43 protein-coding genes, 1 pseudogene and 3 riboswitches are annotated in these 49,619 nt (G+C 43.3%); of the genes and pseudogenes, 38 read left to right on the top strand and 6 right to left on the bottom strand.

Annotation, left to right across the window (positions count from 1 at the left end; all coding sequences use genetic code 11):
• Positions 1 to 220: 220 nt before the first annotated feature.
• Together L1765_RS09850 and L1765_RS09845 are read left to right on the top strand one after the other, a co-directional pair.
• Entirely contained in the window at positions 221 to 523 is a 303-nt protein-coding gene (locus L1765_RS09850) for a DUF6922 domain-containing protein (RefSeq protein ID WP_236406757.1), read from the top strand.
• Positions 481 to 1,116, top strand: coding sequence for a nucleotidyl transferase AbiEii/AbiGii toxin family protein (locus L1765_RS09845; protein ID WP_236406755.1), 636 nt, complete (start codon positions 481 to 483; stop codon positions 1,114 to 1,116). Before L1765_RS09850 ends, L1765_RS09845 begins: the two co-directional genes overlap by 43 nt.
• A gap of 335 nt (positions 1,117 to 1,451) precedes the next feature.
• Here L1765_RS09845 and L1765_RS09840 read toward each other — a convergent pair.
• Positions 1,452 to 2,125: pseudogene (locus L1765_RS09840) on the bottom strand (solute carrier family 23 protein); the annotation flags it as partial.
• 51 nt (positions 2,126 to 2,176) lie between these two features.
• Positions 2,177 to 3,097, bottom strand: a complete 921-nt coding sequence (locus L1765_RS09835; RefSeq protein WP_236406754.1) for an aldo/keto reductase — start codon at positions 3,095 to 3,097, stop codon at positions 2,177 to 2,179.
• 245 nt (positions 3,098 to 3,342) lie between these two features.
• Here L1765_RS09835 and glnA point away from each other — a divergent pair, with 245 nt between their 5' ends.
• A complete protein-coding gene (gene glnA, locus L1765_RS09830; RefSeq protein WP_236406750.1) occupies positions 3,343 to 4,761 on the top strand; it encodes a type I glutamate--ammonia ligase in 1,419 nt (472 codons plus the stop codon).
• A gap of 87 nt (positions 4,762 to 4,848) precedes the next feature.
• Here the strand turns inward: glnA and L1765_RS09825 are convergent, their stop codons facing one another.
• Both L1765_RS09825 and L1765_RS09820 read right to left on the bottom strand, forming a co-directional pair.
• Entirely contained in the window at positions 4,849 to 5,451 is a 603-nt protein-coding gene (locus tag L1765_RS09825) for an NUDIX hydrolase (protein ID WP_236406748.1), read from the bottom strand.
• Positions 5,452 to 5,461: 10 nt separating this feature from the next.
• Positions 5,462 to 5,770 carry a winged helix-turn-helix transcriptional regulator gene (locus L1765_RS09820; protein ID WP_236406747.1) on the bottom strand — a complete coding sequence of 103 codons (309 nt, stop codon included), beginning with the start codon at positions 5,768 to 5,770 and terminating at the stop codon, positions 5,462 to 5,464.
• Positions 5,771 to 5,972: 202 nt separating this feature from the next.
• Between L1765_RS09820 and wrbA the strand changes: the two genes are divergently transcribed.
• From wrbA to L1765_RS09750, 14 genes are all read left to right on the top strand, one after another.
• Positions 5,973 to 6,599: an NAD(P)H:quinone oxidoreductase gene (gene wrbA, locus L1765_RS09815; RefSeq protein WP_236406745.1), complete on the top strand. Its 627-nt coding sequence runs from the start codon at positions 5,973 to 5,975 to the stop codon at positions 6,597 to 6,599.
• Positions 6,600 to 6,796: 197 nt separating this feature from the next.
• A complete protein-coding gene (locus L1765_RS09810) occupies positions 6,797 to 7,195 on the top strand; it encodes a DoxX family protein (protein ID WP_236406743.1) in 399 nt (132 codons plus the stop codon).
• A gap of 83 nt (positions 7,196 to 7,278) precedes the next feature.
• Positions 7,279 to 7,671: a DoxX family protein gene (locus tag L1765_RS09805; protein WP_236406742.1), complete on the top strand. Its 393-nt coding sequence runs from the start codon at positions 7,279 to 7,281 to the stop codon at positions 7,669 to 7,671.
• A 163-nt stretch (positions 7,672 to 7,834) separates the two neighbouring features.
• Complete coding sequence (locus L1765_RS09800; RefSeq protein ID WP_236406740.1) at positions 7,835 to 8,536, top strand: pirin family protein; 702 nt, start codon at positions 7,835 to 7,837, stop codon at positions 8,534 to 8,536.
• Positions 8,537 to 8,749: 213 nt separating this feature from the next.
• A complete protein-coding gene (locus L1765_RS09795; protein WP_236406739.1) occupies positions 8,750 to 9,763 on the top strand; it encodes a LacI family DNA-binding transcriptional regulator in 1,014 nt (337 codons plus the stop codon).
• A 140-nt stretch (positions 9,764 to 9,903) separates the two neighbouring features.
• On the top strand, positions 9,904 to 11,247 hold the full coding sequence (locus L1765_RS09790) for an ABC transporter substrate-binding protein (RefSeq protein WP_236406737.1): 1,344 nt from the start codon (positions 9,904 to 9,906) through the stop codon (positions 11,245 to 11,247).
• A gap of 61 nt (positions 11,248 to 11,308) precedes the next feature.
• Positions 11,309 to 12,214 (top strand): carbohydrate ABC transporter permease, encoded by a 906-nt coding sequence (locus L1765_RS09785; protein ID WP_236406734.1) that lies wholly within the window; start codon positions 11,309 to 11,311, stop codon positions 12,212 to 12,214.
• Between the two features lie 10 nt (positions 12,215 to 12,224).
• Entirely contained in the window at positions 12,225 to 13,055 is an 831-nt protein-coding gene (locus L1765_RS09780; protein ID WP_236406731.1) for a carbohydrate ABC transporter permease, read from the top strand.
• 29 nt (positions 13,056 to 13,084) lie between these two features.
• Positions 13,085 to 14,980, top strand: coding sequence for a glycoside hydrolase family 15 protein (locus L1765_RS09775; RefSeq protein WP_236406730.1), 1,896 nt, complete (start codon positions 13,085 to 13,087; stop codon positions 14,978 to 14,980).
• Positions 14,981 to 15,006: 26 nt separating this feature from the next.
• The gene (locus L1765_RS09770; protein ID WP_236406728.1) at positions 15,007 to 15,981 is read left to right on the top strand and encodes a PfkB family carbohydrate kinase; all 975 of its coding nucleotides are present in this window, start codon (positions 15,007 to 15,009) and stop codon (positions 15,979 to 15,981) included.
• Between the two features lie 19 nt (positions 15,982 to 16,000).
• A riboswitch (TPP riboswitch) is annotated at positions 16,001 to 16,112 on the top strand.
• Positions 16,113 to 16,236: 124 nt separating this feature from the next.
• Positions 16,237 to 16,527, top strand: coding sequence for a thiamine-binding protein (locus L1765_RS09765; protein WP_268928834.1), 291 nt, complete (start codon positions 16,237 to 16,239; stop codon positions 16,525 to 16,527).
• Positions 16,528 to 16,600: 73 nt separating this feature from the next.
• Entirely contained in the window at positions 16,601 to 17,287 is a 687-nt protein-coding gene (locus tag L1765_RS09760; RefSeq protein ID WP_407942249.1) for an ABC transporter permease, read from the top strand.
• Positions 17,288 to 17,339: 52 nt separating this feature from the next.
• Positions 17,340 to 18,398, top strand: coding sequence for an ABC transporter substrate-binding protein (locus tag L1765_RS09755; RefSeq protein ID WP_407942248.1), 1,059 nt, complete (start codon positions 17,340 to 17,342; stop codon positions 18,396 to 18,398).
• 53 nt (positions 18,399 to 18,451) lie between these two features.
• The gene (locus tag L1765_RS09750) at positions 18,452 to 19,231 is read left to right on the top strand and encodes an ABC transporter ATP-binding protein (protein WP_236406725.1); all 780 of its coding nucleotides are present in this window, start codon (positions 18,452 to 18,454) and stop codon (positions 19,229 to 19,231) included.
• Between the two features lie 57 nt (positions 19,232 to 19,288).
• Here the strand turns inward: L1765_RS09750 and L1765_RS09745 are convergent, their stop codons facing one another.
• Positions 19,289 to 19,477, bottom strand: coding sequence for an FmdB family zinc ribbon protein (locus L1765_RS09745; protein ID WP_236406724.1), 189 nt, complete (start codon positions 19,475 to 19,477; stop codon positions 19,289 to 19,291).
• A gap of 189 nt (positions 19,478 to 19,666) precedes the next feature.
• Here L1765_RS09745 and L1765_RS09740 point away from each other — a divergent pair, with 189 nt between their 5' ends.
• From L1765_RS09740 to L1765_RS09730, 3 genes are all read left to right on the top strand, one after another.
• Positions 19,667 to 20,308, top strand: a complete 642-nt coding sequence (locus tag L1765_RS09740; protein WP_236406722.1) for a thiamine diphosphokinase — start codon at positions 19,667 to 19,669, stop codon at positions 20,306 to 20,308.
• 13 nt (positions 20,309 to 20,321) lie between these two features.
• Positions 20,322 to 20,693, top strand: a complete 372-nt coding sequence (locus tag L1765_RS09735) for a hypothetical protein (protein ID WP_236406720.1) — start codon at positions 20,322 to 20,324, stop codon at positions 20,691 to 20,693.
• Between the two features lie 230 nt (positions 20,694 to 20,923).
• Positions 20,924 to 21,913, top strand: a complete 990-nt coding sequence (locus L1765_RS09730; RefSeq protein ID WP_236406719.1) for a DMT family transporter — start codon at positions 20,924 to 20,926, stop codon at positions 21,911 to 21,913.
• A gap of 147 nt (positions 21,914 to 22,060) precedes the next feature.
• Here the strand turns inward: L1765_RS09730 and acnA are convergent, their stop codons facing one another.
• Complete coding sequence (gene acnA, locus L1765_RS09725) at positions 22,061 to 24,781, bottom strand: aconitate hydratase AcnA (RefSeq protein ID WP_236406716.1); 2,721 nt, start codon at positions 24,779 to 24,781, stop codon at positions 22,061 to 22,063.
• A gap of 429 nt (positions 24,782 to 25,210) precedes the next feature.
• Between acnA and L1765_RS09720 the strand changes: the two genes are divergently transcribed.
• The 18 genes from L1765_RS09720 to L1765_RS09635 all read left to right on the top strand — a co-directional run bounded on the left by L1765_RS09720 (position 25,211) and on the right by L1765_RS09635 (position 49,075).
• Positions 25,211 to 25,954, top strand: a complete 744-nt coding sequence (locus L1765_RS09720) for an IclR family transcriptional regulator (protein WP_236406713.1) — start codon at positions 25,211 to 25,213, stop codon at positions 25,952 to 25,954.
• A gap of 178 nt (positions 25,955 to 26,132) precedes the next feature.
• Complete coding sequence (gene cysK, locus L1765_RS09715; RefSeq protein WP_236406711.1) at positions 26,133 to 27,065, top strand: cysteine synthase A; 933 nt, start codon at positions 26,133 to 26,135, stop codon at positions 27,063 to 27,065.
• Between the two features lie 414 nt (positions 27,066 to 27,479).
• Entirely contained in the window at positions 27,480 to 28,412 is a 933-nt protein-coding gene (gene cysK, locus L1765_RS09710) for a cysteine synthase A (RefSeq protein WP_236406708.1), read from the top strand.
• Positions 28,413 to 28,435: 23 nt separating this feature from the next.
• A riboswitch (SAM riboswitch) is annotated at positions 28,436 to 28,549 on the top strand.
• 81 nt (positions 28,550 to 28,630) lie between these two features.
• Positions 28,631 to 30,244 (top strand): nitrite/sulfite reductase, encoded by a 1,614-nt coding sequence (locus tag L1765_RS09705; RefSeq protein WP_236406705.1) that lies wholly within the window; start codon positions 28,631 to 28,633, stop codon positions 30,242 to 30,244.
• 30 nt (positions 30,245 to 30,274) lie between these two features.
• Complete coding sequence (locus tag L1765_RS09700; protein WP_236406703.1) at positions 30,275 to 30,478, top strand: DUF3906 family protein; 204 nt, start codon at positions 30,275 to 30,277, stop codon at positions 30,476 to 30,478.
• Positions 30,475 to 31,554: an inorganic phosphate transporter gene (locus L1765_RS09695; RefSeq protein WP_236406702.1), complete on the top strand. Its 1,080-nt coding sequence runs from the start codon at positions 30,475 to 30,477 to the stop codon at positions 31,552 to 31,554. The genes L1765_RS09700 and L1765_RS09695 overlap by 4 nt, the downstream gene beginning before the upstream one ends.
• Before the next feature lie 2 nt (positions 31,555 to 31,556).
• Positions 31,557 to 32,261, top strand: a complete 705-nt coding sequence (locus L1765_RS09690) for a phosphoadenylyl-sulfate reductase (protein WP_236406700.1) — start codon at positions 31,557 to 31,559, stop codon at positions 32,259 to 32,261.
• A 362-nt stretch (positions 32,262 to 32,623) separates the two neighbouring features.
• The gene (sat, locus tag L1765_RS09685; protein WP_236406699.1) at positions 32,624 to 33,775 is read left to right on the top strand and encodes a sulfate adenylyltransferase; all 1,152 of its coding nucleotides are present in this window, start codon (positions 32,624 to 32,626) and stop codon (positions 33,773 to 33,775) included.
• 34 nt (positions 33,776 to 33,809) lie between these two features.
• Positions 33,810 to 34,409, top strand: a complete 600-nt coding sequence (cysC, locus tag L1765_RS09680; protein ID WP_236406697.1) for an adenylyl-sulfate kinase — start codon at positions 33,810 to 33,812, stop codon at positions 34,407 to 34,409.
• 44 nt (positions 34,410 to 34,453) lie between these two features.
• Positions 34,454 to 35,473 carry a 1-aminocyclopropane-1-carboxylate deaminase/D-cysteine desulfhydrase gene (locus tag L1765_RS09675; protein WP_236406695.1) on the top strand — a complete coding sequence of 340 codons (1,020 nt, stop codon included), beginning with the start codon at positions 34,454 to 34,456 and terminating at the stop codon, positions 35,471 to 35,473.
• Between the two features lie 74 nt (positions 35,474 to 35,547).
• Positions 35,548 to 35,668: riboswitch (SAM riboswitch) on the top strand.
• A gap of 75 nt (positions 35,669 to 35,743) precedes the next feature.
• Entirely contained in the window at positions 35,744 to 36,934 is a 1,191-nt protein-coding gene (locus tag L1765_RS09670) for an aminotransferase class I/II-fold pyridoxal phosphate-dependent enzyme (RefSeq protein WP_329610006.1), read from the top strand.
• Complete coding sequence (locus tag L1765_RS09665) at positions 36,897 to 38,063, top strand: aminotransferase class I/II-fold pyridoxal phosphate-dependent enzyme (RefSeq protein ID WP_236406691.1); 1,167 nt, start codon at positions 36,897 to 36,899, stop codon at positions 38,061 to 38,063. The genes L1765_RS09670 and L1765_RS09665 overlap by 38 nt, the downstream gene beginning before the upstream one ends.
• 12 nt (positions 38,064 to 38,075) lie before the next feature.
• On the top strand, positions 38,076 to 41,531 hold the full coding sequence (gene metH / locus L1765_RS09660; protein ID WP_236406689.1) for a methionine synthase: 3,456 nt from the start codon (positions 38,076 to 38,078) through the stop codon (positions 41,529 to 41,531).
• A gap of 16 nt (positions 41,532 to 41,547) precedes the next feature.
• Positions 41,548 to 43,416: a bifunctional homocysteine S-methyltransferase/methylenetetrahydrofolate reductase gene (locus L1765_RS09655; protein ID WP_236406687.1), complete on the top strand. Its 1,869-nt coding sequence runs from the start codon at positions 41,548 to 41,550 to the stop codon at positions 43,414 to 43,416.
• 75 nt (positions 43,417 to 43,491) lie between these two features.
• Positions 43,492 to 44,097: a chromate transporter gene (locus L1765_RS09650; RefSeq protein WP_236406686.1), complete on the top strand. Its 606-nt coding sequence runs from the start codon at positions 43,492 to 43,494 to the stop codon at positions 44,095 to 44,097.
• Positions 44,094 to 44,624: a chromate transporter gene (locus L1765_RS09645; protein ID WP_236406683.1), complete on the top strand. Its 531-nt coding sequence runs from the start codon at positions 44,094 to 44,096 to the stop codon at positions 44,622 to 44,624. Before L1765_RS09650 ends, L1765_RS09645 begins: the two co-directional genes overlap by 4 nt.
• 192 nt (positions 44,625 to 44,816) lie before the next feature.
• Positions 44,817 to 46,823, top strand: coding sequence for an NADPH-dependent 2,4-dienoyl-CoA reductase (locus tag L1765_RS09640; protein ID WP_236406682.1), 2,007 nt, complete (start codon positions 44,817 to 44,819; stop codon positions 46,821 to 46,823).
• Positions 46,824 to 47,188: 365 nt separating this feature from the next.
• Positions 47,189 to 49,075, top strand: a complete 1,887-nt coding sequence (locus tag L1765_RS09635; RefSeq protein ID WP_236406679.1) for a sigma-54 interaction domain-containing protein — start codon at positions 47,189 to 47,191, stop codon at positions 49,073 to 49,075.
• The last annotated feature ends 544 nt before the right edge of the window (positions 49,076 to 49,619 follow it).

Below are 49,619 nucleotides of genomic sequence, written 5' to 3'. Positions count from 1 at the left end.
CAAGCTTTAAAGGCGTTGAAAGGTTTTTAAAAAAGATAAATGACTCGAACAAGGAGCACCCTAAAGCATTGAATGCGCTTACAAAATAATGGGAGGAAAATTTCTCCCACAAATACTTGACTCAAACTAACCTTCCGCAAGATGTCTTTTTATTCCATTAATAGTGTATAATAAAATTAACGTTCAAGGGATATTTTTTTCAGAAAAGGATGGTGTCAAAATGGCATCAAATCAGACCATACCAAATGAATTCAAATCTTTTTTCTGGGATGTAGATATAACAGAACTGGACCTACGCCAACATCAAATTTTTATTATTGAACGACTGTTAAATGAAGGGGATCAGCGAACACTGCGTTGGGTATTTGAAACATATACGGAAGATGAAATAAAAGAGGCAGTATGTATAAGCCGGGGGCTGTCATTGAAAACAGCTAGATACTGGCAATATTTTTTTAATCTAAAGGAGGGGGAAATGCGTTGTTTTGGCACATACTCGATGATGCCCGGAAAAATCTTTTAAAACAATTGTCCGAAAATCCTCCGGTTCCGGGAAGCTATCTGGCTGGCGGTACAGCTCTCGCTCTACAATTTGGCCACAGGGAATCAGTGGATTTTGATTGGTTTTCACCCACTCTCTTTTCTACAGAAATAATCGAAAAAAAGTTATCAAAGATTGGATCTTTTCTAACTACCGAAGCCAAAAGGGGAACCTATCATGGTATCGTCAATAATATTCAGGTCACCTGGTTGCATTATCCCAATCCTTTGGTAAAACCCTTAATTGATGTCACAGATGTACCAAGTTTAAAGTTAGCCTCCCCTGTTGATATAGGCATCATGAAAATAGCTGCGGTTAGTCATAGAGGAGCAAGAAAAGATTTCATCGACTTATATATGATCTGCCAACAGGGAATTTCTCTTCTCTCCCTATTGAAATTGTTACCACAAAAATTTCCACAGGCCAATATTAATTTCTATCATATGATCAAAAGCTTGGTCTATTTCGATGATGCAGAGCGAGAACCAATGCCTGCCATGTATTCATCTGTTTACTGGAATGAGATAATAGATTTTTTCCTAAAAGAACAAAAAGAATTGTTCAATAACCTATAAGGAGCAGATTCGGGCGCAAAAACATCTTTCGAGCACAAATCTGGTGGGATTGAACGCAAATTTAGTAGTATTGAGCGCAAAAACGGTCGGATCGAGCGCGAAAAGGGCGGAATTGAGCGATAATTGAGCGCACGGATGATTCCACCCGTTCTTGCGGGCTCGAATTCGCGAGTTGCGAGCGGTTTGCGAGCACTTCCGATTTTGAAACGGAGTATTTCAAAAAAGGAGCCAGGGATAGACCATCTTACTTAGAGATGATCTCCCCTGACTCCTTTTTTCATAGTTTCCATCCGGATTCTATCCTTATTTCGTGTTCGATCTCAATCGCTACAATCCTACTCGCGCAGCCAGATGAAGTAGATCAGGAAGACGATGAACAGGACGTACATAATGGGGTGAACCTGTTTGCCTTCTCCTTTGACCAGCTTGGTGATCGGGTAGAGGATGAATCCTAAGGCGATTCCCGTTGCGATACTGAAGGTAAGACAAAACCGTAAAGAATGCCGGAATGGCCTCTTCTAACTTATCCCAAGCCACCCGGCAATAAATTGGAAGCCATCAGAACCCCCACCAGGATCAAGGCTGGTGAAGTAACAGCCGGAGTGACCACTGCCAATAAAGGAGAGAAGAAGAGCGCCAAAGCAAAGAATCCTGCCGTTACCACTGCGGTAAACCCTGTTCGGCCACCTGCCGCTACCCCTGCCGATGATTCAATGTAAGAGGTAGTGGTAGAAGTTCCAAAGATGGAACCGGCCGCCGTTGCCATCGCATCTGCTGCTAGCGCCCGGCCAGCCCTCGGCAGTTTGTTATCCTTCATCAATCCCGCCTGGCTGGCTACAGCCAACAAGGTACCCGTTGTATCAAAGAATACAACAAACAGGAATGTAAAGATCGCAATCAACATTTTGCCAGAAAACATAACAGCAGGATCAAACAAAGAGGTAAAGGCGGCACCAAAAACAGGTTGGACGCTGGGAATCGGTGCTACAAATTGGGACGGAACGGTTATGAACAAACGGTATCAAATCTGGCAATTGATAACAAATCATAGCTTGTCAGTTTACTTCCAAGCCTGAGGATGGTCATCGCGGGCCATATCCAAATCGGCGGCTTTCGCATTGGCTTCTACTTGCTCTACGTTCTTTGCCCCTGGTATGACACAAGTGACAGCAGGATGCTGCAGGCACCAGGCCAAAGCCCATTGAGCCATATCCACCCCTTCAGGAACCTCTTTGTTTCCAATTTCTTCCACTTGCTGCAACTTATTATAGATTTCTTCCCGTTCAAGTCTACTGCGAACATCATTTCCTTCAAAAAGAGATCCTGGTTTATATTTTCCACTTAGAAAACCGCTGGCCAGAGGTACACGGGCCAGTACACCAAGATCCTGCTGCTGACAGGAGGGAAATACCTTCTCTTCCGGTGTCCGATCCAATCGATTATAGACCACTTGAATGACTTTCGCATTTACTTGAGTAGCGGATTCCGTTTGGTGAATGTTATCGTTTTTGCCGATAGATATCCCCAAATACCGTATTTTTCCCGCTTGAACTTGTTTGTCCAGTGCGGTCCAAAGATCATCTTGATCAAAATATTCATCAGCCCCTGAGTGAAATTGGTAGAGATCAATGTAATCGGTACGAAGGGCTCTTAGGGAATCTTCAAGCTGACGGATCACCTCCTCAGGGGACCAATGGTTGGTCCGATTTAAATGTCCATGAAACTGATGTCCAAATTTGGTGGCAACAATCCAATCTTGCCGGTTGGCCTGAATAGATTTTCCAATAAATTCCTCAGAAAGATGGTCTCCGTAGCACTCCGCTGTATCAATGAAGTTAATTCCTAATTCTTTTCCTTTGGCCAAGATTTGATCAACCTCTTCTTGAGTGAAGGTCTTACCCCACTCTCCACCAAACTGCCAGGTTCCGATTCCAACGACCGACACCTTGAGTTCGGTCTTTCCCAGTCTGCGATACTTCATATGTAATTACCTCCTCTGTGAATACCTTATTGTGATACCTGTATCCCTGGTCATATCTTTGATACAGGATGTATATTACCCTATATCATTATCACTCAAAACCTTTTAAAAGACAAAATGCTCTTTCCTAAAATATGTGTAATAAAAACTAACATAAACAGTGATAATATATATTTACTAATGTGAGGTTTGTTGCTATAATGAAACCAATCTTGAGAAATTTAACATAGGGGAGAGGAATTTAAATGGATGTAAAAGCAGTACTTCAATTGATCAAAGAAAAAAACATCAAGTATGTGGATTTTCGCATTGTGGATGTTCCGGGCAGGCAGCATCATGTGACCGTTCCTGCTCCGGAAGTAGATGAAGGAACTTTTGAAGTGGGGGTTGCATTTGATGGGTCCAGTATCACCGGATTCAGGGGGATTGAAGAATCGGACATGGTGATGATGCCAGATCCCGCTTCTGCTTTCGTGGATCCCTTTACGGCTGTTCCTACATTAAATATTCTTTGTGATATTTACGATCCGGAAGGAAATTCTTACGAGAGAGATCCCAGAAGCATTGCAAAAAAGGCAGAGGCTTATTTGCAAGAAACCGGAATTGCGACCCGTGCATTTTTTGGTCCTGAATCTGAATTTTTTATCTTTGATTCCGTTAGATATGATTCAAGCCAAAAAGGTTCCTTCTATTTTATTAATTCTGAAGAAGCCGTTTGGAATACGGGTGAAGAAGGGTCCAACCTGGGATATAAAATCAGAAATAAAGCAGGATATTTCCCTGTTGCACCGACTGACACCCAAATGGACATCAGAAACGAAATGTGTGATCTTTTACAAGCCTGCGGACTTCGTGTAGAAAGGCATCATCATGAAGTGGCTACCGCTGGACAAGGGGAAATCAATTTCCGTTTTGATACATTAACCAAAACGGCGGATCATCTCTTGTTATTCAAGTATGTGGTCAGAAATGTGGCTAAAAAATATGGAAAAACCGCAACCTTTATGCCAAAGCCCATTGTTGGAGATAACGGAAATGGAATGCATGTCCATCAGTCTTTATTTAATGGAGATACTCCGTTATTCTATGAAAAGGGCAAATACGCAAATTTAAGCGATACAGCCTTGTATTATATCGGTGGGATATTGAAACATGCACCAGCTTTGATCGCTCTGACCAATCCAAGCACCAACTCTTTTAAGCGCTTGGTTCCTGGTTTTGAAGCTCCGGTGAATCTGGTATTTTCTAAAGGGAACCGTTCCGCTGCGGTACGGGTTCCATTGGCGGCTGTTACACCAAAGGCCAGCCGGATTGAATTCAGAACCCCTGACTCTACAGCCAATCCGTATCTTGCTTTTGCTGCGATGCTGTTAGCTGGCTTAGATGGAATTAAAAACAAAATTGATCCCAGGGAAAATGGATTTGGACCAATCGATAAAAACATTTATGAATTGTCTGACACAGAAAAACAGGAAATTCGCAGTGTTCCTGGGTCGCTGGATGAAGCCCTTGATGCATTGGAAGCCAATCATGAGTTCCTGCTTCAGGGTGGAGTATTCACCAAAGATTTCATCAAGACTTGGATTGATTTGAAGCGTAGTGATATCAAAGCGGTGGTTCAAACGACTCATCCGAAGGAATATGAACTCTACTACGATCTATAAGTGGAAGTGGGAGTCTTAGTGGTGGTTAGCCACTGGATAAAAACATAATGATGCGGAAAAGGGGCTGCTCATTCATATGAGCAACCCCTATTTAAATTCTCCTGACAGATTTCGAATAATCCGTCTTTCTTTTAACAATCTGGAAGCCTGATCATGTAGAAATACCCTGTATCGGAATAAGCCCCTTCCGGTCTTCAGTAAAAGCTTTCGAATTGGACCATTCAGTTCATCAAGGGACCCCCATTTGGCACCGGAGATTTCATGGGTATCTATGGGTTGAATCACCCCATCACCAATGGCAGTAAAAACATGGGTGGTCCAATTTATCGTTCTTTCATCACATACCAATTCGCATAATACTTTCGCAAGATAATACTCTAAAGAAATAGACAACCCTGTTTCTTCTTTCACTTCTCTAAGAATTCCTTTTTCAAGATCTTCGTTTAGGTTTATTCCTCCGCTTGGCGGTCGGTATGCATCTGGGGGGTAGGAAGGTTTTTGGATCATGGCCAGATTTCCCCGGAAATTGAAGATAAAAACAGTAAAGTCATGGGATCTCCCATGTTTTTTCATACTTGAGGAATGTACCATATCCATTTCCTCAGAAGAAATATGAAATTCACAATGAATGACCGCAGGAGTCCCGTATTTTTTTTCCAAACCCCTTAATTCGCTCTCTTTTATATACATGGTTTTCTCCTTACATCCATTTTTCTCCCCAATTTTGAATGGACTGAATCACTTCTTCCAGGTCTTGACCTTTCACGGTTAGATGATATTCAATCCGCACTGGGGTTTCTGGGTATACTTTTCTTTCAACGACACCGACTTCTTCCAGCTCTTTCATTCTTTCGGTAAGCATCCGGTCGCTCATTTCTGGGATCTGCTCTTTTATCTCCTTAAATCGTTTTGGGCCACCAAGAAGGACACGAATGATTAATCCTGTCCACTTTTTACCCAATACATCTATAGCAGCTTCGTACTTTGGGCACATTCTAGTATAGTCCATGGTTCTCACCCCGCTTTTTTCTTTTATTTTAACATAGACACTTGACAAAAGTAAGTTATAAATAATAATATACTAAATATAATATAGCTATAATATAAATTATAGTAAAAATAAATTGATAAGCATATAATCAACATTTTCCTTTCGGGAAATAATTATCCTGGAAGGGAAGTTACATCATAGAAAAAGGAGTGGTTCAATTATGGCAAAAGTATTGGTTCCTTATTACAGTGCCTATGGGCATATCTATACCATGGCACAATCGGTAGTCAAAGGGATAGAGAAAGTAGAAGGAGCAGAGGCCAAATTGGTGAAGATTCCGGAATTTGATGTGGTAAAACAGGCCATGTCTTCTCAGGAGTATTATGTAAAAGCCCAGGAAGCCCAAAAGGATGTTCCAGATGCAACTTTGGAGGATCTCACTTGGGCGGATGGAATAATCTGGGGAGTTCCTACCAGGTATGGTATGATGCCGGCTCAAATGAAGCAGTTTTTAGATGCTGCCGGAGGATTATGGGCTAAAGGTGCATTAGAAGGAAAACCTACGGCGGTATTTTGTGGGTCGGGTTCCATTCATGGCGGACAAGAATCCACCATTTTAACAACCTTCGTGCCGTTGATGCACTTTGGTATGGTATTTGTGGGGTTACCCTATGGTGAAAATCCTGAACTGTTAACCGGAGAAGCCATTGGAGGATCTCCATATGGAGCATCCACTGTTGCTGGTCCTGACGGTACCCTTTCCCCTGAGGAAAGAGATTTGATTATGGCCGAACGCTTGGGAAGCCGAGTGGCCAAGATTGCAAAAGCATTGAAGACTTTAAGGTAAAGAAATGTTTTGAGGAAAGTAATTTTAAAGAACGTCATGAATTAAACCGCCCGTTTGAAAAGGAATGGGCGGTTTTTTAAGAATATATTATTTTTTTATTAAATATATATAAAAAAGATACTTGACAAAAATAAGCAAAATAATTTAATATAATAACGTAAGAAACTAAAATAAAATAAGTAAAGGAGAGGAATTTCATGAATGCAGGTCTTTTAATTATTCGTCTTATTGTAGGGTTGCTTTTTGCTGGACACGGAGCACAAAAACTGTTTGGTTGGTTTGGAGGGTATGGGGTTAAAGGAACAGCGGGCTGGTTGGAGTCCATTGGCATTAAGCCAGGAGTTCCAATGGTGATTTTGGCTGGATTAGCCGAGTTGGTTGGTGGACTCTTATTTGCGACAGGATTATGGATAGAATTTGCAGCCGCACTAATCATCATCACCATGTTGGTAGCTATTTTTAAGGTTCACGGCTCTAACGGGTTGTGGGTAACAGCCAATGGTTATGAATATAATCTTGTCTTAATTGCAATTGCATTAGGAGTAGCTCTAATTGGAGCAGGGGATTACTCTCTGCAAGCGGTATTGGTTAAATAATATTGGTTGAAATTTAATAGATAGATGGAATTAAAGAATCTTGGTTCCACTTCTATAGATGAAAAAAGATGGGGGAATGTTTTATGGAGAGAAATAAATTGGCTTTAATACTAATTCGTATATTAATGGGTGGATTGTTTATCTACCATGGGCTGTTTAAAATCTTTGTTTTTACTTTTGGCGGAACCGCACAGTTTTTTGAAAGTATCGGATACGCTGGATCACTTGCATACATTGTGATTTTTGTTGAAATTATTGGAGGAATTTTACTTATCTTTGGAATTGAAACAAGATGGGTATCCTTAGTTCTGGCAGTTGAGATGCTGTTTGCACTTCCTGCGCACTGGGCCAACGGGTTTTCATTTACCAATGGAGGGATAGAAGTACCATTTATTTTCTTCATTGTGTTAATTGCCCTTGCAATTAATGACAGTAGAGGATTTGATGTTTCGCAGGAACAGTCCATAGCTTCGTGATTTTGAAATATACTCCTATATAACCCACTCAGAGAATGAGGCAGTCGTTTAAGTGGCTGCCCATTTTTTGGTTAGACCTATTCAAATCAGGGTAATGTAATCAATGATATAGATTCGCGTTTAATAAATATCGTAATGAATTTATTAAGGAAGGTGATATTTTGTGATAAAAATAATCCCATCTGAGGAGCGTTATAGGGCAGAGCATGGCTGGTTGACCACGCGGTACAGCTTTTCTTTCGCTGAATACTATGATCCAAATCATCTTCAGTTTGGTCCATTAAGGGTGTTTAATGATGATATCATCCAACCGGGTGAAGGGTTTGGGATGCATCCCCACGCCGATATGGAGATTATGACCTATGTGATAGAGGGAGAACTTGAACATAAAGATAGCATGGGAAATCGGGGAATCATCAAGGCTGGGGAAGTCCAAAGAATGACGGCAGGAACTGGCATCTACCATTCGGAGTATAACCCTTCTCCCAATAAAGAGGTTCATCTGCTTCAGATTTGGTTTCTCCCTAATCAGAGGGGATTAACGCCATCCTGGGAACAAAAGCACTTTTCAAAGGAACAGCAGCGTAATCAATTGCTTCCGGTAGTTGCAGGGAAACGGTTGGGTGAAGCTTTAATCGTAAATCAGGATATCACAGTCTATCTCTCCCATTTGGAAGCAGGCCAACAGCTTGTCCACAAACAGGAGCCTGGTCGTCGGATGTATATGTTCATTATTAAGGGAAGTGCGATTATAAATGGTGCTTATCAAATAAAAAAGGGAGACTCTGCCCGTATTACGGAACTATCAGAACTGAACATTAAAACCGAAGACGGAGTTGAATTTATGTTAATGGATTTAACTTAATCCGTCAGAAGTCTGCTGCCTCTAAGTAACCGAATGGCATGAAGATAAAAAATTCAAAAAAGTATTGACAAGAGGAAAACGTTTTCCTACACTAGTATTAACGCGACAGGAAAGCGTTTTCCTGTATTTCAGGGTTGGTTTAATTCCAGATGATAAATGGTATACATGATCCACTACGGTATGATTTAAATTTTATTATAGGGATGGATTGTTGTGAAAGTTACGATAAAGGATGTAGCAGAGCGGGCACAGGTTTCTGTGGCGACGGTTTCCCGGGTGTTAAATCAGAGCAAACCGGTCAGTCCGGAAATTCAGGATAAGGTAATGAGAGCTGTTAACGAGTTGGGTTTTAATCCCAACCCTGTGGCCCGCAGCTTAGTTATGAAAAAAAGCTTGCTGATCGGAGTTCTTATTCCAAACATTGCGAATATGTTTTTTTCCGTGTTGGTCCGGGGACTTGAGGAAGAATGCTATAAACAGCAGTATACCACTCTTCTCTGTAACACAAACGGAGAGATAGACAAGGAACTTCATTATTTGAATCTGATGAAAGATAAATACGTGGATGGCGTGGTTATTCTGACCTCTTCCTTAAAAGAAGAACATATTCAATTTTTTGAGGAAAACCCAATTCCTGTGGTATTTGCGAGCCAATCCAACAATGGGGGCGGTATGTTTGACTGTATCAATATTGATGATTTTCAGGCGGCTTATGATGCCACCAGCTTTTTGATTAAATGGGGACATAAAAAAATTGGGCTGTTAAGCGGTCCATTGACGGATATGGAATCAGGTTTTTCAAGATATTCAGGATTTCGAAAGGCCTTGGAGGAACACAATCTCGACTTTTACGAGAAATGGTTTTCGGAAGGAACCTATGATATTTACTCAGGTTTTTTAAGGGGAAAAGAAATCCTGAGTAGGAAGGAGCGGCCGACTGCCATTTTTTGTGCCAGTGATACGATGGCGATGGGACTTATTCATGCCGCTGATGAAATAGGTATCAGGGTACCGGACGAAATTTCTGTTATGGGTTTTGATGATATTCCCATGGCTGAAGCCTTTCGTCCCGGGCTAACTACAGTTCGTCAGCCTATTTTTGAACTAGGGGCCAAGGCAGCCAAAATGCTAATGGAACAAATCCAGAAAAAATCGAATCATAAGAAGCAATTAAAAATTCTTCCTCATGAAATTGTTGTGAGGAAGAGTTGTCTTAAATTGTTGTGATTATTTTTTTTAACAATCAGGAAAACGTTTTCCTGAAAAGGGGGGTGTAATTATTCTGGAGAGTGCCTGTTGAAAGAATTGCAACTCATTTAGTCAGAAATTAACCGTTTTTCAATTTTTTAAATGGGGGGATCGAGTTGATGAAAAAAGTTGCTGGGTTTTTGATAGTATTGCTCTTGTTGTTGGGTCTTGTCGCCGGATGCGGAAGCAATGAGACCAAGAATGAAGCCTCAAGTAAGGAAGCGACAACAACTGAATCTGCTTCTGGGGGACAGAAAGACGAACCTGTGGAATTGGTTTTCTGGCATGGGATTGAATCTCAAGAAAATAATCAGGCTTTAACAGAGGCCATTGAAAAATTTAATGAAAGTCATCCGGATATCAAAGTAAAAGCTCAAAGTTATGGGGCTCAGGATCAGGCCATAGGAAAGATTCAGACGGCTCTCGCCGGGAAGAACGCTCCTGATCTGGTATGGCTGGCACCTGCTTATACGGGTCAGTTTGCCAAGGCCGGAGTATTGGCAGCAGCTGAGGATTTCATAAATAATGACCCTGGCTTTAATCCGGATGATATTTACAAGGGATTGTGGGATGTTTCTTCATATAACGGGAAGAAGTATACCATTCCCTTTGAAGCGAACAATTTGGCAATTTTTTATAATAAAAAGGCTTTTGCGGAAGCAGGGATTACAGAAATTCCAGAAACCTGGAACCAGTTCCTTGAAGCCGCCAAAAAACTAACGGTGGACAAAGATGGTGACGGGAAAATCGATCAGTATGGTTTTCAAATTCCCATTGGCACCAACGAGTGGACGGTTTGGACCTGGCAAACCTATTTATGGCAAGCAGGTGGAGAGTTCTTGACCGAAAATAACTCCACACCGGCGTTTAACAGCAAGGCGGGGGTGGATGCTCTTCAGTTTTGGGTGGATCTGGTTTATAAAGAAAAGGTAGCCAATTTCTCCGAAACGGATGCCGGATATAAGACGGATGATTTCGAATCAGGAAAAATTGCTATGCAGATTATTGGGCCCTGGACATTGCCCCAGTTAAAGGCAAATAAAAATGTGGACTTCGGCGTTTTCTTCATGCCGAAGAAGGAACGGTTTGCCACCAATATCGGCGGGGAAAATCTCTTTATCTTCAAATCCACGCCGGAGAGAGAAAAGGCGGCTTGGGAATTTGCCAAGTTTATCATGAGTGCCGATTTCCAGGTGGATTGGTCGATTAAAACAGGGTATCTGCCCGTTAGCAAGTCGGCGGTGGAAAGCGGCAAATATCAGGAATTTTTGAAGAAAAACGAAGTAGTTAAAGTGTTTGTTGATCAAATGGAGTATGGCTTTGCCCGTCCGTCAATACCTGCTTATAATGCTATTTCCGTGGCATTGGGAAAAGAAATAGAAAAAGCACTGTATCAGGAGAAGTCTGCAAAGGAAAGCCTGGACGCTGCGGCAAAAGCGGCTGAAAAGGAATTGAAAAAATAAGCGAATAAAGGGCAAGAACTGCAGGAAGCAACTTGCCCTTCCCTATCGGGAGGGAATCATCTTGCTTAAGGATAAAGGGAAATTTTTAAAAAGGATAAAAGAAAATATTACGGCTTTTGGCTTTTTAACTCCGGCATTGGTCTTAATTGCCATCTTTATGCTTTATCCCATCGGCTATACGATATATCTCAGTTTTTTTGAGTGGGATGCCCTCAGCACTAATCTTACTTATGTTGGTCTGGACAATTACCGGGAGATGTTGACTGATGAAGAATTGCGCCAGGTTATATGGAATACCTTGATTTTTACAGTTTCCTCAGTACCGGCGACCATCGCCCTTTCTTTGTTTCTGGCGGTGTTATTGGACAATGAAATCAAGGGAAGGGGCTTTCTGCGCACTGTTTTTTTCTCTCCGGTGGTCACATCGTTTGTGGCGGGGGGTCTTATTTTTGTCTGGATGTTAAATTATGATAACGGCATTGTCAATTATATGCTAGAGCTGGTGGGTATTAAGCCTGTTAACTGGTTGCAGTCCAACGGATTTTGGGCAATGACAGCCGTAGTGATTATGACCATTTGGAAAAACGCCGGATATTTTATGGTGATTTTTCTGGCCGGGTTACAGGGAATACCCAAAATGTATTATGAAGCAGGCAGCTTAGAAGGGGCAGGAGGAGGATGGAAGGCCTTTCGCCACATCACGTGGCCTTTATTAAAGCCAACAACTTTATTTGTGACAGTGATCAGTCTGATTTTCACTTTTCGCACCTTTGAACAAATCTATGTTATGACCAAGGGAGGTCCTTTGGGGACAACCAAGGTGCTGGTCTATTATATTTACGAGCAGGCGTTCAAACTGTTTAATATGGGCTATGCGGCTGCGATTTCTATCATTCTTCTTGTATTGGCAATTATCACGACCATATTCCAGTTCAAATTAATCGGAGATGAGAATCCGGAATATTAGGAGGTGTAGTATGGAACAAAAGCGGGGGAGGGGATGGCGGAAAACTGCTATCTATACCGTACTGTTGATTCTGGCTTTATTCTTTTTTCTTCCGTATCTATGGATGATATCAACGGCGCTGAAAAGCAATCAGGAAGTAGTCAGTCAAAACTTAACTTTGATTCCCCGAAACTGGCATTGGGAGAACTTTGTCAACGCCTGGGAGTCTGCTAACTTTGGCCGAATGTTTTTAAACAGTTTTATCATGGCCTTTACAGTGACCATCGGCCAGATTTTCACATCCGTCCTTGCTGGCTATGCCTTTGCGAGGCTTCAATTTGTCGGAAAGAAAACTCTATTTTTAATCCTGCTCTCCACTTTGGTGATTCCCTTTCAAATGCTGGTGATCCCGGTCTTTATCATGTTGATGAAGGTGGGGTGGATTGATACCTATTTGGCCTTAATTGTTCCCTCATTGGCCAATGCTTTTGGAATTTTTTTGTTTCGCCAGTTTTTTATGTCCATTCCTTATTCCGTAGAAGAAGCTGCTTACATTGACGGAGCCAGTCGCTGGACTATTCTATGGCGGATTATGTTTCCGCTGGCCAGGCCTGCTTCTGTCACACTCTTTTTATTTACGTTTATCGCCGAATGGAATGACTTGTTCAAGCCGCTGGTTTTTACCCAATCCGAGTCGATGAGAACTGTTCAATTTGGCTTGACAGTGTTTCAGGAACAGTTTTCTACCAACTATACCCTTTTAATGGCTGCGTCCATTCTCGTTACCGTTCCTGTTTTGCTGTTGTTTCTTGTCGGACAAAAGCAATTTATTAAAGGGATTGCTTCAACGGGAGGGAAGTAAGCCAACTAAAAAATGATGGAGGAAGAGTTATGCCGTTCTATGTAGAAATCGATGAAGATAATCATGTTCCTTTGGGGAATGGGAACGTCTTGGTGTGGATGAGACATGACCTGAAGAACCGGGCTATGGATTGGTTAAAACAAATTTATTATCCGGATTATGATCTTTCCTCTTATCTTCTCAGCGAAGATGGGGTCCAGATATTTATAAAAGATAAAGGTGAAAAAGTCTGTTATGATCCTCTCGGTTTGATTCAGGATCATTCCGGTCAGTTGGGTGAACCAATCAGTATCGAAGATACGAGATTTTTACCGGATTCCGGGATATACCAGGTAACCAGCCGGAAGGGAAATACCGTGGTTCAATCTGAAACCTGGGTACCTGTTGATAAGAGTGGGGTAGTAAAAGAATTTCGTATTCGTACGGTGAAAGGGAACGGGACGGAAGTGATCGTATATCCTTCCATCCACTTAATTAATGTGGTGAACCGGTACGAACACATCTATGTGTCCCGGAAAGAAGAGAATTGTTGGTTGGCTGTGACGGTACCGGATGCCATTTATTCCAATTCCGGCGACAGGGAAAAAGTGATTAGAGGAACCAATTTTGCCGTTGCTGAACACGGCAGCCGCCCCCTGCACGTCACATGGAAAGTGGAAAGAACGGTGAAAGAAGGTGAGTGGTCTGACCCCTGTGAGGTTGTGATTGCCATGGGAAGCAGCGAACAGGACGCTGTACAGCAGTTAAATCTACTGGTCAATGAACGGATCACGGAAAAAGAAAGGGTTCGCTGTGACTGGGAAACTTGGTTGGAGAACGGGGTACAAATTACCGGTAAGGACCCCAAATGGCAATACTACTGGAATACCTCCCTCCGCCTATTGAGGACCTCGATTCAGCAGGACGGTTCTCCAATTATGGTGGGTTTTGCTCCCTATCAGGGAAACGTGTGGGTCAGGGACGGAGTTTGGATCATTGATACTCTGTTGAAAACAGGCCACATCAAAGAAGCGGTTCAAGGTTTGCGGAGAATTTGTTCTTTGCTGAAAAAACGACCCGACGGAAACTATTTTTTTGCTTATAACTGCAAATCAGGTGTTCCAAATGAACACTCTTTCGAAAATGATTCGCCGGGACTGTTGTTAATGTCCATTGCCCGATGTGTGTTGGAAAGCGGTTATCCCCAACTGTTAAATGAGTTGGAAGATGTGATTTTCCACTGTGTCACATGGATTGAAAAGAACCGGGATGACACGGGAATGATTGCACCCTGTGCCGGAATCTGGGAAACCTTTGGACATCATCTAAATGAGGAAAATGAACATATGGTATGGGCCAGCGGTGTAGCGGTATATGGATTAACTTTATTAGCGGATGTATGGAAAATTCATTCCCTGGGAATCGAGTATGAAGGAAAGCTGCGAAAACTGGCTGCAGATTTAAAGGAGTCAATACTGCAGCAGGCATGTAAAGATCATGTTTTGGTCCGCTCTGCCGAGACGGATCATTTGGACGCTTCTGCCCTGCTTTTTTTTACCGAACTGCCCATATTTGATGATAAACTGCTATTTTCATCTACCGTGAAGGCTGTGGAAGAACGGTTAGTCGATCCGTTCCTCGGAGGGGTATGGCGGCATGAGGATTTAACCACGGAGTGCGGAGATATGCGCCCCTGGCTTGGCTGTACCTTTTGGTTAATACAAGCTTATCATTTGCTTGGAGAATGGGATAAAGCCTGCCAACTGCTGAAGCGAGCGATGAATTATTCTACCCGCTGCGGATTATTTCCCGAATTGATGTATAGCTGTAATAAACCCAGGGGTATTGGGATGCCCAGCTACTCCCAATCCGGATTTATCCGCACGATGCTGCAGTTTGCCGGGGATCCGGAGAATCCGCTGGTGATAAAATTCAAAGGGAAATAAGACAAAGAAAAAAGGGTGTGCAAAGGATGAAAAAAGTAATCAGCTTTGGAGAAGCCTTGATTGATTTTGTCCCCACTGAAAATGGTTTTCCTTTATCCCAGGTGGAGAAGTTCAAAAGAGCACCCGGCGGAGCACCGGCCAATGTGGCAGTTGCCGTTGCCAAACTTGGTGGAAATAGCTATTTTGCCGGGAAAGTGGGGGATGATAGTTTCGGATATTTCTTGGCCTCTGTTTTTAAGGAACATGGGGTTCATACCGACTACCTCATTTTTTCGATGGAAGCAAAAACCGGCTTGGCTTTTGTTTCTTTAAAAGATGACGGAGAGCGGGATTTCCTTTTTTACCGGAATCCTTCGGCAGACCTTTTGTTTTCAGCCGAAGAAGTCAAACATTCGTGGTTTGAAGAGGGGGGAATTTTTCATTTTGGATCGAACACATTAACCTCCCCTGTGTGTAAAGAGGCGACGATAAAGGGAGTTCAATTAGCAAAAAAAGCCGGATTATTAATCAGTTTTGACCCCAACATCCGTCTTTCATTATGGCATGCTGCAGAAGAGGCAAGGAACGGTATTTGTTCGCTCTTATCAGCTGTTGATATTTTGAAGGTGAGTGAAGAGGAATGTCAATTTTTAATGGAAACAAAGGATGAGAGAGAGGCTGCCAATCGATTGTTGGGTAAAGGAGTTTCTTTGGTTATTGTGACCAAAGGAAGAGAAGGAGCCACCTATTACACGAAAGAGATTTCTGGCGAAATTCCGATACCCTGTGTTGAAGTTGTTGATACCACGGGTGCGGGGGATGCTTTTGTTGGGGGGCTATTATACCAGCTTTCCTTATCAGATATTAATAAAAGAAACATTGATGTTTTATTAGGAGATCGTGACCGATTGGAATTTATGATTCGGTTTTCCAATATCTGCGGGGGGATTACCGTCACCGGAAGAGGAGCGATCCCTTCCCTGCCAACGATTGAAGAGGTTTACAAACTTTTGACCAATTGATATAGTATTAATTGATAACAGAATAAGGTTGGGGAGCTGGAAGAAGCCGGCTGAGAGGGTACCGTATTGTACCGACCCATGAACCTGATCTGGGTAATGCCAGCGGAGGGAAGAACCGTGGTGAGTTTTTTTCATCCCATGGTGATGATGTATTCCAGAGCTGCCTTACGGCAGTTTTTTTATTAGCCTCGAAGCAGATATTAATCGCTACTTGGCCATGTAGCTAACCATAGACTTCAGAAAGGAGGGATATCGTTGCCGGTTGTGAATGTTGGTTTTCAAGTTTTGCCTAAGGTGCCTGATGGAGATACCTACCCGGTTGTGGATAAAGCCATTGAAGTTGTGCAGAAATCAGGTGTGAAACATGAGGTTGGAGCAATGGAGACGGTCATGGAAGGGGATTTGGACCTCCTTTTGGATATCGTAAAAAAAGCCCAAGAGGCATGCATTAAAGCCGGGGCAACTGAAGTGATGACCCATATAAAAATTCATTACCGTCCTGAAGGGGTAACCATCGATGAGAAGTTGGCTAAATATCGGAAGTAAGAGATGGGGTTCTATTTTTCTTCCCAGCTTTTCACTTCTTGTTCTTTTGTTTATTTGGGAAATAGTGGTTAACATGACCAAAATAGAAAAATGGATACTTCCCAGCCCCACGATCATTGCACAATCCCTTTGGCAAGCAAGGGAATTAATCTGGCAGCATACCATTCAAACGTTGTATGAAACTGTCCTTGGACTGGGGATTGCTATCGCAGCGGGCATAGCCATCGCTACCCTTATGGATCTTTCAACATGGTTAAGAAAAGCGGTATATCCCCTATTGGTCATCTCCCAAACGATCCCGATTATTGCGGTGGCTCCGTTATTTCTCATTTGGTTTGGATATGGATTGGCACCAAAGGTTATTGTGGTGGCTCTTGTTTGTTTCTTTCCAATCACGGTAAACTTAGCAGACGGATACCGTATGGTGGATCGGGAGATGGTGCGGTTGATGTCATCACTGGGGGCTAGCCGCGGACAGATTTTTCGCATGGTAAAATTACCTAGTGCTCTCCCTTTCTTTTTCTCTGGACTGAGGATTGCCGGGACTTACAGCGTCATGGGAGCAGTGATCGGAGAATGGCTGGGGGCCAGTCGGGGATTGGGGATATTTATGACCCGATCGTCCCAATCTTTTCTGACAGAGAGAGTATTTGCCGCCATAGTGGTAATCACCCTTTTAAGTTTATGGATATTTGCTCTGATTGAATTGTTGGCTAGACTGACAATGCCGTGGCACTACCAACAACAAGAAGAAAGATAATTCTTCATCTATAGACAAGTGATTAGAGAAAAAATTTTGGAGGGGAATGGACATGTTAAAAAGTTGGTTAACGGAAAATAAACGGATATCCGTAACATTGCTTTTTGTTTTTCTGCTTATTTTTGCTTTGATTCTTACAGGTTGCGCACAAAAGAATGAAGGGGGACAGAATCAGGAGAAGGCTACTGAAGAAACTGCAAAACAAGAACTGCAAAAAGTTACAGTCATGCTGGATTGGTTCCCCAATACCAACCATTCCGGTTTGTATGTAGCGAAGGATAAGGGTTTTTATGAAGAACAGGGACTGGATGTGGAAATTGTTCAACCTGGTGAAGGAAGCACTGCAGACCAATTGGTGGCAGCAGGAAAAGCTGATTTCGGGATCAGTTATCAGGAAGGGGTTACGCAAGCCAGAGCAAATGATATTCCTTTAGTATCGATTGCTGCCATTATCCAACATAATACTTCGGCCTTCGCATCCCTGAAAGAGGCCCAAATTACTTCTCCCAAAGATTTTGAAGGAAAACGGTACGGCGGTTGGGGATCCCCTGTGGAAGAAGCGGTATTAAAGGCCGTGATGGAAAAAGCAGGTGCTGATTTTTCTAAATTGGAAAATGTCACTTTGGGAGCAACAGATTTCTTCACGTCAATCGGTAGAGATGCCGATTTTGAATGGATTTATTACGGTTGGGACGGAGTAGAGGCTGAGCGTCGTGGAATTGATCTCAATTTCATTATGCTAAAAGATTTAGATCCTGCTTTGGATTATTATACTCCAGTCATTGTCACCAATGAACAGCATGTAGCTGAACAGAAAGATTTGGTGAAGAAGTTTATGGCTGCCACTGCAAAGGGATATGATTTTGCCATTCAAAACCCAAGTGAAGCGGCTGATATTTTGTTAAAAAATGCTCCGGAGTTAAATGCCGACTTAGTGAAGGCAAGTCAAGGGTGGCTAAGTGAAAAATACCAGGATGATGCCGAACAATGGGGAATACAAAAGACTCAAGTTTGGGAAAGGTATGCCCAATGGATGTATGACCGGCAGTTGATTCCTAAGATGATTGAGGCCGACAAATCCTTTACCAACGAGTTTTTACCAGGGAAATAATACACGGGGTGAATCATTTAGAAGGCCAGGATCTTGAGAGAGGGGAGGATTCCGTGGGAAAGCTTGAAGTTCATGGGGTAAACAAAGCTTTTCAAGGCAAAGGGAAATCACGGCTTGTTGTCGTAAGCGACGTATCTCTTACCGTAGATCAAGGGGAATTTGTCAGTATCATAGGACCCAGCGGCTGTGGAAAAAGCACACTATTGGATATGGTGGCAGGGTTAACGGCTCCTGATGAAGGAAATATTCTCTTTGATGGCAGATCCATCGTTGGGAAAAAAGGAATGGTCAGCTATATGCCCCAAAAGGACGTTTTATTTCCTTGGAGAACCATCCTGGAGAATGTGATCGTTCCAATGGAAATACAGGGTGTAAAAAAAATAGCCGCAAAAGAAGAAGCTTTGTCCTATTTTCCCCTCTTTGGATTGGAGAAATTTGCCGAAAGCTATCCCCATGTCTTGTCAGGCGGAATGAGACAACGGGCATCATTTCTCAGAACCTTTCTTTGCAAAAAAGAACTGATGCTTCTGGATGAACCCTTTGGCAAGCTGGACGCCATGACCCGAATGCATATACAGCAGTGGCTACTCAAGATGTGGCAAACGTTTAAGCATTCCATACTATTTGTTACCCATGATGTGGATGAGGCCATATTGCTTTCCGATCGAGTATACGTGATGTCCCCCAGGCCTGGGAGAATATTAGCAGAAGTTAAAATACCTCTTCCAAGACCAAGGCAGCCAAAATTAACAACAGATCCAAGTTTTAGTCTAATCAAAACAGAACTGCTTCAGATCCTGGAGGAAGGGGTATTTTCTAAGACCATTGATTAATGTCAATGGTTATTTTTTTAAAAAAATAGGCATCCAGCCTATTTCAGACTAGGATGCTCAGGTAAATCCGCCATTTCCGCAGGAAGGGGCAGAGGATGATACTTTTCCATAAATTTTTCCGGAAAATTTACGTTCAATCTCCCTACTGTCGCAATTCGGACAAGTGACAAGGGCGGAGTTGCCCGTAGAAACTAGTTCTTCAAACTCTTTTTTACATTTACTACAGACATAACTATATAAGGGCATCTGATTCCCTCCCTTCTTTTCCGGTAAAGATTACTACCCTACAGGGTATTTAATCTATATTTTAATCTGTTGCTTTACGATTTTCAAGATCGCAATAACCAACTTTACAACGGGTAATTCTATCAATATAATACAAGCATCAAATGGCAAATATTCATTTGAAAGAGTTTTCGGGAAGGGGGATTCTGCTTGAGAAATCGTCGGATCTTAATTTTTACCGGAGGAAATTTGGGTGAATGGGCATTAAAGGAGATCAAACCTGACGATGTTCTCTTTGGCGTTGACCGTGGAGCATATTTTCTTGTTCAGCATAAGATACAACCTGATTTGGCTATGGGGGACTTTGATTCGGTAACTGAGCAAGAGCGGGAAGAAATTGCACAGAAAAGTAAAGAGATGTGGGCTTGCGATCCTGTTATAAAAGATGAAACAGATACTGAGCTGGCAGTTCAGTGGGCAATTAAGCGGGAGCCCTCAGAAATCATGATCATTGGCGGGCTGGGTACTCGCTTTGACCATACCTTGGCCAACGTTCACCTGCTATTGACGGCATTGCAAAAAGGGATTCCCTGCCTTATCGTGGATGAATATAATGTGATAATGCTTGTGGATCGCTATGTTGAAATTGAACAAGATCACTTCTCCCACATTTCACTTTTGCCTTTAAGCTGGGAAGTGACCGGAATCACGTTGGAGGGGTTCCAATATCCCCTGAACCAGGCTTCTCTATCAATCGGCCATTCCCTTGGAATTAGCAATGTGTTAAAAGAAAAAGTAGGAAGGATTTATGTGGAATCCGGCTATCTATTAGTAATAAAATCTAAGGATTAAAGGAGATTTTTTAATGAGACGTATATTGGCCTATTCGATGTTTATGTCCTTTACCATGGGGTTTGTCCATGTTCCAATTATAGGGAACCCCTTGCTCACCTACATCATCGGATTTGTATGGAGTCTGATCTGGCTGGCCTTTTATATAAAAGAAGGGAAATGGGAATGGTTTGTTTCCAGTGTATTGACATGGCAAGCCATTGGACTTGTTTATGGGCTATCTGGACACAACTTGACCCAACTTGTTGAAAGCGTGGGCATCATCGTTAGCTTTTCATTTGGTATCAATGCATTCATCTCTCTATTCACATCCCATCCATTTACCATTTTGTTTACGAGAAATATTCAATCTTCAGGTGAAGGTTTTTCTCTTCGTCTCCATTGAAAGGTAACGGTAATTTGGTTTCTTATCATTATTATAAATGGGCTTTCCAGCTATTGGCTGGAATACAGTTTTCATATTCATTCCGCCTTGTATTCCATGACGATTGTATTGGTTAGTGTCATTTCTGTGAAAAGGTTTTTTAGGTCAAAAATCGTCTATTCCCGAAAGTTGGGAACGGAAGAGGGATGAAATTAAGTTCTGGATCATGTATACTTATTTAGAGAGACGAAATGACTTGGTATATACTAAATGCTTCTGTAGAAATTAAATTTTTACAGCAGCAGATTAACCGAGTGAAGGAGAGAAAAATGATGCCGTTAAGATTATATGGGGTACTTGGCTTGCTCAGCCTCATCTGGGGAAGCTCTTTCTTGTTTATTAAAATCTTGTTGGAAGACTTTGGTCCATGGTCTGTTGCTTCACTTCGTTCTTTATTTGGGGCCCTGGCGATTGCAATCATTATTCTGCTACAAAAAGAAAAAATGAAGTTAAAAGAGATCCCTTGGGGGATTTTGCTGATAGTTGGCTTGCTTAATTCTGCTCTTCCCTGGACGTTCATTGGGATGGGAGAAACAAGAATCAGCAGCGGGATGGCTTCTATAGCCAATGCTTCTACCCCAATCTTAACGATGCTTGTGGGACTTCTATTGTTTAAAATATCCCTTAACTCATATCAGTGGATTGGAATGGGGATTGGTTTTATAGGTATTCTTATTTTGGTTGGACTGGATGTATTTACAAATACTGATGTTGATCGGACAGGAATTTTGCTTGTGATGTTGGCATCCCTTTGCTATGCTTTTTCATCCCAATTAAGCAAAAGGTATCTACAGAGTATATCCGTTTCCTATATCAGTATGATTACTCTTTTCGCCGGAGCTTTTTTTAGTGGTATTCTTGCGTTGGTTTCAGAACCGATTCACTGGAGTAATTTGTTTATTACCAAGAATTTTCTTTCATTTATCGGGTTAGGTGTGGTAGGATCAGGAATTGCTTATATGTTCTTTTACTATATTATTCAAGAGGGAAGTGCCGAGTTTGCAACGACCGTAACATATTTGGTTCCATTCACTGCTCTCCTATGGGGATGGCTTCTGTTGGGAGAAAGTATTTTTCTCTCTGCGATCTTAGGGCTGGTTATGATTTTGAGTGGAGTTTATATTTCCGGGAGAAAGACAGGGGTGCTGGTGAAGTCTATGAGGGAAGCAAGGAAGTTTTAGGATGAACTTTTTCCAATGTATAGGATGAAAAGGTTAAAATATTAGATTGTGGATGTAGTTATGAGAAATCCCTGTCCAGTGAGGACAGGGATTTTATTTTATTTGAGTCAAGGGCTTATTTAGCTGGACTTTGGTTGGGTAAGGTGATTATTTTACTTCTTCGTTGATAATTTGACGCAATACCATCTGCAGAATACCGCCATTTCGATAGTAGTCGATATCAACCAGACTATCCAAGCGGACGATGGTGTCAAATTCGAAGAAAGTGCCGTCAGGACGGGTTGCCCGGACTTTTAAGGTTTGACCAGGTTGAATGTCATCATTTAGGCCAAGAATATCAAAGGTTTCTTCACCGGTAATGCCTAGGGACTTCCAGCTGGCTCCATCTGTAAATTGTAATGGAAGAACACCCATGCCAACCAGGTTACTGCGGTGAATACGCTCGAAGCTTTCAGCTATAACCGCTTTTACTCCCAACAGATTGGTTCCTTTAGCTGCCCAGTCGCGGGAGCTTCCCGTACCATACTCTTTTCCGGCAAGTACAACCAGTGGTATGCCTTGTTCCTGATACTTCATGGAGGCATCGTAAATTGGCATCAGTTCACCAGTTGGCAAGTATTTGGTTATACCGCCCTCTGTTCCGGGCGCCATCTGATTGCGGATACGAATATTGGCAAAAGTACCGCGCATCATCACTTCATGGTTTCCACGGCGGGAACCGTAGGAATTGAAATCTTTTTTATCCACACCATGTTCTTTCAAATATAACCCTGCGGGACTGCTTTCTTTGATACTTCCCGCTGGGGAGATATGATCAGTTGTAATGGAATCTCCCAGTAACGCAAGGGTTTTTGCACCTTTAATCTCTTTGATTGGTTCCACATCTGGTGATAAGCCAACGAAGAAAGGTGGTTCCTGAATATAGGTGGAATTCTTATCCCATTCATACCGTTCTCCTTCTGAGACGGGGATGGCATTCCATTTTTCATTGGCGGTAAATACCTGACCGTACTGTTTCCGGAATAATTCAGGATCCATGGCAGATTTAAGAGCTTCTTTTAATTCATCGGATGTTGGCCAGATATCTTTTAAATAAACCGGTTCATTTTTATCGTTATAGCCAATAGGTTCTGTGGCTAAATCAATATCAACGGTGCCTGCTAAAGCATATGCAACAACAAGGGGTGGAGAAGCAAGATAGTTTGCCTTTACCTGAGCATGGACCCGTCCTTCAAAGTTACGGTTACCGCTGATGACGGCAGAAACGGTTAGATCATTCTCGTCAATGGCTTTGCTTACTTCATCAGGAAGCGGCCCACTGTTTCCGATACAGGTTGCACATCCATAACCGGCAACGTGGAAACCGAGAGCTTCTAAATATGGGAGAAGTCCAGTATTCACCAGATAATCAGTGACGACCTTGGAACCAGGTGTTAAACTGCTCTTTACGTAAGCTGGTTTGCGCAGTCCTTTTTCCACCGCCTTCTTGGCAACGATACCCGCTCCAAGCATGACGGATGGATTGGAAGTGTTGGTACAGCTTGTGATAGCGGCAATCACAACAGAGCCGGTTCCCAACTTTGTGGTTTCACCATTGGGATGGGTCACTTCCACAGACTTGTTAATCTTATCTTCAGACATACCATATCCGCCCTTATCGACAGGAGCGCGGAGAGCTGTATTAAAGGCTTCCTTCATTTTGCTCAATTCCACACGGTCTTGAGGACGCTTTGGACCGGCAAGACTGGGCACAATCGTAGACAGATCTAGTTCAATGGTATCTGAGAAAACGGGATCGGGAGTGGCATCGGTACGGAATAATCCTTGGGCTTTATAATAAGCTTCCACCAGTTGAACAAGCCCTTCATCCCGTCCGGTGCTTCTCAAGTAGTTTAAGGTTTCACTGTCTACAGGGAAGAATCCCATGGTAGCCCCATATTCAGGTGCCATATTGGCTACTGTGGCACGGTCGGCCAGGCTGATATTGCTTAATCCAGGTCCATAGAATTCAACAAATTTACCAACGACGCCTTTTTTCCGTAAAATATTGGTTACGGTTAAGGCCAAATCCGTGGCAGTGGCCCCTTCAGGAAGGCTCCCTGTCAACTTAAAGCCAACGACCTCCGGTGTGACGAAATAAAGGGGCTGCCCCAGCATACCCGCTTCCGCTTCGATTCCCCCAACGCCCCAACCAACAACACCTAAACCATTAATCATGGTAGTATGGGAATCTGTTCCAACAAGGGAATCAGGAAAAACTTCAGTTTCGCTGTCTACCTTTCGCGTTGCTGCTACGGTTGCCAAATATTCCAGATTTACTTGGTGAACAATACCAGTAGCCGGAGGAACAGCGCGGAAATTATCAAATGCATTTTGCGCCCAGCGAAGCAGGCGGTAGCGCTCTTCATTCCGTTCAAATTCTATATCCATGTTGTATTGTAGGGCATCGGGTGTTCCGAATTTGTCAACCATGACAGAGTGGTCGATTACCAGGTCAACGGGAATCAATGGATTAATCCGGCTTGGATTACCCCCTGCGCGATGCATGGCTTCCCTTAAAGCAGCTAAATCAACCACGGCAGGAACACCAGTGAAGTCTTGAAGCACAATTCGTGCCGGTTTAAAGGGAACTTCCTGATTTTCATCCCGGCCTTCTGTCCAGTTTGCCAATTTTTTTACATGTTCCTCTGTAATTGCCCGACCATCGTATTGACGTACGGCAGCTTCTAGAAGAACTTTAATCGTGAATGGCAGTTTGGATACGGGACCAATTCCTTGCTCTTCCAGTTTGCTTAATTGGTAGTATTGGTAGGATTGGTCTCCTACTTTTAGTTCAGTACGCACAGAGAAATGATCTTTCTTTGTCAAACCCAATTACCTCCTCTTCTTCCTGTTTCCAAGGTTTGAAATTGCCTCTTTTTGTTTCATCTAGTGAAACCAGGTTTCTTTTATCACTATCATTATACCGATTTTCCGCAAAAACGTAAAATAAATTTTCCTCTTTTTTTCATAAGATTTTTTATACATTGAGCCATTTGAGTATATTCTTTACTATGTTTTCTTTTTCATTTCATCTTTGATAATTTTTGTTGGGTGGGATATAATTTAAATAGTGAAAATTAGTTTCATATAATGAAACTAATTTTGTGATCTGTATCTGTTCCGTTTCGAGGCAAAAGAACGGAGCTATCAAAAACATCTGGGTATTTCAAAGATGGAGTTAGTTTGACGGCTTATTCCTGCTCTTTAGCCCCAACGTTATATAATAATTTACAATTTTTCTGGTGGTGATAGAATTTGGAAGATAAAAAAATAACGGTTAGAGCTGTGGAGAGAGCGTTGGATATTTTGCTTTGTTTTGTTCATTCCAATGAGATGAGTTTGACCGACATTGCACAGCAAACTTCTTTAAATAAAAGTACCGTTTATCGTCTTTTGGCATCATTGGAAGGGAAAGGTTTTCTGATGAGAGACCCGGGAACGGAAAAATACAGATTAGGATTTCGAATTTGGGAGTTATCGGCCAATTTGACCCAGGCGGCGGACCCTGCGATGATACTTCTTCCCGAATTGGAGAAACTGCGTGATTCACTCGGTGAGACGATCAGTCTGTACGTAAGGGATGGAATGGAACGTATTCGAATACAAGCGGTGGAAAGCAATCAATCCATCAGACGGGTGGCTCCCATTGGAGCCAGGATGTCACTGGCAGTTGGTGCTTCCAGTAAAGTGCTGATGTCTTATGCTGATCCGCATAGTCAAGAAGCGATATTAAATGATCCTTCATGGCCTGATTGGGTGGATAAGCGATTGTATAAAAAACAGTTGGAAGAAATCAAAGAAAAAGGTTATGCCACCAGTTTCGAGGAAAGGGAGCCCGGAGCAGCTGCTGTTGCGGTTCCTATATTGAACCGGTCTGGTCACTTGATCGCTGCTTTGTCCGTATCAGGTCCGTCCAGCCGTTTAACTCTGGATAAGATGGACAAGTTTCTCCCTGAAATCCTGGATGCGGCAAGCAGAATGGGAAAAATGGTAAAATAAATATGATTTATTCACATCTTTTTCAGAATTTATTCACTGCTTCTTCAGAATTACCGGTTAGGATAGGGTTAGTCTTGAATTGAAAGGAACCCGGAGCATCAAAATTTGACATGAATAAATTGAACTGGGTATAATTCAAGTAAATATTATCTATTTAGTTGGAATTGGAGGCGGTACTGTGCGTGTAGCAAATTCAATCATTGAACTTATTGGAGATACTCCTTTGGTAAAACTAAACCGTATCGTTGGAAAAGAAGATGCAGATGTTTATTTAAAGCTTGAGTTTTTTAATCCTGGGGGAAGTGTGAAAGACCGGATTGCCATGTCGATGATTGAACAGGCAGAGAAGGATGGGAAATTAAAGCCTGGGGACACCATTATTGAGCCAACCAGCGGTAATACTGGAATAGGTCTTGCCATGGTTGCAGCAGCCAAAGGCTACCGTGCCATTTTGGTCATGCCTGATACAATGAGCATGGAAAGAAGGAATTTGCTTCGGGCCTTTGGAGCAGAGCTTGTGCTGACACCAGGGGCTGAGGGAATGGGTGGAGCCATTCGCAAAGCGAAAGAACTGCTGGAACAAAATCCGGATTATTTTATGCCACAACAATTTGAAAACCCTGCCAATCCCAAGGTCCATCGGGAAACGACAGGGAAAGAATTGTTAAAACAGGTGGAGAAGATCGGCGGTATTGATGCCTTCATTTCTGGGATCGGGACAGGAGGAACAGTGACGGGAGCAGGGGAAGTACTGAAAGGAAAATATCCTGACATGCAGATTATTGCTGTTGAGCCTGCAGCATCCCCCGTTCTTTCTGGAGGAAAACCGGGTCCCCATAAAATTCAGGGGATTGGGGCAGGTTTTGTTCCTGCTATCTTAAATACGGAAATTTATGATGAAATCATCACTGTTGAAAATGAGGAAGCCTTTGAGGCAGCCAGGAGATTAGCCAAAGAAGAAGGGGTACTGGGTGGGATTTCATCCGGCGCTGCTACAGCAGCTGCATTAAAAATTGCCCGGCGCTTGGGTAAAGGGAAAAAAGTGGTGGCGGTCATTCCGGATAACGGGGAGCGCTATCTCAGTACACAGCTATTCCAATTTGAAGAATAATAGGTGCCTGGTACACCTCGAAATTTGTCGAAAGTTGTCAATATGCAGCATCCCACTGTGAAAGGTGTAGTGGGATGCTGCTTTTTCCTTTTTGACCAGTTTATACAATAAATCATAGTAAGTATATATAGGGTTGCTCGAAAATTTATATTGACGCTGATAAAAACTTAATGTTAAGATTCTTGAAAATTTGTTTTTAGGCTCTCCCATTAGAGAATCTATGAAGGGAATACAATTTTGTTTATGCTTTACAATCTGAAGATCTTTTAAAACGTCGTAGGCAAATACGGGAAAGATTTTTTTTTAAAAATAAATCCGACTAATCCTATAAAAATTAATGTTGACACGAAGAAATAATTAACATTATAATTCTGATTAATAAAATATAAATTTATAGGAATTGGAGGAAATGAAATGCGTGTTGCAAACACAATTACGGATCTTATCGGAAATACTCCCCTCGTGAAGTTAAACAGAATCGTGGGAAGTGAAGATGCGGATGTTTATTTAAAACTGGAGTTTTTCAATCCTGGAGGCAGCGTAAAAGACAGGATTGCTATTGCTATGATTGAAGCCGCTGAAAAGGAAGGGAAACTGAAGCCAGGAGATACCATCGTAGAACCTACCAGCGGAAATACCGGTATTGGTTTGGCCATGGTTGCTGCAGCAAAAGGATATCGCACGATTTTAGTGATGCCGGAAACGATGAGTATGGAAAGAAGAAACTTACTTCGGGCTTATGGAGCTGAACTGGTACTTACACCAGGACCAGAGGGAATGAAAGGGGCGATAAGGGTGGCTAATGAATTGTTGGAAGATCATCCCAATTATTTTATGCCCCAGCAGTTTGAAAACCCTGCGAATCCGCAAATACATCGCGATACGACCGGGCAGGAACTGTTAGAACAAGCAGCAGAAATCGGGGGGATTGACGCTTTTGTTTCCGGAATTGGAACAGGGGGAACCGTTACCGGGGCGGGAGAAGTGTTAAAGGAGAAATTTCCTCAGTTGCATATTGTTGCTGTAGAACCAGCTGCCTCCCCAGTTTTGTCTGGAGGACAACCAGGTCCTCACAAAATCCAGGGCATTGGTGCCGGATTCGTTCCTAAGATTTTAAACACCGAAATCTATGATGAAATTATTACCGTTGAGAATGATGAGGCCTTTGAAACTTCCAGGAGAATGGCTCGAGAAGAAGGTATTTTGGGAGGTATTTCCTCAGGAGCTGCAGTTTTTGCTGCATTAAAAATCGCCAAAAGATTGGGTATAGGTAAAAAAGTTGTTGCAGTAATACCCAGCAATGGTGAAAGGTATCTAACCACCCCATTATATCAATTTGACATTTAATCAATTCAGACCCAAATAATTTCCTCTTATCCAGAGAGGTGGAGGGACTGGCCCGATGATACCCGGCAACCTTCAAACAGCAGATCGTTTGAGATGGTGCCAATTCCTGCAGAATGAAATTTTCTGAGAGATAAGAGGAGGTGTGGAACAAAAGATCATCCCCCTTCTCACAGGGGGATTTTTGCATAAAAAGAATAACAAAACGGAGGTTATGCATAATGCAAAAATGGTTAAGGGATCAGGGCGAAAAATTAAACCAAGTAGAATTGATTAAATTAGAAAAAGATGGTTTGGATGTCATTCAGGATATTTATCGTTACGCGGAGACGGGATATGACTCCATCACTCCTGATGATATGAATCGATTCAAGTGGGCAGGGATTTATGAGCAAAAGCCGAAGGAAGGTTATTTCATGATGAGGGTAAGAATTCCTTCAGGAATTCTTAACTCAGAGCAGGCAAGGGTGCTGGCTTCCATTGCTGTGGACTATGGTCGAAATCTAGTGGATATTACCACCCGGCAGGCCGTTCAATTCCATTGGCTTCAGATACAAGACATGCCCGATATTTTTCAGCGCTTGAAAGAAGTGGGGTTGTCTTCTTTCGAGGCATGCGGGGATTGCCCGAGGACGATTGTCGGAAATCCCTTGGCTGGTTTGGATCCTTATGAGTTAATCGATACGAGGCCATTGGCCCAAGAATTAAACGATTATTTCTTGATGAACAGGGATTTTTCTAATTTGCCTCGCAAATACAAAATATCGATTTCATCGAGCATTTATAATGCTGGACATGCAGAAATTAACGATTTAGCCTTTACTCCGGCTGTAAAAGTGATTGATGGGGAAGAAGTGATTGGTTTCCATGTTTGGGTGGGAGGAGGACTTTCGGCCAAACCTTATCTGGCGAAGCAACTGGATGTATTTGTCAGACCGGAAGAGGTGGTGAAGGTGGCAGCGGCGGTTACAACCATCTTCCGCGACTACGGATATCGGGAAAAACGTCATCGTGCTCGCCTTAAATTTCTGGTGGCCGATTGGGGACCGGAAAAATTTTGTGAAAAACTGTTTGAGCTGACTGGAGAACTTCCAGGGCGGGGAGAGGACAAAATTATCGGTTGGAATGCCGGATATTTTACAGGAGTTCATCCGCAAAAACAAGAGGGCTTAAAATATGTGGGATTATCTGTGCCTGTAGGAAGGATGACAGCCGAAGAATTGGAGGAACTGGCCCGGTTGGCAGATAAATACGGGGACGGTTCTTTAAGAACCTGCAACTCTCAAAATATTGTGTTGGCCAACATTCCGGATCATCGGATAGAGAAACTGTTGCAGGAGAAGGTCCTCGAGCGGTTGACGCCATATCCTAGAAATTTTACGGCTTTCGCTGTTTCTTGTACCGGAAATGAATTTTGCAATCTGGCCTTGGTGGAAACCAAGGAAAGAATGAGACAGTTGGCTTATTTCCTAGATGAGAATATTGAACTGGATGAGCCAATCCGAATGCATATGGTAGGCTGCCCCAACTCCTGTGGACAGAGGCAGATCGCTGATATTGGATTTCAGGGTGTGCTGGTGAAAACCCCTCAAGGAATGAAGGACGCCTTTGAAATTTATATTGGTGGCACATTAGGCCCCAATGCTGTCTTTAATGAAAAGTTAAAAGGCCGGGTATTGGGGGATGACCTCGGCCGAGTGGTTATACAGTTGATTGCCTACTATAAGGAAGAGAAGCAACCAGGTGAGAAGTTTTATGACTTTTCCAAGAGAACAGGAATAAAACCTTTCCAGGAAAGGTTAGATCAAATATTATCACAGCTTCAACAAAGTTAAAACCAAACCAAAGGAAAGGATAGTCGTACGATGTTCCTGTATAAATTGGAAGTTCGATTTGCCGATGAATCTTGGGCAACGGTAGTCACGATTGCTGGAGATGATAGGCAGGCATTCGAAAGTGCTAATCATCAGCTTGAGTGTCATTACCTACCGCTTAAAAAAATAACTGAAATGGCAATGGTGGAGAAAAAACCGGCCAAAAAGGGACACGGGTATGTGATTGAACCATGATTTGGACATACATGGCATTCGGAGTAGCCCTGCTCTTTGCAATCAATATTGGAGCAAGTGGAACAGCGGCATCCATGGGAGCGGCTTATGGCGCTGGTGCCATTTCAAAAAGGACTGCCATGTATTTAGTTGCTTTGGCGGTATTTGCGGGTGCAGCCATCGGTGGAGGAGAAGTAGTCAGAACGATAGGAAAGGGGATCATTCCTTCTTCATTGTTAAATGTGGAAATCGTGGTGATCATTTTAATCTCAGCTACACTTACCCTGTTGATTGCCAATCTGTTGGGCATCCCCTTGTCAACCAGTGAGGTGACCGTTGGAGCAGTTGTAGGAGTGGGAGTCGCCTTTCAATCCCTTTACCTGCAGAATTTATTGGTCATCATCTCATTCTGGCTAATTATCCCGGTTGCCGCCTTTCTCCTTGCTCTTTTGTTTGGAAAGGGAATTATGGGACTGGAAAATCGATGGCCGCAACTGCGGGGACAGGGACGGTGGAAAAAGTGGCTGGCAATGCTTCTTGTAATTACAGGAACGATTGAAGCCTTTTCCGCAGGGATGAATAATGTGGCTAATGCAGTGGGCCCCCTTGTGGGGGCAGGAATCATGAATGTTACAACTGGAATCTGGGCGGGGGGCTTATTTGTGGCATTTGGGGCGATCCTTCTTGGAGGGAAAGTACTTGAAACCAATGGCAAAAAAATTACCCAACTTTCCATGCTTCAGGGAAGCGCCGTTTCTGCTACAGGGGGAATTTTGGTCATTATTGCTTCACTATTTGGGTTGCCCGTTCCCCTTACTCAGATCACTACCTCCGCTATTCTGGGGATTGGCACTGCCAATAGCGGGTTGGATCTGTGGAAGAAAAACGTGATTAAGCAAATCATGAAGGTGTGGATGGTGTCCCCGGTTTCTTCCCTGGCGGTTTCCTATACGCTGATCCACACGGTAGTATCTCCAGATCCATATATTGCTGTTGTCATTATCAGCATCATGATCGCTACGGCAGGATCCGTCAGTTTATCCCGGGCCATTCGCCGGGAAAAGAGCAGCATTTATGATGAAGGGGGAGGGATATAAGCATGTTGTTTCAACAGCTTTCAGATGAAGACTATAAAGAAATAAATGAAAACCTCTTAGCTGGTAAGGATACCATCGATGTACTGAAATGGGCATATGGGACATACCAGGATGGTCTTGTCTATGCCTGCAGTTTTGGTGCAGAAGGTATGGTATTAATTGATCTCATATCCAAGGTGCAAAAAAATGCCCAGATTGTTTTTTTGGATACCCATCTTCATTTCAAAGAAACGTATGAATTAATAGAAAAAGTGAAAATACGCTATCCAGATCTGCGGATTGAAATCGTTGAGCCTTCCCTTACTTTGAAACAGCAGAAGGAAGAATATGGCGATGAACTGTGGAAGAGGAACCCCGACCAGTGCTGTCATTTGCGAAAAATTGAGCCGTTAAAAAAACTGCTATCCGGTTACAGTGCCTGGATTACCGGTTTGCGACGGGAGCAGTCTCCTACTAGGAGTCGAATGCAGTACGTGAATAAAGACAACAAATTTCAGTTGGTTAAAATCTGTCCATTGATTTACTGGACGTGGGAAGAGGTTTGGGATTATATCAAACTTTACAATCTGCCATATAATCCCCTCCATGACCGTGGATATCCAAGTATTGGTTGTGAAAATTGTACGCAACCGGTTCATGAGGGGGGGGATTTGCGGGCGGGCCGATGGTCCGACTTCAAAAAAACAGAATGCGGACTTCATCAATAGTTCATTCAGAGTTCTTCACCTATTTGGTTTCTGTAACTAATTGGATGAAACGAAAGAATTTGCTAAGGACAGCCCTCGAGTTCTTACTTAGCGGAGGGGATGAAGAACGGAAATTAGTCCTCAAACTGACTCCATCCTTATGAAAGACCCAGATGTTTTTGAGGACTCCGTTCTTTCAGACTCGTAGCGGACTTTAATCACTTCTTTGCAAGAACTCGACTAGCGGACGTGGAAATCTTTGATATGAAAATACCTTTTCATATCAATTTGTGACCCTGCGGGTCATGTATGTTTAGTTTCATCTATATGTGTTCCATCCATACACCATATAGATACAAAGGAATGGAAAGGAGAGGAGATTTATGGGTCTGAGTCATCCCCATGGCGGGGCATTGGTGAACCGTATCGATTTTGAATATGATTATTCCCGTTTAAGCAAGGAGATCGAGCTGGACGGATTTGCACTATCCGACCTGGAATTAATCGCCGTAGGCGCCTACAGTCCATTGACAGGTTTCATGGGAGAGGCAGACTATCTAAACGTTCTCGAACAGATGAGACTTGAAAACGGATTGGTTTGGAGTATACCCATCACCTTGCCTGTAGCCGAAGAAACTGCCGATCAACTGGAAATCGGAGAAAAAATCAGGCTGTTACATGATGGCACAGTATACGGAATTCTTGAACTAAAGGAGAAATACGTTCCCAATAAACAACTGGAGGCTGAAAAAATATATCGTACAACAGATTTGGCCCATCCAGGTGTCCATAAGTTGTTTGAAAGGCCGAATGTGTATCTTGCCGGTCCAGTGACCATGGTGAAACGCCCAAAGAAATCAAAGTTCCAGCAATTTTATTTGGACCCTGATGAAACAAGAAACGCATTTATCCAGAAGGGGTGGAAAACGGTGGTGGGATTCCAGACGCGAAATCCTGTTCATAGAGCCCATGAATACATTCAAAAAACGGCGTTGGAGATTGTGGATGGATTATTTTTAAATCCTTTGGTGGGAGAGACAAAATCAGATGATATACCGGCTGATGTACGGATGGAAAGTTATCAAGTCTTGTTAAAAAACTATTACCCGCAGGATCGCGTCTTTCTGGCGGTTTTCCCAGCTGCAATGAGATATGCCGGTCCAAGGGAAGCCATCTTCCATGCTTTGGTCCGGAAAAACTACGGATGCACCCATTTTATTGTAGGACGGGACCATGCCGGTGTCGGTAATTACTATGGAACCTATGATGCCCAACTGATTTTTCATCATTTCACTCATGGGGATTTGGGGATTACCCCACTGTTTTTTGAACACAGCTTTTACTGCAACAAATGCGGAAATATGGCATCTACAAAAACTTGTCCCCATGGAAATGAGAATCGTCTTATCCTATCCGGAACCAAAGTCAGAGAGATGCTTAAGAGAGGAGAAGCGCCCCCTCCAGAGTTCAGCAGACCGGAGGTTGTGGATGTTCTGATTAGAGGAATGAAAGTGCAAACTGGAACGACTTTCTGAGAATCCTTACATTTTTAGAGAAAGAGGGGATTTGATGTCCAACCAAACTATTTCAAATATTGTCTGGCAAGGCTCTTCCGTTCATAAACCGGAAAGGCAGCAATTAAACGGGCATAAAAGCTGCATCCTTTGGCTTACAGGATATTCCGGCTCGGGGAAATCAACCCTGGCCAATGAGGTGGACAAACGCCTTCACCAGATGGGAGTGCGAAGTTATGTTCTTGATGGTGACAACATCAGGCATGGATTAAATAAAGGGCTTGGTTTTACACCCGAAGACCGAAGGGAAAATATCCGGAGAATCGGTGAGGTAGCCAAGCTGTTTGTAGATGCTGGAATGATTCCCATTACCGCTTTTATTTCACCTTTTCGCGAAGACAGGCAGTTGGTCAGAAACCTGGTTGAACCTGGAGAATTTATTGAAGTTTATGTAAAATGTCCATTAGAAGAGTGCGAGCAGCGGGATCCGAAGGGGCTCTACAAAAAGGCCAGAATTGGAGAAATTCCGGAATTTACGGGAGTCAGCTCTCCCTACGAAGAACCGGAAAATCCGGAATTGATCATTGAAACCCATCGATTCACCATTGATCAATCTGCCGAAAAGATCATCCAATATTTAATGAAACGTATCTAATCATTCCATTTAGATTCGAGAAAGTTAAAAGAAATTTTCAGTGTATGCCGAATCAAGAATTTAGGGTTTTGCATCATTGGTTAACATTTGTCAATTCCATTGGAGGAGTTGAAAAAATGGTCAAAAAATTAGCCTTAAGCTTCACCCCGACCCCTCTGCATTTGGCTGAACGGTTAAGTGAACATACCGGTACGGAAATCTGGATCAAAAGAGACGATCTGACCGGATGTATGGCTACCGGGGGGAACAAGATCAGGAAACTGGAATATATCCTGGCCGATGCTTTGGAAAAGGGAGCGGATACGGTGATCACGACAGGAGGTCCCCAATCCAACCATGCCAAAGCAACGGCTGCCCTGGCAGTCAAAGTCGGACTTAAGCCGGTTTTAGTCTTGGCCGGTCGTGATCCGGGGCATCGGAGAGCCAATTTATTTATCGATACTCTGGTCGGTGCCGAGATTCGCTTTAGCGGGGCGAGAACAGCGGAAGAAATGGAAGAAGCTTTAATCCGGACATATAATGAATTCCATCTGAAAGGAAAAAAACCGTATCTGATTCCGATTGGCGGTTCCAACGGTTTGGGCAGTCTGGGATATCTGGATGCCTATAAGGAGATTGAAGGCCATCATTTTGACTGGATTGTGGTTACCGCCGGATCGGGGGGGACATTTGCCGGAATTTATCTGGGGAACCGTCTTTCTCGTGACCGTGCCAAACTGCTGGGAATCAGTCCCTGGCTTCCCAAGGAGGAAATTTCCCTTAGAATCAGGAATTGTATTCGGGAAGTTGACAGGGACTGGATGGAAGAGGACTTATTGATTGATGACCAATACATCGGGCCCGGATACGGAAAAACAACTCCGGAATCCGTTCATGCGATTCAGCTGCTGGCTCAGCTTGAGGCGATTCTGCTGGACCACGTCTATACCGGGAAAACCATGGCCGGTTTGCTGGACTATATTAACAAGGGAATCATCACTTTCCGTGACCGTGTATTGTTTTGGCATACCGGCGGGGCACCGGGCTTATTGGCCATACAGGACTGGTGGTATAATCATGATTAAGAAAATTTCGATAACCCTATTGACAGGGAACCTATGACAGGTTAGAATGACAGCATCGTATTAATTGAATAGCATTCTTATCAAGAGAAGGCGGAGGGACTGGCCCGATGAAGCCCGGCAACCGACTCGGCGGAGTATTCCAAAGAGAACGGTGCTAATTCCTGCAAAATGAGTTTTCATTTTGAAAGATAAGGCTGGAACCGACCTGTCTTCGGAAACCGATACCCCTTTCAAGATGAAGGGGGTTATTTTTTTTGGGGGGTAATGAAAATGAACGTAGAGACGAAGCTGGCTCAAATTGGAAATCGAAGGGATGAAAAAACCGGTGCCATCAATTTTCCAATCTATCATTCTGCTGCTTATCAACATCCGGAATTGGGGGAAAGCACCGGTTACGATTACACAAGAACCGCAAACCCGACAAGAACCGTATTGGAAGATGCCATAGCCACTCTGGAAAAGGGGGATCGGGGATTTGCGTTAAGTTCCGGCATGGCAGCAATCCAGGTGATATTTTCACTTTTTTCTGCCGGGGATCATATCGTGGCATCCCTTGATTTGTATGGAGGGACCTATCGGCTGTTCGAACAGGTGTTAAGGCGGTTTTCATTACAGTTTAGCTATGTTGATGCAAGGGACATGGATTCGGTTGAAGCTGCCATAGGCCCTTCTACGAAAGCGATATTTATAGAATCTCCTACCAATCCCATGATGCATGAAGCAGACATCCATCAGATTGCCCGACTGGCAAAGAATAAAGGGCTGATCACCATTGTTGACAATACTTTTCTTACCCCCTATTTTCAAAATCCGATTCCATTAGGAGCGGATATCGTTGTACACAGTGGAACGAAGTATTTAGGGGGACATAATGACGTATTGGCAGGATTGATTGTATCCAAGGGTGAAGAGATTTCTGAGAAATTATCCTTTTTGCATAATTCGATCGGTGCCGTATTGGGTCCCCAGGATTCCTGGTTGTTAATTCGGGGGATGAAAACGTTGGCTTTACGCATGGAAAAACATCAGCGAAATGCCAATAAAATCGTTTCTTTTCTGAAAAAGCACCCCTGTGTGGAGGAAGTGTTTTATCCCGAAGGAATCAAGGGACAGACGAAGGGTAACGGAGGAATGATCTCCTTTCGCCTGAAGAAAAAGGAGTGGATTCCAACGGTATTAAAAAATTTGAGGGTGATTTCATTTGCGGAAAGCCTTGGCGGGGTAGAAAGTTTGATGACCTATCCTTCTGTTCAGACCCACGCGGACATTCCTGAAGAGATTCGGCGGAAAGTAGGCGTGTGTGATCGTCTGCTCCGTTTGTCAACTGGGATCGAACATGAGGAAGATTTAATCGGAGATATTTCTCAGGCGTTGGATTATGCCGTAAATGAAGAAAACATTCACCGGAATGGAGGGGAATTGGATGAAATTTTCCACGCAAATCATTCACAATCCTTATAAAGTGGATCCATATACCGGAGCCTGTAGCACTCCTATTTACCAGGCTTCCACCTATCATCAGTTTGATGTAGATCAACCGGGCCCCTATGATTATGCCCGGTCAGGCAACCCAACCCGCCATGCTTTGGAAGAGACGATTGCATTATTGGAAGGTGGATGTAGAGGGTTTGCCTTTTCATCCGGCATGGCTGCCATTTCAACGGTTTTTCTCCTCTTATCTTCAGGAGATCATGTGGTCATTTCTGAGGATGTTTATGGGGGGACCCATCGAATTGTCACTCAGGTGTTATCCAGGTTGGGGATTTCTGCCACCTTTGTTGATACAACAGATATAAACGCCGTTGAAGAGGCCATAAAGCCAAACACGAAGGCGATCTATGTGGAAACCCCTTCCAATCCGTTGCTGAAGGTTACCGACCTGGGAAAAATTGAAGAAATCGCTAAACAATCGAAATTGCTGTTTATTGTGGACAACACTTTTTTGACTCCATACTATCAAAGGCCGATTCAATTTGGTGCAGACATTGTCATTCATAGTGCCACAAAATTCATCGCCGGACATAGCGATGTGATTGCTGGACTTGTTGTGGCAAAAAATGAAGAACTGGCTGAAAAAATCGGGTTTTTACAAAATTCATTTGGAGCCATACTGGGGGTACAGGATTCTTGGTTGGTGTTAAGGGGATTAAAAACCCTGAAAGTACGTCTTGATTCTGCAACGAATGGGGCAAAAATCATTGCCAATTGGCTCAAAGAACAGTCCTATGTCAAAGAAGTGTATTATACGGGACTTCCTACCCACCAGGGACACGACATTCAGAACAAGCAGGTGACTGGACATGGTGCGGTGTTATCCTTCGACGTTGGAAATGCCAGCATGGCCAAAAAAATCATGAAGCGGGTGAAAATACCGGCAGTTGCTGTAAGCCTTGGTTCGGTGGAATCCATTCTCTCTTATCCGGCATTGATGTCCCATGCGGCGATGCCGGAAGAAGAGCGGAGAAAAAGGGGAATACATGATGGATTGTTGCGTTTGTCTGTTGGTCTGGAGGATCCCCATGATTTAATCGAAGATTTGGAGCAAGCCATGTTGCCCCGTCTTGTTTCATCACGCGCTCTTTACGAATAGGGGGAAAAGTTCATGAAACCTGCAACACCAAGAATACAAGAACAATTGAATAACAAAATCATGATTTTGGATGGAGCTATGGGAACATTGATTCAACAGGCCCATTTAACGGCACAGGATTTCGGAGGGGAAGAGTACGAAGGATGCAACGAAATATTAAACATTACCCGTCCTGATTTGATTCGTAGCATCCATGAGGAATATCTAGCAGCAGGTGCAGACATTATTGAAACAAATACATTTGGGGCGACAGATGTCGTTCTTGCCGAATATGCCCTGCAGGATAAAACGGAGGAAATTAATCTGGCTGCTGCGACCATCGCCCGGGAAGCGGCAGATCAGTATGCTACACCTGACTGGCCCAGATATGTCGCAGGCTCCGTGGGTCCCACAACAAAATCTTTGTCCGTCACAGGGGGGATCACCTTTGACCAACTGACACAATCTTACTATCGCCAGGCCCTTGCACTGATCAGCGGTGGAGTGGATGTGCTTTTGATAGAAACCGCCCAGGATACATTAAATGTCAAGGCTGCCGGCATCGGCATACAACGGGCCCTTGATGAAACCGGGAAAGACGTTCCCATTATGATCTCAGGCACCATTGAACCTATGGGCACCACCCTTGCCGGACAAAACATTGAAGCTTTTTATATTTCCCTAGAACATCTTCATCCCATTTCCATCGGATTAAATTGTGCCACTGGCCCTGAATTTATGCGTGATCATATCCGCACGTTATCCAATTTGGCCCAAACCGGAATATCCTGTTATCCCAATGCTGGCCTCCCTGATGAAAATGGTCACTATCATGAAACGCCAGCTGGTCTGGCAACTAAAATGGCCGAGTTTGCGAGGCAGGGATGGTTAAATCTCGTTGGAGGATGCTGTGGAACAACACCGGAACATATCCGGCATCTCGCTGAAGAAATGAAAAAATATAAGCCCCGGCAGGCGATGCCAAAACGTCTTCCATCCATTTCCGGCATTGAACCGGTTTATGTAGAAGCGGATAACCGACCTCTTCTGGTGGGGGAACGGACCAATGTCATCGGATCGAAAAAGTTTAGAAATTTGATTCGCGAAGGGAAGTATGAGGAGGCGTCGGAAATTGCCCGGACCCAGGTAAAGGGAGGTGCACAGATTATCGATATTTGTTTGGCAGATCCGGAACGGGATGAGCGAACCGATATGGAAAAATTCCTTCAGTTTGCCATAAAAAAAGTAAAGGCACCGCTGATGATAGACACGACGGACCCGGTTGTTGCTGAATCTGCCTTAAAATACTCCCAAGGCAAATCGATTATTAACTCTATCAATCTGGAAGAAGGAGAGAAGAAGTTTGAGGAAGTGGTTTCCCTGGTCCGCAAATATGGGGCAGCAGTGGTGATTGGTACCATTGATGAGAAGGGAATGGCCATTACCCGGGAGAGAAAATTGGAGATTGCAGAACGTTCCTTTGACCTTTTGGTGCACAAATATGGCATGAATCCCAAGGATATGGTCTTTGATCCCCTCGTCTTTCCCGTAGGTACAGGAGATCAAGCATACATCGGTTCTGCCTTGGAGACTGTAGAGGGAATACGCCTGATTAAAGAAAGCTTTCCAGACTGTCAGACGATTCTGGGAATTAGCAATGTTTCTTTCGGACTTCCTCCTGCAGGGAGAGAGGTTTTAAATGCGGTTTTTTTATATCATTGTACAAAGGCTGGTCTTGATTATGCCATCGTCAACACCGAGAAATTGGAAAGATATGCTTCGATTCCTCCTGAGGAAAGGCAGATGGCAGAAGACCTTCTATTTCGCACCAATACGGATACTTTAAATCGCTTTACCCATTATTATCGGGAAAAAAAAGTAACATCAACACAGAAAAAATCTTCTATGTCTTTAGAGGAACGGCTGGTTAATTATGTGGTGGAGGGGATGAAAGAAGGCTTGACAGAAGATCTTCAGCAAGCTTTAAAGAAATCTTCCCCCCTGGACATCATAAATGGTCCCCTGATGAAAGGGATGGAAAAGGTTGGTCAGTTGTTTAACGACAATCAACTAATTGTCGCCGAGGTGTTGCAGAGTGCGGAAGTGATGAAGGCTGCCGTTTCCTTTTTACAGCCTTATATGGAAAAATCGGATAATAAAGGAAAGGGAAAAATTATTCTTGCCACCGTAAAGGGAGACGTACATGACATTGGAAAAAATCTGGTAGAAATTATTCTGTCCAACAATGGATTCCAAATCGTTGATCTTGGAATTAAGGTACCGTCTGAACAAATCATCAAAGTTGTGGAGGAAGAAAAACCTGACATGATCGGACTCTCTGGTCTATTGGTCAAATCCGCCCAGCAGATGGTGTTGACGGCACAGGATTTAAAAATGTCGGGAATTGACATCCCGCTGCTGGTTGGTGGAGCGGCTTTAACCAAGAGATTTACCGAAACAAAGATTGCTCCGGAATATAACGGAACGGTTCTTTATGCACGGGATGCCATGGAAGGGTTGCAATTAGCCAACCGGTTGGTTGATTCCATGAAACGGGATCATGGTCTCATTGAACAGAAAAAGGAGGAATCGGAACGGGCTTTATCATTGGAATTTTCAAAAGATGATGAATCAAGGGGGGGTGCTTATCAGGTTATCACTCGCTCCCCAGATGTGAACCACCAATCACCTGTTTATCCTCCTCCGGATTTTAAACGTCATGTGTTGCGAAATTATCCAATCAGCCATGTTCAGCCCTATCTCAACCTGCAGATGTTATTGGGAAAACATCTGGGGTTAAGGGGGAGTGTAGAAAAGTTGTTGACTAAAGGGGATAAAAAAGCCGTTGAATTGAGAGAAATCGTTTTCCGATTATTGGAAGAGGCAAAAAGGGATCAGTTGATTCGTCTCCATGGAATTTATCAATTTTTCCCGGCCCAGTCATCCGGGAATCAGATTTTGATCTATGCCCCTCAGGACCTGTCAACCATCATTCAGCAGTTTACCTTTCCCCGACAAAGGATCCACCCCCATTTATGTCTGGCTGATTTTTTGCGGTCGAAGGAAAGTGGCGTCATGGATTATGTAGCCTTTATGGCCGTTACTGCAGGAGAAGGAATCAGGGAACTGGCAGGATCTTGGAAAGACAAGGGGGATTATCTCCGATCCCATGTTTTGCAGGCCCTAGCCCTAGAACTGGCGGAAGCATTTGCCGAGCGTCTGCATCACTTGATCAGGGACTCATGGGGTATTCCTGATTCTCCAGAGATGACTATGAAGGAACGATTCAGTGCCAAATATCAAGGAATACGGGTATCATTCGGCTATCCGGCCTGTCCCAATCTTAATGATCAGGAAAAGCTGTTTCAATTGATACAACCTGAAGCTATCGGAATTTCCTTAACGGACGGGTTTATGATGGAGCCTGAGGCATCGGTATCGGCCATGGTTTTTTCCCATCCTGATGCCCGGTATTTTAGCGTAGAATGAAAGGATGGGAGAGAAAATGAAGAAGGCAAACCAATTTCTTGAGTATTTATCCTCACACCTGCTGGTAGGTGACGGGGCAATGGCCACCCTGTTATATCAGCAGGGTGTGCCGATTGGGGTGTGCTATGAAGAGCTGTCCCTTTCCAAACCCAATATCGTAAGAAATGTTCATCAAGCTTATTACAGGGCTGGTGCCCGATTCATTGAAACGAATACCTTTGGCGCCCATCGGGAAGGTTTGGCCCGGTACGGCCTTGAAGATATGGTGGCAAAAATAAATTTGGCTGCCGTAAAAAATGCCAGAGATGCGGTGGGAGAAGATGCTTTTGTTTTCGGCAGCATGGGTTCCATCACGTCAGGACGGGTACGTCAAACCAAAATGGAGGGATACAGGGAGCAGTTTGAGGAACAGGCAATAGCTCTGCTCCAGGGGGGAGCGGATGGTCTGATACTGGAAACATTTCTGGACTTGGAGGAACTGCTGCTGGCTTTGGAAGTTATCCGTCCCCTTACCTCCCTTCCCATTATTGCTCAGTTAGCTACGATAGAAGTTGGGAGAACTAGAGATGGTTATTCGCTGACGGAGGCTTTTCAGTTGCTTAAGCAGCATCAGGCAGATGTGGTGGGTCTCAACTGTCGTCTTGGACCTTTGGAAATATTGCGCTCGTTGGAACAAACCATTGTTCCGGATGATATCCTGATCTCCGTTTTTCCCAATGCCGGAAGATTGGGTTTATCCGAGGGGGAGTACGCTTATAAATCTTCACCTGAATATTTTGCTAAATGTGCCCTTCAGTTCCGGAAGCAAGGGGTTCACCTGATCGGTGGGTGCTGCGGAACCTCTCCGGAGCACATTCAGATGATATCTGAGATTTTGGAGGGTTTGGATCCCCTACCCCGTAAAAACCCTGAAAAAGGCTTGGAAGATTTGAAGCCAAGGGCGACGATTCATGAAATAGACCGGAAAAAACCCAATATTGTGGATTTGGTACAGAAGCGTCATACCGTTATCGTTGAATGGGATTCTCCGAGGGATTTGGATATTGACATCTTTTTAAAAGGGGCAGCCAAACTGCAGGAAGCCGGGGTGGATGCCATTACCATAGCCGACAATTCTTTGGCGACAACCAGAATCAGCAACATGGCGATGGGAGCGATTTTAAAGAATCGATTGGGAATTGAACCCCTTGTCCATATTACCTGTCGGGACCGCAATCTTATCGGCCAGCAGTCCCATCTGATGGGTCTTCATGCCTTGGGGATTGAACAAATATTGGTCATTACCGGAGATCCAGCACGATTTGGTGATCTTCCCGGTTCCAGTTCGGTTTTTGATGTCTCCTCTTTTGATTTGATTCGTATGGTGAAGCAATTAAATGAGGGATTGTCTTTCTCCGGAAAGATATTGAAGCAGAGGGCCCGGTTTGTGGTGGGTGCAGCATTTAATCCCCATGTACGTCATTTTGATGCGGCGGTAAAACGATTGGAACAGAAGGTGGAAGCGGGGGCTGATTTTATTATGACACAGCCGGTTTATGATGCAGAGTCCATTCACATGATCTATGAGGGAACCAAATATATTCCGGTACCCATATTTATCGGGATTATGCCTCTTACCAGCGCCAGAAATGCAGATTTTCTTCATCATGAGGTTCCTGGCATCAAACTTTCGGAATCCGCATTGAAACGGATCAGGATGTACCAAGGAGAAGAAGCAAGGAAAGAAGGAGTAGCCATGGCCAAGGAGCTCCTTGAGGTCGCCATGGATTACTTCAATGGGATCTATCTGATTACTCCCTTTCATTATTATGAGATGACGGCGGAACTTGCTGATTATGTTTACCAAAAGCGGTCGAATTCTGCGGTTTTTAAATGCAATCCATAGGAATTTACAACCCCTGAGGAAAGTCTTGGGGGTTTTATGATAAAATAAACAAAAAAGGGACAGGGGAAATAGAATATGACGTTGTGGCAAATATTTGCCGCTTTTTTTCGGGTGGGAATATTGGGTTATGGGGGAGGCCCTTCTTCCATTCCCTTAGTACATAAAGAAGTGGTAGAAAAGTACAAATGGATGAATGAAGAAGAATTTAGTGATGTATTGGCTTTGGGAAATGCGCTTCCTGGTCCCATTGCAACCAAAATGGCAGGCTACATCGGGTACAGAGTAGCCGGTATCCTGGGTAGTGTCGTTGGGGTTCTGGCAATGGTTCTGCCTACGGTCATTATCATGATTCTTCTGTTGGGATTTTTGATGAGTATAAAGAATTCACCCAGGGTTCAGGGAATGACCAATGCCGTGCGTCCCGTCGTTGCCGTTATGCTGTTGGTTTTAGCCATTGATTTTTTTAAGAAATCCTGGACAAATTATGGGAAATGGCAAAGTATGGGCTTAGGAGTTTTCAGTTTCATCGCACTTGTTTCCTTAAATCTTCATCCTGCGTTCCTGATCGGAATTCTTTTGTTTTATGCCATCATAACAAAGCCAAAAGGGGAAACATCCTCGATTCCTAATCAGTCTGATGAAAGAACCAATGAAGGGGAGAAAGGGGAGGGAGAATCGTGATTTACTGGCAGCTTTTTTTGGCCTTTTTCATACCGGGGATTGTCGGTTATGGCGGTGGTCCGGCATTTATCCCTCTGATTCAAAATGAAGTGGTTAATCGTTACCAGTGGTTGTCTCTTGAAGAATTTGGCGATGTTCTAGCTTTGGGCAATGCCCTTCCCGGCCCCATTGCAACCAAAATGGCAGGATATATCGGTTATCAGGTGGGAGGAGTATTGGGTGCTATCGTGGCCCTGTTTGCCACTATTGCTCCTTCCCTTTTGGCAATGATACTGCTTTTGAATCTCCTATCCCGTTTTAAGGATTCTCCAAAGGTAAAGAGGATGACAGCACTGGTCCGTCCGACAGTAGGCATTCTCTTGGGGGTGATTGCCTTTCAATTTTTTTACAGCACCTGGCAACACATTGGGGTTTATCAGACGATTTTTCTTTCTTTAATTGCCTATCTGCTGTTGGAAAAATTAAAAGTACATCCCGCCTGGGTGATTGCTGCATCTTTGGGATATGGGTGGGTATTCCTGGGGTAACAAAAAAGGTTGATTTAGATAAGTCTTTTGAGATAGGGTAAAAATCGCAGATGAAAAATTTTTAAAAAAAAGAAGGAACTAAAACGAAATTATAGAATAAAAAGTCATAGAATAAATTGTTTTAAGAATATTGCGGAAATGAGCAGATTATGAATGAATATTCATTCATAATGAATGAAGGAGGGGATTTTTTTGAAGTGTACAAAGATTTTTGAACCGATTCGATTGGGATCTATGTCTATGCCCAATCGGATTCTAATGGGCTCTATGCACGTGGGATTGGAAGGGAATGATGGGGACTTACAACCGCTTATTGATTTTTATCGGGAAAGGGCAAAGGGAGGAGCTGGACTGATCGTAACTGGAGGAGCGGCTGTTTCTCCTGAAGGAGTAGGAGGGCTTCATTTTTTGACAGTAAATGATGACAAGATGATTCCCACGCTTGCCCAATTAACGGATGCCATCCATGAAGAAGGGGGAAGAATCGCCCTTCAACTGTTTCATGCCGGGCGATACGCATTAAAAAATATCAGTGGATATGATCCTGTTGCTCCATCACCGATTAAGTCTGTTTTAAGTGACACCGTCCCAAAGGAGTTGTCCCATGAAGAAATTGAATTGATCATAGAAGCCTTTGCCAAGGGAGCAGAAAGGGCAAAGAAAGCCGGGTTTGATGCCGTTGAAGTGATGGGTTCCGAAGGATATCTCATTAATCAATTTCTTTCTCCGGTGACCAACCATAGAACCGACCAATGGGGCGGGAATTTTGAAAACCGTTCTCGTTTCGCTTTAGCTATTGTACACAAAATAAAACAACTCGTTGGAGATGATTATCCTGTTCTTTTCCGCATGTCCGGTCTGGATCTCATGCCTGGCAGCACCACGATGGAGGAAACAATTCAGTTTGCCAAGAAATTGGAGGAAGCAGGTGTACATGCCTTAAATATAGGAATAGGCTGGCATGAGTCTAAGGTTCCTACCATTTATATGATGGTTCCAAGGGCTTCCTATGCCTGGGTTGCAGGTAAGATAAAAGAGCATGTGGGGGTTGCGGTGATCGCCAGCAACCGGATCAATGATCCGCGTCTTGCTGAAAAATTGCTGCAAGAAGGAGCTTGTGACATCGTTTCCATGGCCCGTCCATTTTTGGCGGATCCTTACTTGGTAAAGAAAGCGGAAGAGGGAAGATATGATGAAATCAATACTTGTATTGCCTGTAATCAGGCTTGTTTGGATCATATTTTTAGTGGGGAGCCCGCTTCATGTCTGGTAAATCCGGCAGCAGGAAGAGAGAAGTTGTTTGCCATTACAAACACGGCATCGCCGAAAAAGGTAGCGGTAGTGGGTGCCGGTCCTTCGGGTTTGGAAGCGGCAAAAACTCTGGCGGAAAGGGGACATCAGGTGACCCTTTTTGAAAAGGCGGATCGGATTGGTGGGCAGTTAAACTATGCCGTCAACGTTCCGGGTAAGCAGGAATTTAAGGAAACTTTGCGCTATTATGAGGTTCGATTGAAGCGTTTGGGTGTGGAAATTCATTATGGAAGAGAGATAACTTCTGGAGATTTGGTAAACCAATACGATGCCGTGGTGGTGGCTACAGGAGTCAAACCAAGGGTTCCGGATATTGAAGGGGCAGATCTTCCCCACGTCGTCTCTTACATAGATGTATTTCAGAGAAAAGTTCCTGTAGGAGAACGGGTTGCCATCATTGGTGGAGGAGGAATTGCCTGTGATCTGGCACATTTCCTTTTGGAACCCCATTCTTATACTCCGGAAATCACCAAATATTTGCTCCAATATGGAATCATTCAATCAGGAGAGCTTGTGAGCGGTTTTAAGGGAAAAAGAAAAATTACTATGATGAGAAGAGGGGGGAAAATTGGAACTGGACTGGGGAGGACCACTCGATGGGCTGTTTTGGCCCATTTGAAGGAACAGGGCGTCCAAATGTTTACAAGAATTGAATATGAAAAGATTGATCAGGACGGGGTTCACCTTCTCTTAAAAGGGGAGAAAATGCTTGTTCCTGCTGATACGGTGATTCTGGCAGCGGGGCAATATCCGAATCATGCTTTGTATTCGGAGCTAAAGGATATGGGCATGGAAGAAGTATACCTCATAGGGGGAGCCAGTAAGGCCGAGGAGCTGGATGCGAAGAGGGCCATTTATGAAGGAGCTTTGGTAGGCAGAAAGATATAGAAATATTATACCTTTAGCCTTGAAGCGGACCTGAATCACTCCCTGCACTGTGGCAAAACGCCACTAGTCTACCCTATTTATCATGTATGAAATAAGTGGCGGACGTGTAAATTTTTAATTCCAGATCTATAGGATATCTCAGTGAAGCCTCTCCCGTCTTCGCTTCGCTTAGAGGCGGGAGTTCTCTGGGCGGATTTCGATAGAAATATTCTTTGCTATATATGCAAGAGTATTTCTATTTTTTGTGTCAACAATTTATCAAATCATAGGAGTTTTTGTTATTATGAAAATTAAAAGGAAAAGTTTCAAGTTTCGAAAACCTAGGGTAGGACTGTTTTATTTGATTAAGGTAAAGAGGGATGTCGATGATCGCTTTATACAATTTGGATAAGAGGTTGGAAGAGATGCTCTCCTATTATTTGAAGGAAGAAGGAGAGAAAGTTGCTTATTTTTATTCCATGAAATCTATTTTGGATCAAGTGATCAATCCCATGGTTGTGATCACAACAGCTTCTTTTGTGTCTGAAGTGGATTCATTAAGCGTTCCCGTTGTTCCGATAACGATTCACATGACCGATGTTGAGCAAGCGGTTTGTCAATTGGTTTCCAATGGTCATCTGGTTGAAGAAGTGATAATCATCGCATCAGAGAAGGAAATGAAGTGGCTAAAAATGGAGCAACATATTCGGATGCAGCTTGGAGTGGCTTCGAATTTTTCCTACCAGTTCGTAAATCTGGAAGATATGAAGCATCAGGCCGCACAATTAAAAGTGAAAGAGGATCGATTTCTCTTCGTAACTCCGCAATGGACAAAACAAGTGAAATTAACTCCCTATATAAAAAATGTGTGTGCTGTTTCTCCTTCTATGGAGACAATCTTATCAGCGGCAAGACAGGCCAGTTTTTTATCGGGCTATACCAGGGAAATGACAAGGGAAAAACTTCAGATACAGGCGGTTGTAAATTCTGCCCATGATGGTGTGATAGCGGTTGACAAGGAAGGCTATATTACCTTGGTTAATGAACATGCAAAAAATCTGTTATCACTTCCTGAGGAGGCCTTACATCGCAAAATTACGGATTTTATTCCTCATTCTGACATGATGCGTGTTCTGCAAACCGGAAAAAAGGAAATCGGGGACCTTGCGACAGTGTTGGACAAGCAAATTGTTATTAACCGATTTCCAGTGGTGATCCATGATACAGTTGTAGGGGCGGTTTCCAATTTTAAAGAGATTACAGATATTCAAAAGTTAGAAATGAAATTGCGCAGAAAGCTTCATCATAGCGGTTTAGAGGCAAGATATTGTCTTACTGATATAGTAGGTCATTCTGAAGCTATATCTGAGGTCAGAGAACAAGCGAAGCTTTTTGGTGAGACGGGAGCTACGGTTCTCATTACCGGAGAATCAGGCACCGGAAAAGAATTATTTGCCCAGGGGATCCATTTGGCAAGCGGCAGATCAGTTGGACCCTTTGTCGCCATTAATTGTGCGGCTTTGCCTGAAAGCCTTCTGGAAAGCGAACTTTTCGGCTACGAAGATGGAGCATTTACAGGAGCTAAAAAAGGAGGAAAGCAGGGGCTGTTTGAATTGGCCCATGGGGGCACGTTGTTTTTGGATGAAATTGGTGAAATGCCTTTGAGAATTCAAGCCTTATTATTACGGGTGTTACAGGAAAAATGTGTGAGAAGAATCGGAGGGGAAAGGATTATTCCGGTTGATGTTCGGATTATTGCAGCCACCAACAAAAATTTAGAGGAGGCCATCGAGCATAAACAATTTCGTCCTGACCTCTATTATCGGATTAATTTGCTGACTCTGGAACTTCCTCCCCTTCGTAAACGGCTTGAAGATATTCCCCTACTAGTGATGAGTATTGTCAATCAATTAAATGAACAGAGGGAAAAGAAAATTGAAGGTGTGGATGATCAGATTTATCGCGTGTTCATGCAATACCATTGGCCAGGCAATGTCCGTGAACTGCGAAACGTGGTGGAAAGAATGGTATTGTTGGCAAAAGGGAGAAGTCTTACCTTAAAAGATGTAGATTTCTTCCGAAAGAAAATTGGCAAAGACCAAACCGTTTCGGATCACGGTCAAGAGAAAAGCTTAAAACAGACAGAAAGGGACCTGATCTTAGCTACCCTGAATAAATACCAATACAACAAATCCCTTGTAGCAAAATCCCTGGGTATTGACCGTTCCACGTTATGGAGAAAGATGAAAGAATATCATTTGTCCGATGGCTAAGAAATGTTGCAAAATAAAATAGACACGTTGCAAAATGCAACGTAATGTTTTATTAAGGTGCCCTCCACTTCTTTTGTGAAGTGGGGGGTTTTATATAGTCGGAACTAACAGAATTCACGAAGGACAGCCTTCGAGTTCTTATCCAGCGAAGAGGATAAAGAACGGGAATTAGCCCTCAAACTGACTCCACCTTTGAAATCTCCAGATGTTTTTGAGGGCTCCGTTCTTTAGTCTTGAAGCGGACTTATATACTTCTTGCTAGAACTCGACTAGCGGACGTGTGAATCTTTGATATGAAAATAATTCGCTCCCGGGTCATACTGATCTAAAAATGTCAAGTGCTTGGTATCAATTTCCAGATAAAAATGAGTATAGGGATGCCCGGGATGATCATTGTAAATGTTTCCAGTAGTTATGATGCAGTATTCTTCTGAACTTCGTATCCTAATTGACGCACCTTAGCGATAAAATATCTTTCCATTCGTTCTTGGTTTCGCTTCTGTAAAAAGTCTTCACCTAACTCTTTATAGTGATCATCGTTTAA

This window comes from Microaerobacter geothermalis, assembly GCF_021608135.1.
Lineage (GTDB): Bacteria > Bacillota > Bacilli > DSM-22679 > DSM-22679 > Microaerobacter > Microaerobacter geothermalis.
Note: the sequence above shows the minus strand (reverse complement) of the source record. Positions and strands in the feature narration are given on the sequence as shown.

Bases quoted from the DNA above. Each gene is read 5' to 3' on its own strand.
- L1765_RS09850 (WP_236406757.1), top strand. From the start codon at position 221: ATGGCATCAAATCAGACCATACCAAATGAATTCAAATCTTTTTTCTGG.
- L1765_RS09835 (WP_236406754.1), bottom strand. From the start codon at position 3,097: ATGAAGTATCGCAGACTGGGAAAGACCGAACTCAAGGTGTCGGTCGTT.
- glnA (WP_236406750.1), top strand. From the start codon at position 3,343: ATGGATGTAAAAGCAGTACTTCAATTGATCAAAGAAAAAAACATCAAG.
- L1765_RS09825 (WP_236406748.1), bottom strand. From the start codon at position 5,451: ATGTATATAAAAGAGAGCGAATTAAGGGGTTTGGAAAAAAAATACGGG.
- L1765_RS09820 (WP_236406747.1), bottom strand. From the start codon at position 5,770: ATGGACTATACTAGAATGTGCCCAAAGTACGAAGCTGCTATAGATGTA.
- wrbA (WP_236406745.1), top strand. From the start codon at position 5,973: ATGGCAAAAGTATTGGTTCCTTATTACAGTGCCTATGGGCATATCTAT.
- L1765_RS09810 (WP_236406743.1), top strand. From the start codon at position 6,797: ATGAATGCAGGTCTTTTAATTATTCGTCTTATTGTAGGGTTGCTTTTT.
- L1765_RS09805 (WP_236406742.1), top strand. From the start codon at position 7,279: ATGGAGAGAAATAAATTGGCTTTAATACTAATTCGTATATTAATGGGT.
- L1765_RS09790 (WP_236406737.1), top strand. From the start codon at position 9,904: ATGAAAAAAGTTGCTGGGTTTTTGATAGTATTGCTCTTGTTGTTGGGT.
- L1765_RS09780 (WP_236406731.1), top strand. From the start codon at position 12,225: ATGGAACAAAAGCGGGGGAGGGGATGGCGGAAAACTGCTATCTATACC.
- L1765_RS09775 (WP_236406730.1), top strand. From the start codon at position 13,085: ATGCCGTTCTATGTAGAAATCGATGAAGATAATCATGTTCCTTTGGGG.
- L1765_RS09770 (WP_236406728.1), top strand. From the start codon at position 15,007: ATGAAAAAAGTAATCAGCTTTGGAGAAGCCTTGATTGATTTTGTCCCC.
- L1765_RS09760 (WP_407942249.1), top strand. From the start codon at position 16,601: ATGACCAAAATAGAAAAATGGATACTTCCCAGCCCCACGATCATTGCA.
- L1765_RS09755 (WP_407942248.1), top strand. From the start codon at position 17,340: ATGTTAAAAAGTTGGTTAACGGAAAATAAACGGATATCCGTAACATTG.
- L1765_RS09745 (WP_236406724.1), bottom strand. From the start codon at position 19,477: ATGCCCTTATATAGTTATGTCTGTAGTAAATGTAAAAAAGAGTTTGAA.
- L1765_RS09735 (WP_236406720.1), top strand. From the start codon at position 20,322: ATGAGACGTATATTGGCCTATTCGATGTTTATGTCCTTTACCATGGGG.
- L1765_RS09730 (WP_236406719.1), top strand. From the start codon at position 20,924: ATGACTTGGTATATACTAAATGCTTCTGTAGAAATTAAATTTTTACAG.
- cysK (WP_236406708.1), top strand. From the start codon at position 27,480: ATGCGTGTTGCAAACACAATTACGGATCTTATCGGAAATACTCCCCTC.
- L1765_RS09705 (WP_236406705.1), top strand. From the start codon at position 28,631: ATGCAAAAATGGTTAAGGGATCAGGGCGAAAAATTAAACCAAGTAGAA.
- L1765_RS09700 (WP_236406703.1), top strand. From the start codon at position 30,275: ATGTTCCTGTATAAATTGGAAGTTCGATTTGCCGATGAATCTTGGGCA.
- L1765_RS09695 (WP_236406702.1), top strand. From the start codon at position 30,475: ATGATTTGGACATACATGGCATTCGGAGTAGCCCTGCTCTTTGCAATC.
- L1765_RS09690 (WP_236406700.1), top strand. From the start codon at position 31,557: ATGTTGTTTCAACAGCTTTCAGATGAAGACTATAAAGAAATAAATGAA.
- sat (WP_236406699.1), top strand. From the start codon at position 32,624: ATGGGTCTGAGTCATCCCCATGGCGGGGCATTGGTGAACCGTATCGAT.
- cysC (WP_236406697.1), top strand. From the start codon at position 33,810: ATGTCCAACCAAACTATTTCAAATATTGTCTGGCAAGGCTCTTCCGTT.
- L1765_RS09675 (WP_236406695.1), top strand. From the start codon at position 34,454: ATGCCGAATCAAGAATTTAGGGTTTTGCATCATTGGTTAACATTTGTC.
- L1765_RS09670 (WP_329610006.1), top strand. From the start codon at position 35,744: ATGAACGTAGAGACGAAGCTGGCTCAAATTGGAAATCGAAGGGATGAA.
- L1765_RS09665 (WP_236406691.1), top strand. From the start codon at position 36,897: ATGAAATTTTCCACGCAAATCATTCACAATCCTTATAAAGTGGATCCA.
- metH (WP_236406689.1), top strand. From the start codon at position 38,076: ATGAAACCTGCAACACCAAGAATACAAGAACAATTGAATAACAAAATC.
- L1765_RS09655 (WP_236406687.1), top strand. From the start codon at position 41,548: ATGAAGAAGGCAAACCAATTTCTTGAGTATTTATCCTCACACCTGCTG.
- L1765_RS09650 (WP_236406686.1), top strand. From the start codon at position 43,492: ATGACGTTGTGGCAAATATTTGCCGCTTTTTTTCGGGTGGGAATATTG.
- L1765_RS09635 (WP_236406679.1), top strand. From the start codon at position 47,189: ATGATCGCTTTATACAATTTGGATAAGAGGTTGGAAGAGATGCTCTCC.